This window comes from Brevibacillus sp. BC25 (assembly GCF_000282075.1).
Lineage (GTDB): Bacteria > Bacillota > Bacilli > Brevibacillales > Brevibacillaceae > Brevibacillus.
The window spans coordinates 1-42,399 of sequence record NZ_AKIX01000115.1; the positions used below are offsets into that span (position 1 = coordinate 1).

Annotated in this window: 35 protein-coding genes and 3 pseudogenes; 6 read left to right on the plus strand and 32 right to left on the minus strand. The window is 50.5% G+C overall.

What is annotated here, in order from left to right:
* A partial coding sequence (locus PMI05_RS25310; protein WP_007728110.1) for an MFS transporter occupies positions 1-679 on the minus strand: 679 nt, incomplete at its 3' end.
* 124 nt (positions 680-803) lie between these two features.
* Between PMI05_RS25310 and PMI05_RS25315 the strand changes: the two genes are divergently transcribed.
* On the plus strand, positions 804-1,697 hold the full coding sequence (locus PMI05_RS25315) for a LysR family transcriptional regulator (RefSeq protein ID WP_007728112.1): 894 nt from the start codon (positions 804-806) through the stop codon (positions 1,695-1,697).
* 70 nt (positions 1,698-1,767) lie between these two features.
* On the opposite strand, the pseudogene PMI05_RS31470 reads toward PMI05_RS25315, so the two are convergent.
* The 7 genes and pseudogenes from PMI05_RS31470 to PMI05_RS31480 form a co-directional block, all read right to left on the minus strand.
* Positions 1,768-1,905 (minus strand): annotated as a pseudogene (locus PMI05_RS31470) (formyltetrahydrofolate deformylase); the annotation flags it as partial.
* 31 nt (positions 1,906-1,936) lie between these two features.
* A complete protein-coding gene (gene purU, locus PMI05_RS25320; RefSeq protein WP_007728113.1) occupies positions 1,937-2,833 on the minus strand; it encodes a formyltetrahydrofolate deformylase in 897 nt (298 codons plus the stop codon).
* 116 nt (positions 2,834-2,949) lie between these two features.
* Entirely contained in the window at positions 2,950-3,630 is a 681-nt protein-coding gene (locus PMI05_RS25325; protein WP_007728114.1) for a TetR/AcrR family transcriptional regulator, read from the minus strand.
* Between the two features lie 17 nt (positions 3,631-3,647).
* Positions 3,648-4,787 carry an ABC transporter permease gene (locus PMI05_RS25330; protein ID WP_007728117.1) on the minus strand — a complete coding sequence of 380 codons (1,140 nt, stop codon included), beginning with the start codon at positions 4,785-4,787 and terminating at the stop codon, positions 3,648-3,650.
* Positions 4,784-5,542, minus strand: coding sequence for an ABC transporter ATP-binding protein (locus tag PMI05_RS25335; protein ID WP_007728118.1), 759 nt, complete (start codon positions 5,540-5,542; stop codon positions 4,784-4,786). Before PMI05_RS25335 ends, PMI05_RS25330 begins: the two co-directional genes overlap by 4 nt.
* A complete protein-coding gene (locus tag PMI05_RS31475; RefSeq protein WP_007728120.1) occupies positions 5,539-6,024 on the minus strand; it encodes an HlyD family secretion protein in 486 nt (161 codons plus the stop codon). The genes PMI05_RS25335 and PMI05_RS31475 overlap by 4 nt, the downstream gene beginning before the upstream one ends.
* A 93-nt stretch (positions 6,025-6,117) precedes the next feature.
* Positions 6,118-6,729, minus strand: coding sequence for an HlyD family secretion protein (locus tag PMI05_RS31480; RefSeq protein WP_007728123.1), 612 nt, complete (start codon positions 6,727-6,729; stop codon positions 6,118-6,120).
* A 327-nt stretch (positions 6,730-7,056) separates the two neighbouring features.
* Between PMI05_RS31480 and PMI05_RS25345 the strand changes: the two genes are divergently transcribed.
* Positions 7,057-7,434 (plus strand): VOC family protein, encoded by a 378-nt coding sequence (locus tag PMI05_RS25345; protein WP_193375281.1) that lies wholly within the window; start codon positions 7,057-7,059, stop codon positions 7,432-7,434.
* A 66-nt stretch (positions 7,435-7,500) separates the two neighbouring features.
* Here PMI05_RS25345 and PMI05_RS25350 read toward each other — a convergent pair whose 3' ends face one another.
* Entirely contained in the window at positions 7,501-9,699 is a 2,199-nt protein-coding gene (locus tag PMI05_RS25350; RefSeq protein ID WP_007728127.1) for a DNA topoisomerase III, read from the minus strand.
* Positions 9,700-9,942: 243 nt separating this feature from the next.
* On the opposite strand from PMI05_RS25350, the gene PMI05_RS25355 reads away from it, so the two are divergent.
* Genes PMI05_RS25355 through PMI05_RS25365 form a run of 3 tightly spaced genes read left to right on the plus strand, consistent with a single transcriptional unit; the run spans position 9,943 to position 12,429 of the window.
* Positions 9,943-10,431, plus strand: coding sequence for a MerR family transcriptional regulator (locus PMI05_RS25355; protein ID WP_007728132.1), 489 nt, complete (start codon positions 9,943-9,945; stop codon positions 10,429-10,431).
* Positions 10,432-10,444: 13 nt separating this feature from the next.
* Positions 10,445-10,885, plus strand: coding sequence for an SRPBCC family protein (locus PMI05_RS25360; protein ID WP_007728134.1), 441 nt, complete (start codon positions 10,445-10,447; stop codon positions 10,883-10,885).
* The gene (locus PMI05_RS25365; RefSeq protein ID WP_007728136.1) at positions 10,882-12,429 is read left to right on the plus strand and encodes an MFS transporter; all 1,548 of its coding nucleotides are present in this window, start codon (positions 10,882-10,884) and stop codon (positions 12,427-12,429) included. Before PMI05_RS25360 ends, PMI05_RS25365 begins: the two co-directional genes overlap by 4 nt.
* 87 nt (positions 12,430-12,516) lie before the next feature.
* On the opposite strand, the gene PMI05_RS25370 is transcribed toward PMI05_RS25365, so the two are convergent.
* The 10 genes and pseudogenes from PMI05_RS25370 to PMI05_RS25415 all read right to left on the minus strand — a co-directional run bounded on the left by PMI05_RS25370 (position 12,517) and on the right by PMI05_RS25415 (position 29,540).
* Positions 12,517-12,813, minus strand: coding sequence for a hypothetical protein (locus PMI05_RS25370; RefSeq protein ID WP_238543358.1), 297 nt, complete (start codon positions 12,811-12,813; stop codon positions 12,517-12,519).
* 1 nt (position 12,814) lies between these two features.
* Positions 12,815-12,939 (minus strand): annotated as a pseudogene (locus tag PMI05_RS31485) (hypothetical protein); the annotation flags it as partial.
* A gap of 140 nt (positions 12,940-13,079) precedes the next feature.
* A complete protein-coding gene (locus tag PMI05_RS25375) occupies positions 13,080-14,006 on the minus strand; it encodes an Ig-like domain-containing protein (RefSeq protein WP_007728140.1) in 927 nt (308 codons plus the stop codon).
* 197 nt (positions 14,007-14,203) lie between these two features.
* The gene (locus PMI05_RS25380) at positions 14,204-14,722 is read right to left on the minus strand and encodes a DUF402 domain-containing protein (RefSeq protein ID WP_007728141.1); all 519 of its coding nucleotides are present in this window, start codon (positions 14,720-14,722) and stop codon (positions 14,204-14,206) included.
* A 118-nt stretch (positions 14,723-14,840) separates the two neighbouring features.
* Entirely contained in the window at positions 14,841-16,262 is a 1,422-nt protein-coding gene (locus PMI05_RS25385; RefSeq protein ID WP_039961363.1) for an amino acid permease, read from the minus strand.
* 117 nt (positions 16,263-16,379) lie between these two features.
* Positions 16,380-16,847, minus strand: coding sequence for a DinB family protein (locus PMI05_RS25390; protein WP_007728144.1), 468 nt, complete (start codon positions 16,845-16,847; stop codon positions 16,380-16,382).
* 495 nt (positions 16,848-17,342) lie between these two features.
* Entirely contained in the window at positions 17,343-21,170 is a 3,828-nt protein-coding gene (gene addA, locus PMI05_RS25400) for a helicase-exonuclease AddAB subunit AddA (RefSeq protein ID WP_007728146.1), read from the minus strand.
* Entirely contained in the window at positions 21,139-24,636 is a 3,498-nt protein-coding gene (gene addB / locus PMI05_RS25405; RefSeq protein WP_007728148.1) for a helicase-exonuclease AddAB subunit AddB, read from the minus strand. Before addB ends, addA begins: the two co-directional genes overlap by 32 nt.
* A gap of 15 nt (positions 24,637-24,651) precedes the next feature.
* Complete coding sequence (locus tag PMI05_RS25410; RefSeq protein ID WP_007728150.1) at positions 24,652-28,302, minus strand: AAA family ATPase; 3,651 nt, start codon at positions 28,300-28,302, stop codon at positions 24,652-24,654.
* Complete coding sequence (locus PMI05_RS25415; protein ID WP_007728152.1) at positions 28,299-29,540, minus strand: exonuclease SbcCD subunit D; 1,242 nt, start codon at positions 29,538-29,540, stop codon at positions 28,299-28,301. The genes PMI05_RS25410 and PMI05_RS25415 overlap by 4 nt, the downstream gene beginning before the upstream one ends.
* A gap of 172 nt (positions 29,541-29,712) precedes the next feature.
* On the opposite strand from PMI05_RS25415, the gene PMI05_RS25420 reads away from it, so the two are divergent.
* Positions 29,713-30,462: a hypothetical protein gene (locus tag PMI05_RS25420; protein ID WP_007728153.1), complete on the plus strand. Its 750-nt coding sequence runs from the start codon at positions 29,713-29,715 to the stop codon at positions 30,460-30,462.
* A 499-nt stretch (positions 30,463-30,961) separates the two neighbouring features.
* On the opposite strand, the gene PMI05_RS25425 is transcribed toward PMI05_RS25420, so the two are convergent.
* The 13 genes and pseudogenes from PMI05_RS25425 to PMI05_RS25485 all read right to left on the minus strand — a co-directional run.
* Positions 30,962-31,876 carry a heme A synthase gene (locus tag PMI05_RS25425; protein WP_007728154.1) on the minus strand — a complete coding sequence of 305 codons (915 nt, stop codon included), beginning with the start codon at positions 31,874-31,876 and terminating at the stop codon, positions 30,962-30,964.
* Positions 31,877-31,998: 122 nt separating this feature from the next.
* A complete protein-coding gene (gene cyoE, locus PMI05_RS25430; RefSeq protein ID WP_007728155.1) occupies positions 31,999-32,934 on the minus strand; it encodes a heme o synthase in 936 nt (311 codons plus the stop codon).
* A 96-nt stretch (positions 32,935-33,030) separates the two neighbouring features.
* Positions 33,031-33,489, minus strand: coding sequence for a DUF420 domain-containing protein (locus tag PMI05_RS25435; protein WP_007728156.1), 459 nt, complete (start codon positions 33,487-33,489; stop codon positions 33,031-33,033).
* A 43-nt stretch (positions 33,490-33,532) separates the two neighbouring features.
* Positions 33,533-34,405 carry a cytochrome c oxidase assembly protein gene (locus tag PMI05_RS25440; protein WP_007728157.1) on the minus strand — a complete coding sequence of 291 codons (873 nt, stop codon included), beginning with the start codon at positions 34,403-34,405 and terminating at the stop codon, positions 33,533-33,535.
* Between the two features lie 555 nt (positions 34,406-34,960).
* Complete coding sequence (locus PMI05_RS25445) at positions 34,961-36,403, minus strand: NAD-dependent succinate-semialdehyde dehydrogenase (protein ID WP_007728159.1); 1,443 nt, start codon at positions 36,401-36,403, stop codon at positions 34,961-34,963.
* 24 nt (positions 36,404-36,427) lie between these two features.
* A complete protein-coding gene (gene paaD, locus PMI05_RS25450; protein ID WP_007728161.1) occupies positions 36,428-36,931 on the minus strand; it encodes a 1,2-phenylacetyl-CoA epoxidase subunit PaaD in 504 nt (167 codons plus the stop codon).
* Between the two features lie 17 nt (positions 36,932-36,948).
* Positions 36,949-37,782: a 1,2-phenylacetyl-CoA epoxidase subunit PaaC gene (gene paaC / locus PMI05_RS25455; protein ID WP_007728163.1), complete on the minus strand. Its 834-nt coding sequence runs from the start codon at positions 37,780-37,782 to the stop codon at positions 36,949-36,951.
* Positions 37,783-37,799: 17 nt separating this feature from the next.
* Positions 37,800-38,132 carry a 1,2-phenylacetyl-CoA epoxidase subunit PaaB gene (paaB, locus tag PMI05_RS25460; protein ID WP_039961367.1) on the minus strand — a complete coding sequence of 111 codons (333 nt, stop codon included), beginning with the start codon at positions 38,130-38,132 and terminating at the stop codon, positions 37,800-37,802.
* A gap of 10 nt (positions 38,133-38,142) precedes the next feature.
* A complete protein-coding gene (paaA, locus tag PMI05_RS25465) occupies positions 38,143-39,111 on the minus strand; it encodes a 1,2-phenylacetyl-CoA epoxidase subunit PaaA (RefSeq protein WP_007728167.1) in 969 nt (322 codons plus the stop codon).
* 115 nt (positions 39,112-39,226) lie between these two features.
* On the minus strand, positions 39,227-40,054 hold the full coding sequence (locus PMI05_RS25470; RefSeq protein WP_007728169.1) for a methyl-accepting chemotaxis protein: 828 nt from the start codon (positions 40,052-40,054) through the stop codon (positions 39,227-39,229).
* 84 nt (positions 40,055-40,138) lie between these two features.
* On the minus strand, positions 40,139-41,326 hold the full coding sequence (locus PMI05_RS25475) for an ABC transporter substrate-binding protein (protein ID WP_007728171.1): 1,188 nt from the start codon (positions 41,324-41,326) through the stop codon (positions 40,139-40,141).
* Between the two features lie 34 nt (positions 41,327-41,360).
* Positions 41,361-42,104 (minus strand): ABC transporter ATP-binding protein, encoded by a 744-nt coding sequence (locus PMI05_RS25480; protein ID WP_007728173.1) that lies wholly within the window; start codon positions 42,102-42,104, stop codon positions 41,361-41,363.
* Between the two features lie 22 nt (positions 42,105-42,126).
* A pseudogene (locus tag PMI05_RS25485) lies at positions 42,127-42,399 on the minus strand (ABC transporter ATP-binding protein); the annotation flags it as partial.

Here is a 42,399-nt window from a genome sequence, read left to right on the forward strand (position 1 = left end):
CCCCCTGGTACACCATCGTGACGAGCAATGCCGTCTTCAGCGTCAACAGCACCTGCGCCTGACTCCACAAGCGTTTTCCTGTATCCATGTGCTTCACGTCTGTCGGAAGCTGACTGGTAAAGGAAGGACGTATATAGCGAAAAACAAGAATGAATGCAAACAAGGTAGGTACCGCAAGTGCGATGGAGGCAACAGAAAGCCCGAACCAAGAGGCCAGCAGCGCTCCAACCAGCATGCCGCAAAGACTGCCCAATCGATACAGTCCGTTGTACAAGCCCATGAGCTGCCCACGATTATGCCCTTCAGAAACGGTCACGATCAAGGAAAACGCACCTAGCCTTAAAAATGTCCAAGCGACTCCCCACAAGCATCGCATCAGAAGCCACAGCCAAAAGCCTTCCAGGCTGTACGAAAGTGTCGTCAGAAAAGCTAGCACCACTGCCACAATCAAACCTGTGCGTCCGCCCGAGCGCTCATACCATTTTCCAACAAGGGGGCCGAGTGGTACACGGATGAAACGGTTCACCGCAAGCAATAACCCCACTTCCCACAGCGATGTTAATCCCGCCTCCTTCCAGCAAAGAGGAAGCACCACATACAGCATCGAATCTCCTATCATGCATAATGCTGTTATCAGTGCGACCGCCACCACTTGTGTCTTTCCACTGACTTCTCTCATCTCCTGATCCTTCTCTCTACTCGTTTTCTGTCTTTCTGAGGTATACCTTACGCGCAATCACTCATCATATCTAATACATCTTTATCTATCACTCATAAATAAAAGTTATGAATCGAGGCATAAGATGAACTTACATGCACTCCGCATTTTCGTAGAAGTGGCGTCACAACGCAGTGTAACCGAAGCAGCAATCGCACTCTCGATCAGCCAACCTGCCGTAAGTGCCCAAATCCGCAAGCTCGAAAATGAATTGGGCATGACCTTGCTCATCCCGGATGGTCGTGGCATTTCTCTCACCTATGAGGGGCGTTTTCTTTTTGAAAAAGCACGCCGTATTTACGACTGGGAACGCGAAATCGAATCACAGCTAACAGAAATCAAACAGGGAAAGAAAGGACGGCTAAGGATTGCTTCTACCTATCTCCCCTCCCATTATCTCGTGCCACAGTGGCTGGCTCAGTACAAGCGTGATTATGAAGGAGTCGATGTGGAAATTCTCACGCGTAATTCCATGCAATCCATTGAACTGCTTCTTAGCTGTGAGGTCGATGTGGCCGTTATTCTCAAGGAATCGTGGGATGAGCTGCCTATCAAGCGGTATCATTTGACGGATGTACCCTATTGGTTTATTTTGCCCGCCCATCATGCGCTTGCAGGAAAAGAGATTCGTATGGAGCAGCTCGTGGAAGAACCATTTTTGTTGCGGGAGCAAGGCAGTTCTACCCGCGATTGGCTTTTTGCCCTCTGTCGTAAGCATGGTGTGAAACGTCCACAGGTCGGTATTCAGTATCACGGTCTGGTCGAATCTATCCACTCCGTTCGCGCGGGATATGGGACGATGTTGGCTCCTGCCCTGGCCGTTAAGGAAATGGTAGCGCAGGGGGAGATCGGTCGTGTAACCGTGTCAGGGGTAGAGATCAAGCGTCCCTTGTATATCTGCACGCGTGATGATGAGACAGAACAGCGGCCTGTTGTTGCTCAGTTTCTGGAGTTGGTAAAGCGTGAGAAACTGACTTGAAAATATGACGAATCAAAACGAAAAAAGAGGCTTTTCCTCAAAAGGAATAGCCTCTTCTTATACGTAATGCTTATGGAAACACAATCGTCTTGTTACCGTATACCAGCACCCGATCCTCCAGATGCCAACGAACTGCACGTGCAAGCACCGTACGCTCCACCTGACGTCCAAGCTGCTTCAGTGCCTCGACGTCTTCCTGATGCGATACACAAGGAATAGCCTCTTCTTATACGTAATGCTTATGGAAACACAATCGTCTTGTTACCGTATACCAGCACCCGATCCTCCAGATGCCAACGAACTGCACGTGCAAGCACCGTACGCTCCACCTGACGTCCAAGCTGCTTCAGTGCCTCGACGTCTTCCTGATGCGATACACGTTGAACGTCTTGCTCGATGATTGGACCTGCGTCCAGCTCTTCCGTGACGTAATGCGCTGTCGCTCCGATCAGCTTCACCCCGCGACGATACGCCTGCTCATAAGGCTTCGCACCGACAAAGGCAGGGAGGAAGGAATGGTGGATATTGATAATCCGCATCGCATAGTCCTCCAAAAAGCGCGGGGACAAAATCTGCATGTAGCGAGCCAGAACGATCAGATCAACACCCTCCGCCGCTGCAATCTGCTCTTCTTCTGCCTGAGACTTGTTATCCTTCGTGACTGGAATGCAACGATACGGAATACCAAAGGATTCGACAGTCTCCTGCATGTCAGGATGGTTGCTGACAACAACCGCGATATCCGCGAACAGCTCCCCGGACTTCCAACGCCATAACAACTCTAATAGACAGTGATCTTCTTTGGAAACAAACAGCGCGACCTTCTTGCGCTTGTTCGCTTCAACCAAGGACCATTCCATACCAAAGCTCTCGGCTACAGGGCCGAATGCTTCCTTGATCTCTTCGCAGCGCTCCTCCAGATTGATGAGATCGAATTCAATGCGCATGAAGAACCGGCCTGTTTCCGGATCGGTCGTGTACTGGTCAGATTGAACAATGTTGGCTCCTTGTTGGAACAAGAAGTTCGACACCGCCGCGACGATACCCGCGCGGTCTGGGCAAGAAATCAGCATGCGCGCACGATCTTTGTTTTTCTCTCGATACGCGAGCCATTCTCTCTCTGATAACAATTGCATAGTTTACTCTCCTCCATAATAAAAAACAGCAAAAAGTTGTTTGCAATTATACCATTCCCAGAAGGGATTTCTATACCCAAATGGAGAGAAAAATGTTCACTTATCGATAAAAAATTTTAGATAGAGTGATTTCCAATCCCGTTTAGTAAAATATCTACGGTCAGGGCGATTTGCTCGTCATCGCTGAACTGCGTAAATTCATCGGTATCCAAAACTTGCCGGAACAAAACAAGCCCGATCATCGAGGACAGGATCGCCCGAAAAACAGCCTGTGTCGGGAGCGGACGCAATTCGCCTACCTCTACCTTTGCCTCGATCAGCTTATTTGCCATCTCCTTCACACCCGTGAAAACTGTAGCGATCAGTGCTTCCCTAATTTCGTCATGGAAAAAGGCTTCTTGCAGCAAAATGCGAATATGCTTTTCATTCGCCAGTACCAAGTCGATCCGGTTTCGGTACAGCTCTGTCACGATTTGGGAGAATGTTTTTTTATTCTGCTCTTTGAAGATCTCACGGACATCCTTCAAGATAAACGGCGCCGCGAATTTGACCAATACAGGTGCTACGACGGCGAGTAAAATATCCTTTTTCGATTTGTAGTGGCGAAAAATCGTTCCCTCTGCCACTCCTGCTTCTTTGGCAATTTCAGAGGTTGAGCTGGCATGAAAGCCTTTTTCGGCGAATAGCTTCACTGATGCACGCAAAATATTGCGCTGCTTCTCCGTCATCTCACTCTCGTCTTTCAACTCTTCTACATATTGCAACAGGCCTTCTACAAATGTTGGCGGCTTGTTCATCACCCATTACGCTCCTCTTATTCGATCTTCTTGCGGAACCGCAGGATAGCGACGGTCAGGATCAAGAGACAAAAGCTGCTCATTCCGACGACATCCTTCCAGAGCGCATCCATGTCCACGCCCTTTAAAAAAATCCCCCGCAAGATTTCCAGAAAATAGGTCAACGGGACGAGCCCGCCTAACCATTGTATCACGAGCGGCATCGAATCGCGCGGGAACATAAAGCCGGAGAGAAGCACGCTAGGCAGGATAAAGGCGAATGCCATTTGCATCGCTTGAAGCTGGGTCTTTGCCACCGTAGAAATGAAAATGCCCAAGAGAAGCGTCGTCACCAAAAACAAGACAGACAAAGTCACCAAAAGCGAAATGCTGCCTTTGACCGGGACCCCGAACCAATACGTTCCAACCAATAGCACCAGACAAAACGAAAAGAGACCTACACCTACATATGGGGTAATTTTGCCGAGCATCAGCTCTAATGGGCGTATCGGAGTCACGATTAACTGCTCCATCGTTCCTCGCTCCTTCTCACGTACGAGGGAAAACGCCGTCAGAATCATCGTGACGTTTTGCATAATCAAACCGATCAAGCCGGGAATATTGAAGACGATACTCTCCATATTGGGGTTAAACAACACGCGTGTATCCAAGCCAAGTGGCTGCTCCAGCTCCCCCAACCCTTGTTTTTGCAGCTTTATTTCCTGCAACGTGATCGCTTGATGTTGGACGATCAACTGGGCTTGAGAAGTGGCTGTCCGGGCGATATTCGGATCGGAACCATTAATAAGCATCTGCACATCTACCGGCTCGTTGCGATCACGCTTGCGGGTGTAGTCTGGCCCAATAATGAGCGCGACATTTACGGAGCCATCGTCTAACATGGCTTCGATCTCCTCGTAGCCACTTACATGGGCTGTCACCTCGAATACACGCGTATTGACGAACTGATCCACCAGCTCTCGGCTGGCAGCAGAAGGGCTTTGATTCCAGACTGCCATCTGGATGTCATTCACGTCTGTATTGACAGCATATCCGAACAAAAATAACAGCATCAGCGGCATGACCAATGCAATCGCCAGACTTGGACGATCCCGCTTGATTTGGATGACTTCCTTCTTTACTACAGACCAGTAACGCTCCCAGACAAAATGCCTCATCTGACTCCCTCCTCCGCCGCCTGTCTGGCTTCCTCCTGCCTGACCAGATCGATGAAGACATCCTCCAGATTGCCTACTCCCATACGATCGATCAACTCTTGTGGAGTGCCTTCCGCAAGCAGATTGCCGAAAAAGATAAAGCCGATCCAATCGCATGTCTGCGCCTCATCCATGTAGTGTGTGGTCACCAGCACGGTGATCCCCTGTTTCGCCAGCTCATGAATAACGTCCCAAAAAATCCGGCGGGAAACAGGATCGACTCCAGCTGTCGGTTCGTCCAAAATCAACAGCTCCGGCTTGTGCAAAAGAGCGCAGGAGAGCGCGAGGCGTTGCTTCCATCCCCCTGACAGCGATCCCGCAAGCTGCTTTTCCCTGCCTGTCAGGCCTGCCATCTCAATCAGTTCCGCTTTCCGCTCCTTGCGTTCTGCTGCACCTAATCGATAAACCCCGGCATAAAAATCGAGATTCTCTTCCACTGTCAAATCTTCATACAGGCTGAACTTTTGCGACATATATCCGATCCGTTGCTTGATTTCCTCGCTCTGTGTCATGACATCGAAGCCAAGAACCGTCCCCTTTCCCGTCGTCGGGGTCAACAAACCACAAAGCATCCGGATTGTGGTCGATTTCCCTGAGCCATTCGGACCCAAAAAGCCGTATATCGAACCTCGCGGAACTGTCAGCGTCAAGCTGTTCACAGCTACTCGATCACTGAAACGCTTTGTCAACTGCTCACATTGGATAGCGGCGCTCATTGACCTCCCTCCTCGTCTGCCAGCAGCACATCGGCAGGCATACCTGGTTTGATTTTGTCGAGTCCATCTTTGATGTGTATCGTAACAGCAAACACAAGCTTGGTGCGTTCATCCGGCGTCTGTACATTTTTCGGTGTGAACTCTGCTTTTTCCGAGATGCGACTGATCGTTCCCGTAAACGTCTCTTCAGGATAGGCATCCACCTTGATGCCAACTTCTTGCCCTTTTTTCACCCGATTCAATTGTGCTTCCGGGATGTACACGACGAGTTCAAGCTGATCTGGCTTCATCATCGTAAACAAGGTGGCACCTGTTTTAGCTACTTCCCCCTGTTCGATAGAGGAGCGCAAGAGAGTACCATCGTCTGTTGCCGTAATCTGGGCCTTTTCCAACTGCAATAAGGCTTGATCCAGTTTCGCTTTCGCCTGCTGCTGGGTGGCGAGCAGTGCCCGAATCGCGTAATCGGTACTTCCTTCCTTCACCTGATCGAGATCCGCCTGCGCTCCCGCTTGCGCAGCTTGGGCTGTACCGATTTGGGCCGCAGCAGCAGCGATGTCTCCTTGTGCAGAACGGTACTATGCCTGTGTCTGAGCTACTTGTGCCGCCCATTGATCTGCCTGCGTTTTTGCCTGGCTCACTGCTTCTTTTTGTGTATCGAGGTCTTTGGCAGAGATCGCTCCTTTTTCAAAGAGCGCTGTTGATTCCTCGAGTCTTTTTTGGTGATACAACAGGGTCTGTTGCGCACCCTGCCATTGCGATTCTGTCTGTGTCATCTGCTCAGCAGCACGTGCTTTTCCTGCTTCCGCCTGATTTTTTCTCGCTTGTGCCAGTTGAATATTCGCATTGGCCTGCTGGACGTTGGCCATGCTTCTTTGAATCGTCGTGTCGCGTGAACCAGCTCTTGCCTCTTCCAGCCTGGCTGTCGCTTGGTCCAGTGCTGCCTGTGCTTCTGCCACAGTAATTTGGTAGCTTCGTTTATCGATTTGGACCAGCACTTGTCCTTTTTTTACTGCACTTCCCTCTTCTATCGTAACGTTTGTAACCAATCCGCCTACTTCAGCTACGATCGGCAGCTCGATGGCCTCGATTGTGCCGGACAGAGACGGATGATTTTCGGATGTCCAATTGCAGCCCGACAATGCCAGTAACAGTCCCCCGATACAAATGGAGCGAACAACTGGTTTCATAAACGCTTCCCCCTACCTACGTAATGGAGTGAGTAATCACTTTCTATTTATGAGTAAAAAAACAAGCCACAGAACCAGGCTCGAGATGACCTTTTCAGTTAAGCGAGTGATTACTCACTTTTACTCGTGAGTATATGCTCCTCTTTTACGAATTGCAATTCCTTTTTCTAAATGCGCAATCGAAAAGAAATCCTATCTGATTATTCATGCTATGATGAAAACAAGCTAGACAAGTCCGTTGGCCATCGGGTATCAGATACCGTCCAGATGGAAAGGATTAGGAGCGTCAGGTTTTAACTACCATTTAGGGAGTGGGAAATGTCTATGATGATTAGCAAAGTCGGTCAAATCATGTTGTATGTCAATAACCAGGATCAAGCAGTGAACTTTTGGACCGAAAAACTAGGGTTCCATGTGGTTTCTGAAGAGAAGAACGGTGAAATGAGATGGATTGAAATTGCTCCCGCACAAGGCGCTGAAACAAGCATCGTTCTGCACAATAAGGAATTCGTTGCGAAAATGTCACCTGGAATGAATCTTGGCACTCCTTCGCTCCTGCTCTTTTCGGAAAATATCGAGGAATTGCGTAACGACCTCATGAATAAAAATGTGAAGGTTGGTGACATTGTTACGATGCCTTCGGGCCGCGTCTTTAACTTCGCAGACGATGAAGAAAATTACTTTGCTGTGTTGGAGAAAAAGTAAATAGAAGGAGGCGGCTGACTTGAATGGTCGGCCGCCTTTTGTTTCACGCTTTTGTTTCATACCTCTTTAGTCGAACTTTAATTTGGACAGTGCGTCTTTCAAAGCTGAGTTGATTCCTTCGTCCTGCTCCTTGTCTTGCCCCTTCAAATACTTGGATACTTCTTTCTTCGAAACCTTGCTGCCCTTTTCCTTGTCGCGACGCTCCTGGAAGGTCTTCAGTTTTTCCTTGTGCCCACACACGCAGACAAAGGTTTGTCCTTCCCCTTCTCCGCGTAGCTCCAATCTTTTGTGGCATTTTGGACATCTGGCATTGGTCTGCTTGGCAATGCTTTTGCGATAGCCGCATTCTCGATCCTGGCACACCTGCATTTTGCCACGCTTTCCGTTTACCTCCAGCAAAAACTTATTGCACTCCGGGCACCTGCTTCTGGTCAGGTTGTCGTGCCGGAAAGTCTGATCGCTGTTCTTGATCTGTTGGACGACTTCTTTGGCGTACAATTTCATCTCTTCGATAAACGCTCGCTTGTTCAAGCTTCCCTTAGCGATGGCACCGAGCTTTTGCTCCCATTGAGCGGTCAAGGTCGGCGACTGCATTTCATCTGGTACGAGCTCTAGCAATTGCTTGGCTTTTGCGGTGACAAAAATATGCTTGCCGCGCTTCTCTAGCAAAAAGCTGTTGAACAGCTTCTCGATCACATCCGCGCGGGTTGCTACCGTACCTAGTCCGCCTGTTTCCCCAATCGTTTTGATCAAATCCTTGCTCTCGTTCGCCATGTATTTCGCCGGGTTTTCCATCGCTGTCAGCAGACTCGCTTCCGTAAATGGCTCTGGCGGCTTCGTCTCGCCCTTGGTCTGGGATACTGACTGGATGTGCAAACGATCTCCTTTTGCAAGAGTAGGCAGGATTTGTTCCTTTACGCCGTCCTTCGCATCGTCTTCTTCTACATCGTGGTCATACGCCTCTCTCCAGCCTTGGGAGAGTACGGTTTTTCCTTTTGCCAGGAACGTTTCATTCCCGATTTTCGCCTGGATGGTCGTTTGCTCGTATTCGAAGGCAGGCAGCAGAACGGCCAGGAAGCGCTTCACGATGAGGTCGAAAATCTTGCGTTCCTTATCGCTCAAATCACCGAGAAAAACAGCTTGCTCCGTCGGGATAATCGCATGGTGGTCCGATACTTTGCTGTCATCCACGAACGATTTGTTCGCTTTGATCGGCGCACGCAGGATTCTGGCGGCGAGGGGTGCATATGGCTTCATTTGGACAGCCTTGATTCGATCCGGCAGCGTCTCGACGATATCAGCAGAGAGATAGCGAGAGTCCGTTCGTGGGTACGTCACTGCCTTGTGATGCTCATATAGCCCTTGCATGATGGACAGCGTTTGCTTTGGCGAGTAGCCAAACATTCGGTTGGCATCCCTTTGTAGCTCCGTCAAATCGTACAGCTGTGGTGCATATGTCTTTTTGTGCGCACGAGTAATCTCGATGACTTCTGCGTTTTTCTCCTGTTTGAGAGCGGCTATTAGCTGATCAGCCTTTTCCTTGGAAAATGTTCTGACATCCTTCGTTTGCTGATCTTGCCATTGGAGCTGAATCGGACCTTGGGCCACCGCAGACAGCCCGTAAAATGGCTTGGGCGTAAAGCGACGAATCTCCTCTTCTCGCGTTGCCACAATAGCGAGTGTCGGCGTCTGAACACGACCGCATGAGAGCTGGGCATTATGCTTGCACGTCAAGGCGCGCGTGGCATTGATTCCTACGAGCCAGTCTGCTTCTGCACGAGCAGCGGCGGAGGCAAACAAGTTTTCATAGTTTTTGCCGTCCTTCAGATTGCGGAAGCCTTCGCGGATCGCCTTATCTGTCACCGAGGAGATCCACAGACGCTTGATTGGTTTATTCGCGTGAACCAGCTCGAGAATCCACCGGGCAACGAGCTCTCCTTCACGCCCTGCATCCGTCGCAATGACGATCTGCCCGACATCGTTGCGTCTCAATTGTTGTTTGACGACCTGAAACTGCCTGTTGCTTTCCTTGATCACGACCAAGCGCAATGGTGACGGCATAATCGGCAAATCCTCGATTCGCCACGAGGTGAATTGCTGCCCGTACGCTTCAGGATCAGCGAGCGTGACCAAATGCCCCAGCGCCCACGTTACAATATATTTATCTCCTTCAAAAAAGCCGTTTCCTTTTTTGTGACACTGCAATACTTTTGCAATGTCACGTCCAACCGAAGGCTTTTCTGCCAGTACAACTGTTTTACTCATGTACGACATCCTTTCAAACCAATTCAACATCTCTCTTTCCATTGTAAACAAAAAAGCAGGAAGAAGGGGCTTAGAAATATTTCAAGGAAAAAAGTTTTAGACTCTTAGGGCTATGAAACGCTAACGGACAAGCTCACGCGATGTGTTGGAAAAAACTTCAAAGTGCTCCTTGACCATTACGTAACGTAACGGTTTATAGTGAAGTTACCGGTGAAACGCTAGCGATCAAGAAAGGGGCTGATCATGAAAAGTCATTGGAAAGTCGGAGAACTTGCGAAAATGGCGGGAATTACGATACGGACTTTACGTTTTTACGATCAGATAGGCTTGTTTTCTCCATCCGGCTATTCGCCATCCGGATACAGACTCTACACCGAAAAGGACATTTCACGCCTACAGCAAATTTTGTCCTTAAAGGAGTTGGGGCTATCGCTGGAGCAGATTAAAGCCGTTATGGCCGGAGACCAGCTCAGCCTGTCGGACATTGTTTCCATTCAAATAGACAGCCTGAAAGAAAGTATCCGCATGCAGCAGAAACTTTTGCATGAGCTTGAGAATGTGTCGAGTCGGATGCAAAGGAACGAACCGTTTACCGTTGAGCATTTCATGAACATCATACGAACGATGAGAATGAAGCATGAGAAATTTTTCGCCGAGAGAAAATCGAGTATGGATCGCCACCTCGACCGACTTGGTGAATATTTAGATGAGCATCCGGAAGAACCCGGATAGGGAGGTTTCGACTGTGAGTGAAAAATCAGCTAAGCATTCCACATTTGTCATTGAAAGGAACTATAAGCATTCCCCTGCCCGTGTATTCGCTGCATGGGCGGGTCAAGCAGCCAAAGCCAGTAGGTTTCCTAAAGCCGAAGAATTCGACTTCCGCGTCGGCGGCCGCGAATTCAATCGCGGTGGTCCGCCTGGGGGACTCGTTTACACATTCGATGCCTGCTATCAGGAAATCGTTCAGAATAAGCGAATTGTATACTCATACACGCTGGACATGGAAGACAAGCGGATGTCAGTCTCCGTGACGACGGTGGAATTCGATTCCGTGGACGGCGGCACGCGCTTGATCTATACCGAGCAAGGCGTTTTTCTAGACGGTCTCGATACGCCTGAACAGCGTGAGCACGGAACAAAGGTGATGTTGGATCGGCTCGGTGAGGCTCTGGACGACCAATGAAAGATGCTACGCTTGAATCGAGTAACCGGGCCGGTTTGAACGAATGGATTGGACTTGCCGTGCTTTCATTGCCTGCACTGCTCGTTTCGATAGACTTGTCCGTAATGATTCTCGCACTTCCTCACATAAGCATCTCTATCGGCGCTGACAGTACTGAACAGCTCTGGATCATGGACATATACGGCTTCATGCTCTCGGGGTTTCTGATCACGATGGGATCGCTCGGAGATCGGCTCGGTCGCCGTAAGCTGCTGATGTTCGGCGCAGCGGCATTCGGTTCCGCTTCGGTGTTGGCCGCTTATTCCAGCACCTCTGGAATGCTAATTACAGCACGGGCGCTGCTCGGCATAGCCGGGGCGACGGTATCGCCTTCGTCCCTGGCTTTAATCAGCAATATGTTCCGCGATCATAAGCAGCGCTCCCTCGCCATAGGCATATGGTTCATGTGCTCGATGGGAGGCATGGCGCTTGGCCCAGTAGTCGGCGGGATGATGCTGGAGCATTTTTCATGGGGTTCGATTTTTCTACTAGGCGTTCCAGTCATGGCGCTGCTGTTGTTGACTGCATCCCATCTTCTGCCCGAATATCGGGATCCCGCACCTGGTCATTTGGATATGACTAGCGTCTTGCTGTCGATGTGCACCATTCTACCGACAATATACGGCCTAAAGGAAATCGCTAAGCAAGGTCTACAGATCTTGCCGCTCATTGCCATCGCGGCTGGAGTTGTTTTCGGGACGTTATTCGTAAGACGGCAGCAACGGTTGGACAGTCCGCTAATGGACTTGCGCCTATTCGCAAACCCCGCCTTCAGCACAGCACTGGGCGGCATGTTCGGCATCACTTTGACAGGCGCTTCCATGCTCTTCATCGCACAGCATCTTCAATTCGTGGAAGGACTATCGCCGCTTGCAGCAGCGATGTGCATGCTCCCGGGAGTGGTTGCGTCGATGGCAGGCATGTTGTTGTCGCCGATCATCGCTCGGCGGGTCCGACCTTCACTCCTTATCGGGGCAGGCCTTGCCGTCTCGGCGACTGGATGTATTCTACTGTCCCAGGTAGGAGCGGGATCCGGACTCTCTACCCTGATCGTCGGTTATATCTTTTTTAATGTGGGGGTAGCGCCGTTTGCGAGCTTGTCCAGCGATCTAATTATCGGCTCGGCCCCGCCTGCGAAAGCCGGTTCGGCGGCGTCCTTGCTGCAAACGAGCGGTGAATTTGCATTCGCACTTGGTATTGCTGTATTAGGCAGCATCGGAACATACGTGTACCGCACTCAAATTGCCGGCTTCATACCGAGAGATGTTACGACGTTGACAGCCGGAGCCTCCCGCGAAAGTCTGGCTGGGGCAGTCTCGGCAGCAAAAGTTTTACCCGAACCAATTGGTTCAACACTTCTTCATGGCGCTCAGATAGCATTTACCGACGGCATGCATGCTGTTGTGGCTGTTAGCGGCGGGCTCATGATCGCTATCGCCATACTCACCGTGATCAAGCTTCGGCATATCCCCCCCATTGGGCAGAAAACGCCAGGTGAGATGTAATGATCCGTGGCAACCTAGGACTTTATTTTCTCGTCCTAGGTTGCTGCTGTCTCGCTTTACAAACGCAAACACACCAACCTTTGCCGACTACTTATACAGTGCCGCAAGCTCTGTGCTAATGTAAGTACCTACCTGCTCCCCTCGACAAATCCGCGCCATGGCTCCCGGCTGGTCAAAGGTAAACACGTGCAGAGGCAATTGGTGGTCTCTGGCCAAAATCATTGCGGCCTGACCCATGACACGCAAATCTCTTCTGACCACCTCGTCAAAAGAAACCTCCACATACTGCTTCGCGGTAAAATCCTTGCGTGGATCGGCCATGTTTCCACGAAAAATATTGCCCCCTCCGATCACGATGGCTACTTCTACTCCCATATCCAGCAAAGATCACGACCAAGCGTAATGGGGACGGCATAATCGGCAAATCCTCGATTCGCCACGAGCTGAATTGCTGCCCGTACGCTTCAGATTAGCGAGAGTGACCAAATGTCCGAGTGCCCACGTTATCATATATTTATCTTCTTCAAAAAAGGAAAAAGGGGCCCTCTCTGGGAGAGAGACACCCCTTCTATCTTTACATTTCACCCTATACACTTGTCGCCCTTTAATGTAGCAGTCGCAAATTTCAATCCAATCTTCACTGATTTTTTCTACTCAAACTCTATTGAAATGTCACCTAATTCTAGATCAATTGGTTCTGGATTCTCAGGAATGGCCCCTGAATCAGATGGGGTGCCTGTTGAAAACAAGGAAAAATATTTATAGCTTTCATTCCCTGATGTATCCTTTACTGCTCCTTGGGCTACATCTATGTAGTACTCTACATTATTTTTTAAAGGCGCTTTCGGTTGGATCGTTACAGTGTCATTACTGACAGTAAAAGTTGCAGGAACCTTCGCACCATTGTCATTCATTAATAGGAATTTCTTTGTTCCACTTATCACTTTGCGATCATACTTAATTGTAATAACCGCATCTACATCCACTTTTGTTTCCTCTCCATACGGCTTTACATCGATTACTATAGGCGCTTCGTTGTTGCTGGTCACAAACTGTAATAAATACTTATCGATCGATTTAGTAGAATCAATGGTGCTTACAATTGCTCCTTTGTCAATCTCGATCGCATATTTAGTATTGGATTCCAAAGTCTTGTCAGGACGAATATAGAGTGTGTTATTTCTAATCTCCAATTTTCCGCTGACTGGTGATTTTCCTTCAACCTTATAGAGCGATACTACTGTTGACGGATCATTGTCAAAAGTAATTGGCACCGGGAATGTTAGCGCAGGTCGAATGTTTGTAGGAACATCTGTCTGCGCAATAATAGGATTAGAAACTGATACGAACACATCCCCAGGTTTTGGATAACTGATTAGGTTGTCGGAAATATACGTGCTATCGAGTTGGTATTCCTTTTTGAATTGTGCGTCAATTTCCACTAGCTGCTCATCATCAAGGAACTGATTCGGTACACCAAGCTCTTCTTTCTCCGATTTTGCTGATACGCTGTTGCTGTTTAGCGTTAAACTGAACATGAGTGTTACTGCGAGTAAGGCTTGGAATACTCTCTTCATACTTCTCCTCCTAAAAGTTTTTTTGTTCGTAAAAATCGTATTTCATTTTTTAGGCATAACATACAGTTTTTACACGAAATAAAAATATGGTTATTTTGGACTAGGACAAGCTCCGAGCCTCCAACTCCACTCCAAAAAGCGGTACGTCTACCAAAAAAAGAACGAAAGCGACAACCGCCTTTCGTTCTTCCATACGTTTATGCAAAAAAATTCGGAAAGTCAAAGTCATCCCGTTTGCCCGACAAAATATTTCGTAATAAAAGATCAGCGGTCTCAGAGGCAAACTGGTGATACTCGCTCGTGATAACGCCTTTTTTCAATGCCTCATCGAGCTCATCCTGATCAAGCAGGTATACTTCTCCTGTCGGCAGTACCACGATGTCGAGGTACAAATCGTCATACCAGATATGCCCGTTCTCATCCTTGCCATGTCCCCTGCAAATATCGATATACCATTGCACGGTATTCCCTAACTCATCCATCATTTTTGTAACGGCATACGCTTGACCATGAGGAAAATACTGCAAGTACACATATCCTCTATCGCCCACACACAGAGTTTTGTCCCCGACAGGCATGTAGGCAGGCTCACTGACTTCGTCCAGAGACAGGCGGACAGTGTACCCCGAAAAAGATAAAGATTCTACCCATTTTTGCTGGTAACCCAATCGCTTCACGCGTCTCCAACCAGGTCGATCTGCTCGTTTTCGCTTCATAGCCTGCTCTCCCTCGTCGTTTTGGTTGCTTTTACTCTACCATGAATGGGATCGCTTTGTCAGATAGCAAACAAAGACATGCTCACGAAAAACATGCCTAAACGGATTAACCTGCTATTTATGTTTGGGAGGAGTCGTCTTTTTTTGCCAATCGACTGTGTTTGCGCCCATATAGGAAATAGACGATCGCTCCGACCGACAGCCAACCGAGAAAACCGAACTTGGTCAGCGTAGGCAGGTTGAAAACGAGATATCCACAAAAGAGAACCGCGAGCAAGGGAACAAGTGGAACAAATGGGACGCGAAAAGCCCGCGGTAATTGCGGATGAGTGCGACGCAATACTACTAGCCCAATCGAGACCAAAATAAAAGCAAACAGCGTTCCGATGTTGGTGAGCTGGGCCAAGCTAGAGAGGGGCAATAATCCACCGAAGGTTGCTACTAATACTGCCACGACGAGCGTGCTCTTTTGTGGTACCTGTGTGCGGGGATGTACGTGCGAGAAGAGCTCAGGGAGCAAGCCATCTCGACTCATCGCAAAAAACATCCGGGCTTGTCCATACATCATGACTAACAACACTGTCGTGATCCCGACAATGGCTCCCAACGAAATGAAGCCTGCTACCCAGTCCTGATTGACATAGGCGAGCGCAAATGCGACCGGATTTTTGACATTCAACAATTTGTACGGAACAATCCCTGTCAATGTCAGTGAGACTGCAATATACAAAATCGTGCAGACGAGTAAGGACGAGATGATCCCGATTGGCATGTCGCGCTGGGGATTGCGGACTTCTTCGGCCGCACTAGACACCGCATCAAATCCAATAAAAGCAAAAAACACCGTTGCTGCACCAGTCGCTACTCCCGCAAAACCAAACGGCATGAATGGACTCCAGTTTTCCGGTTTAACATACATGACTCCAACGACGAGGAACAGGGCAACTACCGCTATTTTTATCAACACCATGATGGTATTCAAGCTGGCTGACTCTCGCGTTCCCTTCATCAACAAAGCTGTAATGATGACAATGATGAGGACCGCAGGTAGATCGATGATCGTTCCTTTTGATGCATCAAACGCACTCGTGAGCGCATTCGGCAAGTGGATGTTAAACCCCGCTAGCAATCCCTGGGCATACCCCGACCATCCGCTTGCCACCGCAGCACAAGCCACTCCATATTCGAGAATCAAGTCCCACCCGATCATCCACGCGACAAATTCGCCAAATGCCGCATAGCTGTATGTATAAGCGCTTCCCGACACCGGAACAGTCGAAGCAAATTCCGCATAGCAGAGTGCGGCAAAGACACAGGCAAGTGCCGCAATAACAAAAGACAAAACAAGTGCCGGTCCAGCGTGCAAGGCAGCAGCAACCCCAGTTAACACAAAAATTCCTGTTCCCATGATCGCGCCGATGCCCAGCATCGTCAGGTCAAAAGCACCTAATGACTTTTTGAGAGAGCTTTCGTTTTTATCCACCTGCTCCAGCATTTGCGTAACTGACTTTTTCCTCAGCAATTGATTTTTCCATGACATCATGTGCGACCTCCCAAGCGGGTCATTCACTTCCAACCGTGATTGAAAACAGTTGGAGTATGATCTGATTGGAGGAAAATTATGCACAGACGCAGCTTGGATCGGATTTTGTCAGGGTTACCTGCGCGCTAACCCGCGCCCAATGACATTGGCGGAAACTGGCGCAATCCCGAGCTCTCTTGCCCAAACAGACAACTGCCCCATGTGATGAATCTCGTGGGCGATGACATGGCGAAGCAGCTCCCCCTTCGTGTACACTTCATCATCCCAGGCGACCTTTACTGATTCGTTCTCCCTCTCGTCTGACCAATTCTCGATGAAATCACGCAATTCTACGCGCCACGTATCCGAAAGTTCCTTTACTTTTTGCAGCGTCTTGTTCGCTTCGTATGCCACCTGAATATCCGGCTTTCCCTGCACGCCCCGAATCCAGCTATACTCGACGTCAGCAATGTGAAACAAGGTGTACAAAATCGTGCCAGCCCCACCTGTACGCTCGCGTAGCAATTCTTCTGGTGTAAGCTGCTTACACCATTCCATCCACTCGTCCCGTACCTGCCAGTTATACTGGAAAAACATCTTCATCGAGTTCACTCCTTATCTATTTGAGTAGATGATTAGGAAAATTCCAACTAATAATAGCACATACGTTCTTATCATGTGAAATTTTTAGTGGTGGTCTTCTAACAATAGTGGTCGGATGAAGCCCTGCCACATGTTTTCGTATGGCTTTGATCCTCTTCCGGCTTCTAGATCATATTAGAAGGTCAGTGCAAAGTAGCTTTCTTGAATTCTTTTTAACCAAAGCAGCGTAGGAAGAAGCGCATTTCCAGTCCAAGCGCCTCTGGAGCCCACCTCAGCGCAGGAAAAATGGCGGGGAATTTCAGCTTCACCTATGAAATTCTTCATCGAAACTTCTACGTTTGAAGCGCTCCCGCCATTCATTTCGAAGCGGACAGTCAATCCCCTCTTGCGGGGCGTAGGCCGAAGCGTAGACTGGAAATGCGCTTCTTCCCACACCACAGCAGCTCTAATAAACAAAAAGACCGCCAGAGTTATTAACCCTGACGGTCCAACATACTAGTCCATGCTTTCATCCGAAAACGAAAGAGAGAATCCACCTGAGAGTAAATAAAGATAACTAGACACGTTCCCTTTTGGCTTGATGATCTGCTTGATCGCCCGGACGTATAGCCTGATCTGGCCTTCGTATCTTCTCTTCATCTCTTCGATAGCTACGGCAGTCGCCTCTTTTGCCATCCAATCAGTCTTGAAATCGATCAGGACGAGGCTTCCATCCTGCTCCTCTAACAGGCAATCAATGACCCCTTGGACGACAACCTGTTCATCGCTCTCTTCACCCAACTCCGCTTCTACTTCATAAGCAGGAAGCACGAGGGTAAATGGCAATTCACGATGCACGACCGCCGCCGCCTTCATTCGCTGCCCCAAAGGATCAGCGAAGAATCGGGCGATCTGGGGAACATCTACTGCTTGTACCTGCTCGTCAGTCAAAAAGCGGTGAGCGGCGAGTGCTGTCACCTGCTCCCGAATATCCGCTTCATCCAGCGGACGTTTCAAATCGAGATGCTGGAACACTAAGTGCGTGATTGTCCCTTTTTCAGCTGCTGTCAGTCGATTGGATTTTTGCTCAGACAAAAACTTTGGCTTTTCCGTAATCGACGGTAGTGTGAGTGGCTGTCCGCCTTTGCTGACTTTGGCATGGCGCTTTAGCTCGCTGACACTCCATTTCGCAGCAACGCGTGGCGCAATTGGATGCGGGTTCTGCCATCCTAATCTCTTGTCGACCACCTCTCGCAAAGTGTCATCCGACGGTCGTTCCTCGATCGCCTCTCGTCTGGTCATGCGCTCCCACAGAGACGCCTCGTCGTTGGTTGACTCTCCATGGGCACGGAGCTCATCGGCCTGATAGAAGTGAAACGACCAAACCGAATCATCCGGCACACTTCTGACTCTTACGACTTCCCCTGAGCCTTGTTGCTCAGGATATGACCGCAGCAATCCTGCACCAGGATGGCGGAGCATCGCACGCCCCACCCAGTCCAGGTATCCCTTTGCCTGAATCAAGTCTTCGTCACTGAGCCGCTCGCTGTCATCCTGTCTGCCCCAGTCCATCACACTTTTTGCGAGATCCTTGGATGAACCGACAAGAATGAGCTTCTCGCGGGCACGCGTCAAAGCCACATAAAGCACACGCATTTCCTCTGCCAGCATATCTCGACGCAGTTTTTGCCGGATGCCTAGCGCAGCCAGACTCGGATAGCGCAGCTGCATGGAGGGCTCAACAGCCATCGGGCCAAAGCCCAGATCTTTATGCAGCAAAAACTGGCTTTTCAAATCCATCGTATTAAACTGCTTGCCCATACCCGCCACAAAAACAACCGGGAACTCCAGCCCCTTACTTTTGTGGATCGTCATGATGCGTACGACATCCTCGTTTTCTCCGATGGTTCGTGCTTCGCCCATATCATTACCTGCTTCTTGCAGACGGTCGACAAAGCGCAAAAAGCGGAACAAACCACGATAGGAGCCAGCTTCGTATTGTCTCGCACGATCATAGAGCGCACGCAAGTTGGCCTGTCGTTGCTGACCGTTTTCCAGAGCCGCCACATAATCGAGATAGCCCGTCTCCCGGTACAGCATCGTCAGCAGCTCCGCTAAAGCACCTCTGCGAGCCTCTGTCCGCCATAGATCCAATCGGCCAAAAAACTGTCGCAGCCTTTTCTCCCACGACTCTTGGGCCGGGCGTTCCTCTGCATATTGGAGTACGGCTTGGTGAAACGGCCCTGTCGCGTAGTGAATGCGGATTTGAGCAAGTTGCTCCTCCCGCAAGCCGACGATGGGAGACCGCAATACAGCAGCCAATGGAATGTCTTGGAGTGGGTTGTCAATGACACGCAGCAAGGAGAGCATCGTTTCTACCTCAGTCGCGGCGAAATAACCCGCAGTCTGCTCCGCATACACAGGAATTCCTGCCGCGTGCAGCTCCTCTTGCATCGTCTGCCCCCAGCCTGAGGTCGCACGAAGCAAAATAACGATATCGCGATAGGCCAGCGGGCGCATTCCTCCAGCCTTTTTATCGAAAACGAGCAGTGGCTCTTCTCCCTCGCCCGGCTCCATCCAGCGGCGAATGCGGCTGGCAATCAGGCGTGCTTCCAGCTGCGCAACACTCGCTTCCTCTGCGGACTCTCCCTCGGGAATACCTGCTTCGCCCTCCTCTGTCGTCTCTGCAACTACCGCCTGACCTTCTTCTGCTATCGTTGTATTCCGGTCGATCAAATGCATCTCTGCCTGCAAACGATTCAGCTGTGCTTCAGGATAAGACGCACGGTTAATCAGTTCCGCCGAAGGATCATAACCGATCTCACCTACCCCGTGAGACATGATCTGGCGAAACAAAAAGTTAACGGCATCTACGACTTCCCTTCTACTGCGGAAGTTCGCCGCCAGATCGATACGCCGACCGATGCACGCTTCGTCAGCATCACCATCTTTTTGATAGGTTACATATTTTTCGAGAAACAGCTTCGGCTCTGCCAAGCGGAACCGATAAATACTCTGCTTTACATCCCCTACCATGAAGCGATTCGCTGGTTGACCATTCGCTCCGTCTTGGGAAACCATTTGCAAGATTGTCTCCTGCACGAGGTTGATATCCTGATATTCGTCTACCAGCACTTCAGCGAACTGTTCGCGCAATTGAGTGGAGATAGAAGAAGGAACAGTCTCCCCCGACTCATTCGTTTCGGTTAGAACGCGCAGAGCAAGATGCTCCAAGTCGCCAAAGTCGACCAAGCCACGCGAGCGCTTCTCCAATTGAAATGCATCCGAAAATGCTGTCACCAGCCTTGCCAATGTCTGCATGTGAGGAGCAATCCGCTGCAAATCCGCGACGTACTGCTCGGCTGTCGTAGAAAAGTATTGTTCGATTTGCTCTGCCAGTTCCTTTTTCACGCTGTTACGCAGGTCTTGCACCTGTTCCTTCACGAGCGGATCTGTGCCTTTCACTGGAGGCAGCTTGGCAAATACAACACCTCTAACCGCTTCGGCGGTCGCTTCCCAGCTATCTCTGCAAGCCGCTCCTGCACGCTGCAGGGCAGCCGCTTCCGCCTCAAGCAAAGGCAAATAGCCAGCAGGCCCTTCCGGTGAGCCTGCCAACAGAACGGCCCTGCGCATCTTAGCGGTCATTCCACCGAGTGCCAGCTCCACAGAACGCAGCACGCTTCTAGTCCACTCCAGCCCGTCCAGACCTTTTTTATCGTGAACCGCAAACATTCCAGCCGCTTCCCCGAGCCATTGTTCTGGTGCCGGATGACTGCGCGAAAACTCATAGAGCCGGAGTAGTAGTATGGTAAGGGCATGATCGTCCTGACCATCCAGCATCACATCAGCTAATGCATGAAAATCCACGTCATTCTCATACCAGCTCTCCAACTGTTCCTCTAAGACATCCTGCCGCAAAAGCTCCCCTTCCATCTGATCGGCAATGCGAAAATCAGGATCGAGTTCAATCAGATAGTAATACTGGCGCAAAATCCCCAAGCAAAACGAGTGAAGTGTCGTAATCGTTGCCCGCTGGAGCAGTGCCAGTTGTCGACGTAGATGAGAAGAGTGCGGGTCATCTTTCAATGCCTTTCGCAAGGCATCGCCAATCCGGTGACGCATCTCAGCGGCTGCCGCATTGGTAAAGGTCACCACCAACAGCTTATCGACTCCAACCGGTTCCTTCTCGTCCATGATGCGTCGGATAATCCGCTCAACCAGGACTGAGGTTTTCCCAGAGCCTGCTGCCGCTGCCACCAGGAGATTATTCCCGCGCTGGATAATCGCTTGCCATTGCTCGTCCGTCCATTGTTCAGGCTTGGCCTGCAATTGTTGATCCGCCATCGGTCATTCCTCCTTCTCCTGCCATCTGCTGCTCGGCCAGCATGCTCCATATTTGCTTGTTGTTCCACTTGGCAAGCTGTCGGTGCTCATTCCCGCCTGCATCTCCATCGAACTTGCATACTGGCTTGTACGAACAATAATCGCAGGCGGTCATCGTTCCGTTTGTGTACGGTTCGATCTGGATTTCCCCGTTGGTCATGCGCGTACTGATTTGCTTCACGGTATCGCGAACATAGGAGGTCAAGGCTTGGAACTGCTCGGCTGTTGCCACTGATGATCGCGACGAAAGCGTTCCGTCCTTTTTGATTTCAAATGGCACCAGCTCTGACGCCCCTTGCTCTACATAGCCATCCATCATTCTTGCCAGCTCTGGGTCTGCGAGCATCAAGCCTTTCATGCGCAAGCGCTTTGCCCGCTCCTTTGCTGCTTCGTCAGCCGATAGCAAGCGTTTTGCCGTCACAAAAGGATCGGCTACCTGATAGTAGAATACGCCTCCCATTTCGGCTTTTTTCCCCAGCCATTCCTCCGCATTTGCCACGACGACATCAAGATAGACGAGCAGTTGCAAATTCAGGCCATTCCAAACGTCGGAGAGAGACAGCTGCTTGGGACTGGACTTGTAGTCAATCACGCGCAAATACGGGACCTCACTATCCAGTGATTGGTCAACGCGGTCAATCCGTCCGATTAACTGAAGCTCCACGCCATTTTCAAGCGTTAAAGCCAATCCCGGCAAATCTGAATTCGGCCCAAACGAAACCTCCAGTCCTACTGGGGCAAAACGACTGCGCTTCGCATGCTCCCCGAGTACATAAATCGCGCGTCCAACTGCTCGCTTCAGCTTGCCGGACAAATAACGATACCGGGCTGTCCGCGTCAAAATGCTGCTGCGAGTCGCTGGAACCAGTTCTTCAACAACCACGTTTGCAAGCTGCATGCTATTGTCTTCCGTCAGCTTGCTCCACTCCAGATTGTCTTCGTTCATTTTTTCAACGGCTCGCTTGAGTGAAGCGTGGAACAGCTCCCCCACATCGAAACGCTCCAGCTTGTACATCGTTCTCTCCGCCAATCTGAGGCCGTGGGAAGAGAAATGCGAGAACGGACATGACTGGAACCTCTCCAGACGAGACACGCTCATTTTTAGTTGTTTGCCATACAGAGTCGTGCTTGTTTCCAAGTCCAGCTCCTGCGGCCGATTGAAGTAGCGCAAGCCGGACAAGAGCCACTGCTCCCGTTTGACATCGGGAGAAGCGCGAATATACCAGTCGTATACCTCCCACCAGAAGTCTGGCAGCTCACCCGTATTCTTCATAGATCGCAATAGCGTCAAAAGATGGCGGAACACACGTCTCGGATGTCCAAGCAAGAATACATCTGTCTCATGCTGCCCCGTTGGTTCGTTATAAAACACCTGATGCGGGATATCCGGCAGCACTTCCCGGATGCGGGTAAACACGGAGGAGGGCAGCAGTGCCTTGCCCTCTTCATCCGCCAACGCACAGCTCAGGATAAGCCTCTCCGACGGTCTCGTCATCGCCTGGTACAGCAGGTAAGGCTCTGCCATCAGCCGTTGCTTCGCACTCGGCGCCAGAGACATGCCCATTTCAGCCAGTCGCTCACGTTCCGCCTCATCCAGAATCCCTTCTTCTTTTGGACGCAACGGAATAATGCCCTCGTTTACGCCAAGCAAAAACAGAGCTTTGACATCCGGTTGACGGGAGCGCTCCATGGCCCCGATCAGTACCTGATCCAGTGCCGGGGGAACGAGTCCCAATTCAATCGTCTCCAGACCGCTGTCGAGCACTCGAGCAAATGTTGCCAGGTCCATGCTCTCGTCGCCCATGACCTCCACGACCTGATCCATCAGCTCGATCAATCCCGTCCATACTTGTCCGTGTACCTGTGCTGCATCGAGATCAGCGTCATTTTCTGCCTTTCGCTGCCAATGCTCCAGCTTGTTAGGCACATCCAGCGCGATCAGAAGGTTGTACAGGGCAAGGGTCATTTCCTGTACGTTTTTTCCCGTTGCTTGCTTCATCTCTTTTTCAAAGGATAGGAGCGGCGCTGCGTATTTGCGTCTCAACTCATCGATTTTCGCGTCTTCCTCAGTGCCAGCTTGCCCACGGAAATGCCACGCTGACTCTTCTCCCCATTGATAGCCAAAGACACCATGAGCCAGCACGTAGTTTTCGAGTCGGTCGATTTCCTTGCGAGCTGTATGCTCATCGGTGATATCCAGCAGGAGCAGGTCTGTTTTCAAGCAGCGGAATACAGCGTCGTATCGCCACCTTGTAACAATGACCTCCAATGCCGAGCGCACCAGCTCCACCAAGGGATGGTGCATGACGGAGCGCTTCTGGTCCAAGAAGTGCGGGATGCCGTATTCGGTAAACACAGCGGAAATCTCATCAGCGTACGTCCCGATTTCCCGAAGTAAAATCGCCATGTCCTTCCAGCGATACCCTTCTTCTCTCGATAGAGTCAGGAGCTTCAGCGCCACAGCCTCTACCTCCGCCCGCCTGTTCACTGCTGAGAGCATCGTCACTTCGTCCGCTCGTCCAGGCTGATGCGGGAGCGGCGGGTCTCCCCATTGGAAATACACTTGTTCGACTTGACGGAGCCACGGACTGCTCTTGAATCGCTGTGCCTCGGTCAATAAAAGCGGCTTGGCGATTGATACACCCGATTCGCGCGCCATCAGTGTCAAGGCTTGGTATGTTCGCAGTGTAGGGTGGAACAGCCCCAGTTCATCCACAGAGGCGTCACGTTCATTCGGGTCAAGCGTCAGCGCAATCGTCACCTGCTTGGCGTGCTGCATCAACTGCTCGATCAAGCGCAGCTCTTGATTCGTAAACCCGGTAAAGCCATCGATAAATATTTCAGCCTGCTTGATGTACATGGAATCACGCACCATCGTGGCCACTCGGTTCAGGATGTCGTCCGCATCACAATACCCCTCTGACAAGTAAGCCTCGTACGCATTCATAATCAAGCGAAGGTCATGTATTTTTTGATTGAGATTGGCTCCTCCCCACTCCAGATTCTCGGAATGGGAGAAGGATACCCCGTACGATTTGCACTCGCTAATCAAGCGACCGAGCTGAGAAGCAAACCCAGGCTGTGTGGCCGAGCGCCCGAATACGTTCAGCTCTTCCTTGTGCCGCTCCAAAAGCATGCGCAAAACCATATGCTTACCCAGATCGTCAACAGGCACGGTAGTCAAATCGCCCAGCTCCTGCATGAGCCTGTGAGCCAATCGACCGAAGCTGAGCACTTGTGTCCCCATCACACCGCCTAGCTCTGGCAGTGTAGCGAGCGCATACTCTTCCTGAAAGCTGGCCTGTTCCGGCACGAGCAGAATCATAGGCGAACCCAACGGCTTTTCCCGCAGCCGGGCTTGCATCTGCTGATGAATCGATTCTGTCTTCCCTGTTCCTGCCCGTCCCAGTATAAATTGGACTGCCATGATTTTTCCCCTTCCCTACTCCATTTCCAGATGTAGCATGCTGCCTTTTCCCATCGGTTCAGCAGGTGTCACGACCAGACGACGCGGCATGCGCACACGTATTTCCGGGACGTGGCTAATGACCCCGATGGTGAAATCGTCCATGCGCAGTCGCTCAAGCGCATCCATAACGACTTCCAAAAGCTCCGGATCGAGAGTCCCAAAGCCTTCGTCCAAGAAGAAAAACTCCAGGCGTCCGCCACGCATTTGAATCTCCATCGACAGGGCAAGAGCCAGCGACAAGGAGGTCAGGAATGTTTCCCCACCAGACAATGTGCTTACTGGACGGCGCATTCCTCCAGCTCCCTCATCTCGCAAAACAAATTCGCCCTCGTCCCCGATTTCCAGCCCGTAACGGTTGGCGGTCATCCGCTTTAGGTGATAGGAAGCGTCTCTTGCGATTGTTACCAGTTTTTCCTCCGCAATGAACTGGACAAACGCCTTGGCTTCGAACAACTTTTTCAACTCTTCCAAGCGGCTCTGCTCATCCTGCTGCTGTACCATCTCTTTATGAAGCTCTTGCCATTTGTCATGATTTTTTTCCATGCGATCCACGTGCTCATTAGCGACAGCGACTTGCTTTTGCGCCTCCTGGAAGGCTTGCTCCCATTGATCCCACGCCTCTTTTGCGCTGGTGAGCTCTTCCTGTGTAAACGAACGTCCTGCTACTGCTTGCTGTAGCCTTTCTTCCTCGTATCGAAGCTGCCCTGCGATTCGCGTGTAAGCCTCGACTTGTTCCTGTGCCTGTGGCAATTGCTCGCGCTCTGTGTACCGCTCCCGTACATACTCAACAGTACCGAGACCAGTTTCCTGCAAGCCCTGGTACAATGTCTCGTGAGCTTCCGTGCGTTGCCGTGTGAGGATGGCTAGCGTCTCCGAATACTTGACCAGATTGTTTTGCACCGTTTCCCGCGCTTCGGCTGTTTCTTTGCGCTTTGTCTCTGCCAGCGTGACTGCTTGACGCAAACCGAGAAGAGAATCCTCTACCCGCATCAAACACTCCTGCGCAGTAAGTCCCCCTGTGCGCTCCAGCCATTGGGCATGCTTTTGTTCCCACATACGCTTTCTATCTTCCAGCTTTTCCTTCAGCGCGACTTCCCGTGATTTGCCCTCTACCTTGCGTGACTTGGCGGCTTCTACTTGCATCGTCAGCTTTCCACGCAGTGTTTCTTTCTCTGATCGTACCTGCTGCAGTTCTGCCAAACGGCGATCTGATTTTCCGATTTCCTCGTACCGCTGTTCGATTACCTCGATGGGAAGCTCATTGCGCTTCGCGTCCAGCTCTTCTCTGGAATGCTTTTCTTGCGTGAAAGCAGCGTCCATACGCGCTTTATTCTCATCGATTGCCTTCTGTGCCTGCTCGAGCAACAGCGTGCTCCGCTCCATCAAGCGTTTCTTTTCCGCTTCTTCCTCACGCAAGGTCTCCAGCTGCTGCTGCAATTGCTCACGCTCTGCTTTTAGTCGCTCTCTTTCCGCTTGCTTGGCGATCAGTTCTTTTTCCTCGCGCTGATAGACAGCGAGAAGCTCTTCAAAAGAATCCACGATCCAAGGCTGTCCGTACCCGCGACACTCTGCCTTAATCGCTTCCAAGCGCGTTTCCAGCTGTTCCTGTTCAGCCTTTACGCTTGCTAGGCGCTCATCAAAAGCAGCAAGCGCTCCCTTTGCTGCCAACCAAGCTTCCTTGGTCTTGCCTGCTTCTTGTTCAGCCGCACGCAAAGCCTCTTCTGACGCTTTGATTCGGGCACGCAGCCCATCACCCTGCGTCCCCGCTTCAGACGCTTTTGTATCGTTCTGGTGGCCGTGTGGGTGGTGTTCGGAACCACATACCGGACACTCCTTGCCTTCCTCTAAACGTTCGCGCAAAAATCGCGCCATGTTTTCCTGCTGCCAGCGTTCCCATTCCTGACGCTGCTCATCTCGTTGGGCCAGCTGACTCTTCACAAGTGCTTCGCTTGCCTCTACTGCCCGAGTCAGCTCTTGATTGCGCTCATCCAACTGCTTGCGCTCCTGGACGATGTGTTGCGACTTCTCCTGCCAGGATGAGAAAGCCTGTAATACTTCCCGCCACTGGCGACCTACCTGCTTCATGTCTGCCAGTACATTTTTTGCTTTCTCCCATTCTGCTTCGCTCATCAAAGCCGAGTCAGCTGGTGCTGCCAGCGCTTCTCTTTTTTGTACCAAGCGATTCGCACACGCTTCCCAGCTGCGCTTGTGCTCATCGGCAGTATGGGTTGCCGCCTGAATGTGCTCTTGTGCTGCGAGTTGTTCTTTTTCCAGCTCACGTACCTTGGCATGGTCCCGCTCCCACTGCTGCTTCGCTTCTCTGGCTGCTGCTATTTGTGCACGCCATTCAGGAGAGACCGTGACCTGCTTCATCTGTTCTTGCAGATCCGCCCACGCAAGTTCCCAGTTTTTTAAGTCGGCTTCATCCTTTTCCAGCTGTTGTTCTATGTTGGTCAAGGCCACTGACACTTCATTCCACTCTCGTTCCAGACCTGTCCACTCTTCCCGGATCGCCTTTAGCTCCTCTTCCCACTCCTGCGCCTGTACCAGCCTACCCTTTTGCTGAATCAGTAACGGCTCCTGTACAGCCAACTCAGCATGGACTTTCTGATACGCTTGCTCTGCCTCATCTACGGCAAAACGAGCACTCTCCTGCTGTTCGCGGCTGCGTTCCAATGCCGCACCGGTCGCATGCCATTCCTGATCCAAACGCTCATATTGCTGGACTATTGGCCACAGTCGAATACTCGACTCCCATTCACGAATCTTCGCGGTTAGGGATGCCATTTCCGCTTCATTTGCTTCCTGCTGCTGTAGTTGCGCCTGGACTTGCAATAGCTCCTGATGCCACTGGTTCAGCTGCTCCAGCTCCTTTAGCTTCCCGGCCAGCTCCTGTTTTTGCTGGTTGAATTCCTGCTCTTTTTGCGCAGCTTCCTCCCACGTTTGTCTCGCCAGCTCCAAGGCTTCCGGACCTGCATCACCCAGAGCTGCACTGGCCAGTTGCAAACGATGCATCTGTTCCTTGACCTGCTCCAAAGCATGCCGTACGCGCTCACTCAGCTTTTCCCCATAAATATGTAGGCGGAACATCCGTTGCAGCATTTCATTGCGCTCACTGCCCTTCAGCGTCAAGAAGCGGGAAAATTGACCCTGTGGCAAAACGACCGCCCGGGTAAAGTCCTGCAAAGTGAGACCAATCAATGCCTCAATCGCGGCTGTCGCAGACGTGGCTTTGGACTCCAATACGACATCCGGCTCTCCGGTCAAGGCTCCCGACTGAATCAGCCTCACTTCCGGCTGTCGCTTGTTCCCCTTTTTATCCAGACCAAATTCTCGTTCCACCGTATATTGCTTGCGCTCATCGCCAGTCCCCAGCTCAAAGGTAAAAGAAACGAATACGCGCTGCTCCAGCTGGTTCAGCACTTCTTTCGGGTGGTTACCCCCGCCCAATCGGACGACCTGCCCGTACAAAGCAAGCGTGATCGCGTCCAAGATCGTCGATTTCCCACTTCCAGTCGGGCCGAATATCCCAAACAATCCCGCCTGACATAGTATTTCGAAATCGACCTCTTGCATTTCTCGATAGCTGTGCATCCCTGCCAGCTTCAATCGTATCGGTCTCACTCTTCTTCCCCCTCTCCTCCGGTTTCTGCCAATAGACGCTGGAACAAGGCCACCAGCTGCTCATCCGGCTCTGCTCCCCGTCTCCGTTCATAGAAGCGCTTGAACAATTGATCGGACGAAAGCTCTGTCAGTTCGACCCGCTGTTCCTCTTCCTCCTCACGCTCTTCCCTCACGACAACACGCTGTATTTTCAAGAAATCATCCGAAAGCTTGCGGACACGCTGAAATTCTGCCGGGTCGATCACGCCAGACACATGCAGCTCCAAGTCAATCCACGCCCCTGCATCGCGTCCCTCTGCCAACCAGCGCTCTACTTGCTCGATTCCCTCTGTTGCTTTCCACCGTGCCAATGGCCGTGCGCTCGTCAAATAAATGATCTCCTCACGCACTTCTTGCCCTGGCTCCACCTCGACCAGTACGACTGCCTTGCTCTGACCTGCTTCGGAAAAGCTGTACGAAATCGGTGAGCCGCTGTAACGCACCAACGGCTTGTCACTGAGCTTTTGCAGTCGATGGAGATGGCCGAGCGCCACATAATCAGCGTTCTTCGGAAAAGCCTGCGGCGATACAGTCAACGCTCCCCCAATTTGAATCGGTCGCTCGGAATCTGTTTCCTTACCGCCCATGACAAACAAGTGACTCGTGACCAGGTTGACCGTATCCTCGCGAAAATGAACAGACAGATCAGCAAGCAATTGCGCAATGCGCTCGGAAAAAGCAAGCTGCATCTGCTCCTGAGTAAAGTTTTCGCTCAACAGCTCCTTTAATCGCGATTCAGAAGGATAAGGCAAGGCCAAAATTACTGCATTCGCAGCACAGCCGGGAATCTTCATTTCCAGCCAAGAAGGTCCTCCCTGCACAATTTGCACACGATCAGACGATACTTCCTGTGTCAGCAATGGTGCTTCCTTCGGCAAGCCCAACAAAACGATCCCGTGCTTTGTAGCAAGTGGCGCTGCTGCTCGCACCCGCTCAGGCTGGTCATGGTTCCCCGCGATCACGACAACACCTCGCCTGCCTTCCGAAGACAAGCGCTCCAATGCATCATAAAAAAGCTCTTCCGCCCAAGCAGGCGGATTGACCGAATCATACACATCCCCAGCAATGAGTACCAAATCTACTTCCCGCTCATCAGCTATGTGACAAAGCTCGTCCACAAATGCTGATTGCTCAGTCCGGCGGTCCCGCCCTTCCAGCTGCCGCCCGAAATGCCAGTCGGCTGTATGTAATATCCGCATAACTCCTATCACTCTCCACGATCATGTGTTTGCTTTTCATTGTAACAAAAGACAGCGCTGTTCGCGGTTGAAATTTACTCCACTTCCCCGTAACTTTTGCTCCTGACCGCTCGTCTTCCAACTGAAAAGGTCGTGATTGATCGATCTCATCCCGGAAAGGAGCTCGTTACCGTTGCGTAATTTCCGCCTATTGCTCAACCTGACAGTAGGACTTGCCGCCTCCAGTCTCGTCCTCACTGCCCCCTCTTCCCTTGCCTACAAGACGCCTACCAAGACACAAATATTGGATTGGATTAACAAGCAAGCCAAAGATCCAGTTGTTACCGACAACTTTGACTTTCAGCTCGTCAATCTGGATGATGACCCGGAACCCGAAATTGTCGCCAAGCATAACGGCAGTGTACATATCGGTAACTTTTACATTTTGGATCAAAAGCCAGATCGTACGTATGCCCTCATCGCGGAAGAGGAATGGAATCCACCGCGCCTGCAATTGGACCATTGGGACTATACGCGTGAAGTGAATTCCCCCGCGATTGATAAGAAAGCGGAAGATGAACCGCTTCTGCTCGCAGGAAAACGTGTTTTTGAAACAGTCCAGCATACTGGCGGATCAGGTGTATCGGTCTACGAGGCGAATCTATGGTATTTGGACAAAGGTCGTTTGGTCAAAGCATGGAAAGGACTGCTTCGGGAAACGGTTTCCGTGCCGGGTGGTCAACTTTTCCGGACTGTCGGCAATTATCAAATCGTACATGATGACGAAGCAAAACCACTGCTCTACCACTGGCAAACGAAGCAGGAGCTAAACCCGGATACAGGTGAACTGCTGCCGGGCAAGCCTGAGCCTACTTTACAAATGTATCGTTGGGAAAATGGTGTTTTTGTTTTATTGGATGTTGAAAAACCGTCTGGGCAATAGCCTGACGGTTCGATATGTAAATGCGTTGTCTTCTATCCGTTGTAGTGGGGGAGAAGCCCTGCCACATGCTCTCCAGTCGCCTTTTTCCTCTCTGCGTTCGGGCGGTCTCCTTCCGAACATGTGACAGGACTTCTAACAGCTATGTACCTGATCCGGATACTTTTACATCATTGTGAAAGTATGACAAGGAGCTTCTTCGAGTTATTCGCAAGGTGTTTAATAAAAAGTCGCGTAGGAAGAAGTGCATTTCCAGTCCAAGCGCCTCTGGATCCCTACCCAGCGCAGAAATGAATGGCAGGGAATTTCAGCTTCACTTATGAGATCCTTCCTCGAAACTTCAACGTTTGAAGCGCTCCTGCCATTCATTTCGAAGCGGACAGTGATTCCCCCTTGCGGGGCGTAGGCCGAAGCGTAGACTGGAAATGCGCTTCTTCCCCACCACTACAGCTACAGAATAAAAAAAGCTGCCCTCCACGAATCAGGAGCGCAGCTTTTCCTCTTATCTTCTCAGCTTTTCATTTGTCGGTGACTTCAACGTCTGCAAACACATGTAGCAGATGATCCCGAACAAAATCGTGATAATCATGGAGTGAGTCAGCGTAGCGTACAGGTGAAGCTTGAAAATAATTACGAAGCCGCCGCTGAACACCTGCGCGATGCAAAGAATAAAGCTCAGGATACTTGCACCGTACAAGTCACGCCGTTTTTCCTTGAAATGACGTATGCAGTAAATCATTGTCCCCAACAACAAGAATCCCAACACCAACGCAGCGATTCTGTGGGCAAAGTGAATACCAGTCTGTCCGTACAACTCTGGGATGACCTGTCCCTGACACAGCGGCCAGTCACTGCATGCCATACTTGAACCCGTATGTCTGACATACGCTCCGAGATAAACGACAGCGTACGTATAAGTAGCGACGAACCACATCCAGTTGCGGAAGCCTTTTGAGACGGTCGTTTTCACCAAGCTTTGCGTTTTTTCTCGCTGATAAACGAACACACTCAACAAGAACACGCCTGAATAAGCAAGCAAGGAGAATCCGAAGTGCAGAGCCAAAACAGATGAGGACTGTGGCCAAATAACGGCAGAAGCGCCGAGAATGGATTCTACTACGATGAAAAACAAACCAAAAATAGCGAGATTGCGAACTTCTTGGTTGCCTTTGTAATAGCGCCAGCAAAGTACAGAGAAAATCGCGACAACAATACCGGCAACACCTGTAATCAGGCGATGAGAATATTCAATAATGGATGCCAACGTATATTCCGGAACCCATTTACCGTTGCACAGCGGCCAGTCATTTCCACAGCCGAGTGCTGAATCTGTCTTTGTAACAAGCGAACCGGCTACCATCACGATAAACATGATCAAGGTAGCAAGAAAAGCTAACGGCTTTAGCCATTTTTCCATAGTAATTCACCCTGTTTCTTGTGAGGATCAAACAACACCTCGTTCTATGTCCTCTTTTACGATAATGAAACATCCCCTGCTAAGCAAGGGATGTTCCGTGAACATTTAGTGAGTGTTTCGTGTCAATAATAGTTGACCATGGTACTAATGACGATCGCTGCACAAAATACGGTCAAATAAAGGATGGAAAAGCCGAATAGTTTACGTGCCCAAGCAAGATCATCCTTGGTTTTGAACCCTTGTAAAAGCAGAACCATGTACACAATCCCCATCACGCCCATGACGAGCAGGTACACATAGCCTAGGCTAGCATGGACAAACAGCAGCAAAGAAGCTGGGAACAACACCGAACCCCACAGCACCATTTGTCGCTTCGTCTCGGCAAAGCCTTTTACTACCGGTAGCATCGGCAGATTACCTGCACGGTATTCTTCTGTTTTCAGCATAGCCAACGCCAAAAAATGGGGAGGCTGCCACAAGAACAAGACCAGGAACAACAGCCAAGCAGTCATGTCCATGGTGCCTGTTACCGCTACCCACCCAATCACGGGAGGAGCTGCACCTGAAATACCGCCAATCACCGTATTGAGAGTTGTCACTCGTTTCAGCGGCGTGTAAATCAGCACGTAAAAAATGTGACCGATCAATCCCCAAACCGCCGCCAAGGGATTGGCATATACAGCTAACACAGTAACCCCTGCCAACAGCAGGCCAATTCCTAAGAGGATCGCGTTACGTGCAGAAATTCTTCCGGTCGCTACTGCACGATTTTGCGTCCGCTTCATTTTTTTGTCCAGATCACGGTCGTAGAAATTATTTAAAGCCGCACCCGACATAATGACCAAAGCGGTTCCTAGCATGGTGAATAGAGCCAGTTTCCAGTTCGGATAACCGTAGGACGCTAACCATAAAGCAGCAAAAGTGGTCATCAAGTTTGACAGGGTAATGCCAGGCTTCGTTAGTTGTACGTAATCCCCTAAGGTAGCTGGCCCTACCGGCTGTGTCTGCAAAGAAGCATCGGCATCAAGCGATTCCTGCACGGTCATTTGCTGGTCCACGTTTTGTACCTCCTGTTTCCTTCTATCTGAACATCCGAATCATGACTGGATAAACTAACTACATTGTATCCAATGCCCCAAAAACTACTAAAACGATTACTTACCAAAAATTACATCCAGCACGCCAGACGTCTCGCCACCTGGATAAATCCAGTACAGCAACAGATAAACCGCAGCTCCTGTAATGGAAGTGACAAACCACACAATGGACGTCCAAGGACCGATTTTACGATGCGAAGCATAGTTTTTCGTGTAAGCGTATCTGAGTGTAATCAGACCCATCACACCACCGACTGTTGCCAGAACGATGTGGAAGAACAAGAACGTCTGATAGATTGGCTTGATGCTGTCTGGTCCGCCAAAATGCGTGTTTCCAATAAACGCCGTTCTGGAAACATACGTGATAAAGAAGATGGTGGCACAGATCGCAGCCCATTTCATAATCTTCATATGCTTTTCTACTTGCTTTTTCGCAATGGCATACCAGCCAATCGCAACGAGAATTCCGCTAATGACGATAAAAGCCGTACTTACCGTAGGCAATATGAGCCCCATTTTTTCACCTCATTCTACAAACGTTTCTACTGTTCGCGTGTATTTAAAAAGTCGGCTTTTCAGCACCGAAAGATTGATCCATCGGCATGTCGTCCTGCTTCTCTGCCTTGTACCAATGGTAGAAGACATAGGCCAGCACACAGCCGTAAACAAGCTCCTGTACCAGCTTCATAATGATTCCGCCAAGACGCTGGTCGTTAAACGCGTCGAGACTCTCGAATAGCTGTGGAGCAGCTATATACGTAGCGTACAGCGGTTCCGAGGCAAAAATAATCAGCGCACAGGCTGGCGTAATCAAGACACCGTTTGCAAAAACGTACGACAGCTTTTTCAATCCGGCCAGTTGTCGCTTGTTATCAGACAACGGACTCACAATTGGCCACCACATCGCAAATGCCGCAATCACGAGAATGACATGATAAAACGTCATCCACTCATGGTTGATCGCAACCGCATCAAAAATAAACGGAACATGGTAAAACGAAAACAGTGAGTTGAACAACAGCGCTGCCACTAATGGATGTGTCAAAGAGTTTAGGATGAACTTCAGCGCTTTCGGACGGAAAATCTTGGCCAAAAGCCATTCAGGCATTGCCAGGAGCATAAGCGGTGGCAGGGCAAAGTACAAGATCGATTGTTGGAGCATGTGCAAACTAAACATGTAATGATGGCCGTAATAACTGATAGGGCTTCCTTGTGCGGCGTAAAACAACACGATTGCCAACACAAAAAGTAATCTTTGCTTGCCAGTCGCCGGTGTAGCGTTTTCAAAACGTTTATGCATAGGACCTGTTACGAGAAAGTAGACAGTAGTCACGAGCAACGACAAAAGCATCACATCCGGACTCCATAAATCCGAAAAGGTTGCTGATCCGGTAGCTGGTGACATCTCGTGCATTTGATGTTCATTTCCCATGTTTATATCCTCCCTTCCAAAATGTAAAATCTTGGACGATACCCCACCCGCTGGGCGTCGTCATATGTACGTTTTGTGTCAATATGAAATACCAATTTTTATCTATTAAATGTTGCCCTTGATCCAATCTCCATTATACCGTTGATTCCCTTTTTCTTTGTAGACAAAAATGAACAAAGTGTTGAACAATACAATTCACAAAATTTACACAAAAAAACTCCTTATGAGTGGAGTCAACATAGTGGAGGAGAAGAAAAAGCACAGTTCTCTTCGACACTGACACGTCCGCAAGGGGGATTCACTGGCCGTCTCCACTTCAAAAAGGGGACCGTCGAGCCAAAGCCACCCTACGGGCGGAAGATTCTCAGGGAAGAAGTGTTCGACAAGCGGGTCCCCTTTTTGAAGTTCCGACTGGGTAGACGTTGTCAAGGTCTACGAGCCCTGTGCTTTTTCTTCTCACCAACTTTGTTTGTTCATCGGTACGGTTTAAAATCTTTCCTATATGAAAATAAAGAAGAGTCCAGATTTTGTCTGAACTCTTCTTCCTTTCTAATCTTATAGTCCAAAGGAAACGAACTTGGTTTCCAAATACTCATCCATCCCGTAGTGGCCACCCTCACGGCCGATACCACTTTCCTTGAATCCACCAAACGGCGCTTGTGTCTGGGTTGGCGATCCGTCATTGATCCCAACGATTCCGTATTCAAGGAGCTCAGCCATACGGAAGCAACGCTGATTATCGCGAGTGTACACATAAGCAGCCAAGCCGTAACGTGTGTCGTTTGCCATCTGTACGACATCCGCTTCCTCTGTAAAACGCACGAGTGGAACGACAGGACCGAACGTTTCCTCAAAAGAGATTTTCATATCCGATGTAACGCCAGCAAGCAAGGTCGGTTCGCAATAGAAGCCCTTCGCATAATCACCTTCAACCAAACGATTTCCGCCGTATACCACTTGCCCGCCTTTGTCCTTGGCGTCCTCGATATGCTCGAGCACCTTGTTCAAGGCACGCTCGTTCACCAGTGGACCGATCTCCGTCTCTTTCTGGCGTCCATCGCCTACCTTCGCACGCTTCAGACGCTCTACCAGCTTTTCTGTGAACGCATCTGCGACATCCTCGTGGACGTACAGACGGTTCGTGCAAATGCACATTTGACCGGAGTTGCGGAACTTGCTCTCAAACAGACCTTTTACGGCTGCATCCAGATCGGCATCCGGGAATACGATGAACGGTGCGTGACCGCCAAGCTCCATGCTGACGCGCTTCACTTGCTTTGCCGCGCCCTCCATCAGCAGCTTGCCGACACGAGTGGAACCTGTAAATCCGATTTTGGAGAGCTTCGGATTGTCGATGAACTCCTTCCCAATCGATTCAGGATTTCCAATGACGAGGTTTACGACGCCTTTTGGAAAGCCTGCCTGCTCAATCAGCTCAAACATGCGAATCGCAGACAGCGGCGTGCTTTCTGCTGGCTTTAAAACCACCGTGCAGCCCGCCGCCAAAGCCGGAGCGATCTTACGTGCAACCATGTTCACTGGGAAGTTCCACGGGGTAATCGCCCCTACCACTCCTACAGGCTGACGCAGCACCATGATGCGCTTGTTCGCAACCGAGGATGGGATCGTTTCTCCGTTGACACGCTTGGCTTCTTCTGCGTACCAGACAAAGTTATCAGCGGCACCCAGCACTTCGCCTTTTGCCTCGCCCAAAGGCTTACCCATTTCAGCAGAAATGATGCCCGCCAGTTCATCCCGATTGTTTTTCACCAGCTCGGACAAGTTGTACAAATATTTGGCGCGCTCGCGAGCAGTCAGTCGAGACCAGCTTGCAAATGCCTGATGAGCAGCGTCGATGGCCTTGTTGGCATCACGCCCATCGCCGAAGGTTACTGTTCCAACTGTTTCACCTGTAGCAGGATTCGTAATCTGAATGGACTCGCCACTCTCGGCAGTCACCCATTCTCCATTAATAAACATTTGCTTGTACTCTCCCATGACATTCGCTCCTCTCAATCTCTCTCAATAGATTGGTTTTAGGGCCTCAAACGGATTTTTGCAGTGCCGGCAATACAAAATACTTCGACAAGCAGCAGGTCCAAACAAATTTTCCATTTGTGTATACGGGGAATCACAGTAGGGACAGGCCACTTCCCATGTATCTCCCGGTTTGAAGTCAAGCGGCGGCGGCGCGATGCCAAAGCTTTTCAGCTTATCGCGAGCATCCAAGGCGATCCGATCTGATGTCCAGGCTGGATCATAGACGAACGCTACCTGAACCCGATTGATTCCTTCTGCCTCCACCAGCTTTTCTGTGATGTTCTTCTTCATGATCTCGAGTGCCGGACAGCCGACAAAGGTAGGGAGCACCTCGACGTGTACGACGTCTGCCTCGACGCGCACTTTGTGAATCATCCCCATCTCCACCATGCTGATCACCGGAATTTCGGGATCCGTTACTTGCTGCAGCAGTTCCCAGCATGTCGCTTCAAGCCCTTCATGCAGTTGCAGTTCTTCTTGCGCCATGAGAGAATCACTCCTTTTTACCAGCCTGCAGCCGGATCAATGCGATACACTTCAGACAAGGTAGCCAAAGCTTGCACCAGATCAGCAGTATGTTCACCGTGACGGCCGCGTTCTTGTGACACTCCTGGCTCACCCGGCCAGTTGAGTCCTGCTTTTTCGAAAATGTCTTTGGTCAGTGTCAGCCATTTTTGTTTCAGTTGCTCTTCTTCTGCAATCAGGCCAAATTGAACGATATCGCCCTCATTTGGTCCAAGATGAGGCAGCTCCCCGGCATCCTTCCAAACTTCTGCAATGGCTGCCTCCAGCCTCTGACGCGCATCAGCCGTACTGTTCGCCAATTGCTTCAACCAAACTTGCCAATGCATCAGATGATAGCGATGCTCTGTCATCATTTTGCGACTGACCAGCGCGAGTGGTGCGTATGACGACTGCGTAAGAGCCTCCAAGCGAACCTGCTTATATAAGCCGTATACATAACTGCGAACAATCGCATAAGCCCAATCGTAATGAGGATGATCGTTGTAATCGCCGTCGCCGTTTTTACGCTCTACCAAGATCGCATTGGAAAACGCCTTCGCCTCGCGCAGCTGTGCGAGATCGTCTGCTTTGCCTACCCCTAGTTGCTCAAGCATTTCATAAAACATCACGGCATGGCCCATCATGTCCTGAGACATCGACGAAAACGCCACATCTTCTTCAATATGCGGAGCAAGCCCAAGCCATTCCGATCCGCGATACGCCAATATAAAATCGTCATCAGCAAGCTGGAACAACAGGTCGGTCAAGGCTTTTGCAAATGACGGGTTTTGTTTTGCTGCTTCCACTGTTTCTACATGTAAACGGTCGCCCATGATTGTATCCCTCCTGCTTAACTGCCGTTGCCTGCATGCTTCTGTTTTTCTTCGTACTGCTCGCGATGGTTGCGCCATCTCGACTGCAAGTCGCCGTACCCTTTGGTCTCCCGATAGCTCTTGTTGTCGAGTCTTTCTAGGAAAGGACGCTCCTCTGGCGGCAGTCCAAAAATGTCGTCGCGCTTGACTACCCACAAATTAAAACAAGGCTCACGGCGCAAGAAATTCTCCCTCGCCATGCTCAATGCGACTTCTTTATTGGGTGCCAACAAACTGAACTGTTGGACGAACGGAGCATTTACGCTTTTTTGGCTGAATACTTCGTATATGAAAAAGTTTTCATTGCTCATCCACATTCACCTACCCTACTTGTCGGCCGTACGACATAATCGCGTCGCGCACCCATTTGGTTTCCTCATAAGACATTACCCGAAGATTCAGACGGTGAGCGGAGCGAGGTCCGTTCCCCTTGACGATTTGCTTGAACTCTTCCCAGTCAGGCTGTTGGTAGACCCATTTGTCTTCTGCCTCGTCGAAGTAAATCGTATCGTCTGGCACTGTGAAGCCAAGGTGGAAAATACGCGGCAAATACTTTTTCAGGAATACTTGGCGCAATTCTTCATTGGTCTGTGTACGAATCTTGTAGCGCATGTTGGCTTCCTGATTGCTCGTAATGTTGCCGTTTTCCGGCGGTCCGAAAAACATCAAGAGTGCTGGCCACCAACGATGAATGGCATCTTGCAGCATTTGGCGCTGTTCATCGGTGCCTTCTGCCAACTCCAAGACGATGCTCTCCCCGTGCTGGGCGTGGAACTTTTCCTCCGCACAGATCCGATGCAGAGCGCGGGCATAAGGTGCATAAGATGTATCGAGGGACATCGATTGCGTAATGATAGCCGCTCCGTCAACCAACCAGCCAATCACACCAGCATCAGCCCAGGTAGGCGCTTCCATGTGGAATACATTGTGAAATTTCAGTCTTTTCGAAAACAAATCATTCATGATATCCTCGCGCGTCTTGCCCAATGGCTCAAGCAAGTCTTCTGCCACGCGAAGCAGCAATTGACCATGCCCCATCTCGTCTTGGACCTTCGCCATAATCGCCAGCTTTCTGCGCAGTGTCGGCGCCTTTGGTACCCATTCTTTTTCCGGCAAGGCACCCATGATCTCACTGATGCCATGCATCGAGATCAGCTTGATCAACTGGCTGCGATAGTCGTCTGGCATCCAATCGTCTGCCTCTATTTTTTCCCCGCGATCGATTCTCGCTAAAAACGCTTCCAACTTTTCGTTTTCAGTCAGATCGGCATGTTCGAGCCTCATTTGCATGGAGAACGCCCTCCTTTTATCAGATATGCATTATGATAAAATTATAATACGTTTTTATAACGCAATAATATCATAACGTCATACGTTTTTGCAATACGCTTACATAGGGACTCTCCTATTCTCCACGCCCAGTTATTTCTGCCGCCTTTTTCAATTGCTCGGTCATATGCCGCAGCTCTTGCATGACTGCATCCAGCTCCTGTATTCGCGTCGACTGCTGTACGCTGTGATTCATCGTCTTCTCCATTTCGCCCGTTACCGTCCCGACGAGTGCATTCATTTCATCTAATAGACGGAAAATGCCCTTCGCTGAAGTAGCGGTCGTCTGGGAAAGCTGACGGATTTCCTCTGCGACCACGGAAAATCCGCGACCAGCAGAACCTGCACGTGCCGCTTCGAGAACAGCATTCAAGCCGAGTACATTGGAGCGTGTGGAGATATTGCGGATCAATTCGTTAATCTGGGTCGTTTCTGCAATTTTCAGCCCTAATTGACCGGCTGCATCGCTCAGTGTGTGGCTCGCTTGCGCCAAATGGTCTGCGTCCTTTGCCAGACTTTCTGTGTGCTGTGCGATATTTTCCAGCGCTTCAGTCAAATTTTGAGCCAAGCCGTGTAAGCGATCCTCTTGATCGGTCGTCACGCCTGTCGCCAAGCAACCAACTACTTGTCCGTTTTCGACAAGCGGATAACCAACTGCGATATAAGGAATGCCGTAGAGCTCTTTGAAAATCTTCTTCACGACCCGCTTGCCCTCTTTTACCGCCGTCGCATTGATACTCCCCGGGCGCAATTCGTCTCCTACTCGAATTCCCAAGTTCAAGCCCTGTGCCGGATAATAGGCGAGAAACTTCTCTTTGTCAGTGACTCCTACCATACATTCGGACAAAAATGCCTTTTGTAAAATCGGTGCGACCATTAAGACACTATTCAGCAATTGAGACATGCATGATCCTCCTACCCTTGTGATGAAAACAACGATTCCCCCCGCATTCTTCTTCAGTACGCGGAGGGAACGAACTTCTTTCACTTATTTAACGAGTTGGAATTTTCCATCCTTCACTTCAACCATGATCATACTGTCTTCTGTCAGACCGTTATGATCATCAGCCGTGAACTTGAATTCTCCTGTTACCCCTACGTATTTCACCTTTTCCAATACTTCGCCCAGTTTGGAGGTGTCGCCACCTGCTTGCTTCAAGCCTTCCACGAGCAAATTCAAGCCGTCGTATCCGTATCCTGCGAAGCCGTCAGGATGTGTATTGTAGGCAGCTTGATAGCCATCCACGAATTTTTTGATGATCGCAGATTGCGGATCGTCCGCCGCTACTTGTTCAGGAATGAGCAGTTTTCCCGCCACCATCAGGACACCCTCGCCGGCGTCTCCAATCAGTTCGAGGAATTTGCTGTTTGCAGAGCCATGGCTGCTAATAATCGGAATAGTGAGGTTTAGTTGCTTCGCTTCCTTCACAATCGTAGCGGGTCCTGGGTTCGTCCCTGCCACAATCAGCGCCTGCGCATCAGTCCCTTTGATTTTGGTCAATTGAGAGCTCATGGACGGGTCTTTTGTGCCGTATTTTTCTTCCGCTACAATCGTGATACCGTACTCAGGCGCATATTTTTGCAACTGCGTCGTCCAGCCACTTCCATAAGGATTGCTGTCATTGAGCGTAGCAATTTTCGTAATGCCTTTTTCCTTCAAATACTTGAAGATGCGCTTCGTTCCGTGTACGTCCGTGTGCGGTGTTTTGTAGATGTTGGCACGAACTGGATTGGTGATTTGGTCTGCTGCTGCCATCGAGATCAGCGGGAGCTTTTCTGCTGCGGCATACTCAGCCATCCCGAGAGACGGACCACTGCCTGAGGAGCCGAGTACAGCTACGACTTTTTCTTTCGAAGCGAGCTTTTTGATCGCTTTTACCGCTTCCGTATTGTCAGACTTGTCGTCTTCAAAAATGACTTCAACCGGTCGGCCGTCCACACCGCCTGCGCCGTTGATTTCTTTTACCAACAGCTCTACCGCTTGCTTCTCCGGTACGCCGAGCGGACTGTTCGGACCAGTCAGCGAGAAAATAGCGCCGACCTTGATCGGGTCCTTACTGGCGCCACCAGTGCCTGACTCTGCTGCTGGCGTAGCGCCGCCTCCACAGGCGCTCAAGAATACGAGCGAAGCGACTGCTGCTGGAAATAGCCATTTTTTGAATGTTCGTTTTTTCATGGGTGTTCCCCCTCATGTATGTGGTTTATCTTTGTCAAACAGCTTCATGTGAGCTTCCCAAATAAGCAGATTGTACACGCGGGTCATTGCTTATCTCGTCTGCCTTCCCTTCCAGCATGACGGTTCCCGTACTGAGTACGTAAGCCCGGTCGGAAATAGCGAGCGCTGCGCGAGCATTTTGCTCGACCAACAGCACCGTGGTGCCCCACTCCGAGCGAATCTCCTGCACAATCGACAGGATTTCTTTGGCAATCAGTGGAGCTAATCCTAGCGAAGGCTCGTCCAACAAGAGGAGCTGTGGTCGCGACAAGAGCGCTCTGCCAATGGCGAGCATCTGCTGTTGCCCCCCGGAAAGCGTTCCCCCGAGCTGCCATTTCCGCTCTGCCAAAATGGGAAAACGCTCATACACCGTCTCCATTTCTTTGGCAATTTCCTTTTTGCTCGTCTTTGGCATCCGATGCGAAGCACCCAGCCACAAATTGTCCTCCACGGTCAGCGTCGAAAAAATTTGTCTGCGCTCCGGTACATGCGCCATGCCCCGGGGTACCACCAGCTCCGCAGGGACACGCGTAATGTCCGCGTCACGAAACCAAATCTTCCCTTCCTTGTCACCGTGCAGACCACAGATACAGTTCAAAAGCGTTGTTTTTCCTGCCCCATTTGCGCCTAACAGGGAGACGATCTCGCCTTCGTTCACTTGTAGAGTAATGCCGTGCAGCACTTCTACCGGACCGTAGCGAGCCGTGATGTTGTCTACTGTAAGGACTGTCTTCCCCATCATGTTCCACCTCTTTCGCGCTTCATTCTGCACCCAGATACGCCGCAATCACTCGCGGGTTCTCCTGAATCTCACGCGGGGTTCCTTCTGCGATTTTTGATCCTTGATCCAATACAACGATGCGGTCCGCAATCGTCATGATCATGTCCATGTCATGCTCCACTAGCAAAATAGCTGTTCCGTTGTCTCGAATCTCGCAAAACATACGGCTCATCTCCGCCGTCTCGGTATGATTCAAACCCGCAGCAGGCTCGTCCAACAAGAGCAGCCGCGGCTTGGCTACCATCGCGCGGGC

Coding starts and splice junctions, on each gene's coding strand:
- PMI05_RS25365 (WP_007728136.1), top strand. CDS start 10,882: ATGAAAGATGCTACGCTTGAATCGAGTAACCGGGCCGGTTTGAACGAA.
- paaB (WP_039961367.1), bottom strand. CDS start 38,132: ATGAGCAATGAAAACTTTTTCATATACGAAGTATTCAGCCAAAAAAGC.
- PMI05_RS25375 (WP_007728140.1), bottom strand. CDS start 14,006: ATGAAGAGAGTATTCCAAGCCTTACTCGCAGTAACACTCATGTTCAGT.
- PMI05_RS25350 (WP_007728127.1), bottom strand. CDS start 9,699: ATGAGTAAAACAGTTGTACTGGCAGAAAAGCCTTCGGTTGGACGTGAC.
- PMI05_RS25435 (WP_007728156.1), bottom strand. CDS start 33,489: ATGGGGCTCATATTGCCTACGGTAAGTACGGCTTTTATCGTCATTAGC.
- addB (WP_007728148.1), bottom strand. CDS start 24,636: ATGGCAGTCCAATTTATACTGGGACGGGCAGGAACAGGGAAGACAGAA.
- PMI05_RS25315 (WP_007728112.1), top strand. CDS start 804: ATGAACTTACATGCACTCCGCATTTTCGTAGAAGTGGCGTCACAACGC.
- PMI05_RS25480 (WP_007728173.1), bottom strand. CDS start 42,104: ATGGGGAAGACAGTCCTTACAGTAGACAACATCACGGCTCGCTACGGT.
- PMI05_RS25345 (WP_193375281.1), top strand. CDS start 7,057: ATGATTAGCAAAGTCGGTCAAATCATGTTGTATGTCAATAACCAGGAT.
- purU (WP_007728113.1), bottom strand. CDS start 2,833: ATGCAATTGTTATCAGAGAGAGAATGGCTCGCGTATCGAGAGAAAAAC.
- PMI05_RS31480 (WP_007728123.1), bottom strand. CDS start 6,729: ATGAAACCAGTTGTTCGCTCCATTTGTATCGGGGGACTGTTACTGGCA.
- paaD (WP_007728161.1), bottom strand. CDS start 36,931: ATGGCGCAAGAAGAACTGCAACTGCATGAAGGGCTTGAAGCGACATGC.
- PMI05_RS25325 (WP_007728114.1), bottom strand. CDS start 3,630: ATGAACAAGCCGCCAACATTTGTAGAAGGCCTGTTGCAATATGTAGAA.
- PMI05_RS25440 (WP_007728157.1), bottom strand. CDS start 34,405: ATGGGAAATGAACATCAAATGCACGAGATGTCACCAGCTACCGGATCA.
- PMI05_RS25355 (WP_007728132.1), top strand. CDS start 9,943: ATGAAAAGTCATTGGAAAGTCGGAGAACTTGCGAAAATGGCGGGAATT.
- PMI05_RS25390 (WP_007728144.1), bottom strand. CDS start 16,847: ATGAAGATGTTTTTCCAGTATAACTGGCAGGTACGGGACGAGTGGATG.
- PMI05_RS25425 (WP_007728154.1), bottom strand. CDS start 31,876: ATGGAAAAATGGCTAAAGCCGTTAGCTTTTCTTGCTACCTTGATCATG.
- PMI05_RS25470 (WP_007728169.1), bottom strand. CDS start 40,054: ATGTCTCAATTGCTGAATAGTGTCTTAATGGTCGCACCGATTTTACAA.
- addA (WP_007728146.1), bottom strand. CDS start 21,170: ATGGCGGATCAACAATTGCAGGCCAAGCCTGAACAATGGACGGACGAG.
- PMI05_RS25330 (WP_007728117.1), bottom strand. CDS start 4,787: ATGAGGCATTTTGTCTGGGAGCGTTACTGGTCTGTAGTAAAGAAGGAA.
- PMI05_RS25380 (WP_007728141.1), bottom strand. CDS start 14,722: ATGAAGCGAAAACGAGCAGATCGACCTGGTTGGAGACGCGTGAAGCGA.
- PMI05_RS25335 (WP_007728118.1), bottom strand. CDS start 5,542: ATGAGCGCCGCTATCCAATGTGAGCAGTTGACAAAGCGTTTCAGTGAT.
- PMI05_RS25415 (WP_007728152.1), bottom strand. CDS start 29,540: ATGCGGATATTACATACAGCCGACTGGCATTTCGGGCGGCAGCTGGAA.
- PMI05_RS25385 (WP_039961363.1), bottom strand. CDS start 16,262: ATGTCATGGAAAAATCAATTGCTGAGGAAAAAGTCAGTTACGCAAATG.
- PMI05_RS25445 (WP_007728159.1), bottom strand. CDS start 36,403: ATGGGAGAGTACAAGCAAATGTTTATTAATGGAGAATGGGTGACTGCC.
- PMI05_RS25475 (WP_007728171.1), bottom strand. CDS start 41,326: ATGAAAAAACGAACATTCAAAAAATGGCTATTTCCAGCAGCAGTCGCT.
- paaA (WP_007728167.1), bottom strand. CDS start 39,111: ATGCAAATGAGGCTCGAACATGCCGATCTGACTGAAAACGAAAAGTTG.
- paaC (WP_007728163.1), bottom strand. CDS start 37,782: ATGGGCGACCGTTTACATGTAGAAACAGTGGAAGCAGCAAAACAAAAC.